The sequence below is a fragment of the Litchfieldella xinjiangensis genome (assembly GCF_000759345.1).
In the GTDB taxonomy this organism is placed as follows: Bacteria; Pseudomonadota; Gammaproteobacteria; order Pseudomonadales; family Halomonadaceae; genus Litchfieldella_A; species Litchfieldella_A xinjiangensis.
The window spans coordinates 1-57,671 of record NZ_JPZL01000001.1 but is presented as its reverse complement, the minus strand read 5'-3'; the positions used below and the strand labels follow the sequence as shown (position 1 = coordinate 57,671).

General features: G+C 56.7%; 48 protein-coding genes and 1 tRNA gene (1 of these 49 running past the window's edge). 18 read left to right on the top strand and 31 right to left on the bottom strand.

The genetic code is table 11. The features are described 5' to 3' along the window. The 3 genes from JH15_RS00210 to JH15_RS00200 form a co-directional block, all read right to left on the bottom strand. On the bottom strand, positions 1 to 1,353 hold the 5' portion of the coding sequence (locus JH15_RS00210) for a DUF2252 domain-containing protein (protein ID WP_052383818.1). 6 nt of this gene lie to the left of the window's left edge; the window shows 1,353 of its 1,359 coding nt (coding positions 1–1,353); the start codon lies at positions 1,351 to 1,353; its stop codon lies beyond the left edge, outside the window. Positions 1,354 to 1,531: 178 nt separating this feature from the next. Continuing rightward, positions 1,532 to 2,260, bottom strand: a complete 729-nt coding sequence (locus JH15_RS00205) for an LrgB family protein (RefSeq protein WP_043525848.1) — start codon at positions 2,258 to 2,260, stop codon at positions 1,532 to 1,534. Further along, entirely contained in the window at positions 2,257 to 2,622 is a 366-nt protein-coding gene (locus JH15_RS00200) for a CidA/LrgA family protein (protein ID WP_043525846.1), read from the bottom strand. Before JH15_RS00200 ends, JH15_RS00205 begins: the two co-directional genes overlap by 4 nt. Positions 2,623 to 2,817: 195 nt before the next feature. Between JH15_RS00200 and JH15_RS00195 the strand changes: the two genes are divergently transcribed. Beyond that, positions 2,818 to 2,894: transfer RNA gene (locus tag JH15_RS00195), tRNA-Pro, on the top strand. Positions 2,895 to 3,180: 286 nt separating this feature from the next. On the opposite strand, the gene JH15_RS00190 is transcribed toward JH15_RS00195, so the two are convergent. Then, a complete protein-coding gene (locus tag JH15_RS00190; protein WP_043525844.1) occupies positions 3,181 to 3,534 on the bottom strand; it encodes a hypothetical protein in 354 nt (117 codons plus the stop codon). A 94-nt stretch (positions 3,535 to 3,628) separates the two neighbouring features. On the opposite strand from JH15_RS00190, the gene JH15_RS17985 reads away from it, so the two are divergent. From JH15_RS17985 to JH15_RS17980, 3 genes are all read left to right on the top strand, one after another. After that, positions 3,629 to 4,756, top strand: coding sequence for a site-specific integrase (locus JH15_RS17985; protein ID WP_156105226.1), 1,128 nt, complete (start codon positions 3,629 to 3,631; stop codon positions 4,754 to 4,756). A 914-nt stretch (positions 4,757 to 5,670) separates the two neighbouring features. After that, on the top strand, positions 5,671 to 5,886 hold the full coding sequence (locus tag JH15_RS17680) for a helix-turn-helix domain-containing protein (RefSeq protein ID WP_081948794.1): 216 nt from the start codon (positions 5,671 to 5,673) through the stop codon (positions 5,884 to 5,886). A gap of 4 nt (positions 5,887 to 5,890) precedes the next feature. Continuing rightward, positions 5,891 to 7,282: a hypothetical protein gene (locus JH15_RS17980; RefSeq protein WP_156105225.1), complete on the top strand. Its 1,392-nt coding sequence runs from the start codon at positions 5,891 to 5,893 to the stop codon at positions 7,280 to 7,282. 53 nt (positions 7,283 to 7,335) lie between these two features. Here JH15_RS17980 and JH15_RS00185 read toward each other — a convergent pair whose 3' ends face one another. From JH15_RS00185 to JH15_RS17665, 5 genes are all read right to left on the bottom strand, one after another. Then, complete coding sequence (locus JH15_RS00185) at positions 7,336 to 9,756, bottom strand: DNA methyltransferase (RefSeq protein ID WP_156105224.1); 2,421 nt, start codon at positions 9,754 to 9,756, stop codon at positions 7,336 to 7,338. Between the two features lie 559 nt (positions 9,757 to 10,315). Then, entirely contained in the window at positions 10,316 to 11,821 is a 1,506-nt protein-coding gene (locus JH15_RS17675; protein WP_081948790.1) for a YfjI family protein, read from the bottom strand. 628 nt (positions 11,822 to 12,449) lie between these two features. Then, the gene (locus JH15_RS17975) at positions 12,450 to 13,049 is read right to left on the bottom strand and encodes a hypothetical protein (protein ID WP_156105223.1); all 600 of its coding nucleotides are present in this window, start codon (positions 13,047 to 13,049) and stop codon (positions 12,450 to 12,452) included. Between the two features lie 66 nt (positions 13,050 to 13,115). Continuing rightward, the gene (locus tag JH15_RS00180) at positions 13,116 to 13,904 is read right to left on the bottom strand and encodes a hypothetical protein (protein ID WP_043525843.1); all 789 of its coding nucleotides are present in this window, start codon (positions 13,902 to 13,904) and stop codon (positions 13,116 to 13,118) included. Between the two features lie 39 nt (positions 13,905 to 13,943). Then, the gene (locus JH15_RS17665; RefSeq protein ID WP_081948786.1) at positions 13,944 to 15,263 is read right to left on the bottom strand and encodes a site-specific integrase; all 1,320 of its coding nucleotides are present in this window, start codon (positions 15,261 to 15,263) and stop codon (positions 13,944 to 13,946) included. 369 nt (positions 15,264 to 15,632) lie between these two features. Here JH15_RS17665 and JH15_RS00175 point away from each other — a divergent pair, with 369 nt between their 5' ends. Then, positions 15,633 to 15,836 carry a hypothetical protein gene (locus tag JH15_RS00175; RefSeq protein WP_043525841.1) on the top strand — a complete coding sequence of 68 codons (204 nt, stop codon included), beginning with the start codon at positions 15,633 to 15,635 and terminating at the stop codon, positions 15,834 to 15,836. Between the two features lie 326 nt (positions 15,837 to 16,162). Here JH15_RS00175 and JH15_RS00170 read toward each other — a convergent pair whose 3' ends face one another. Then, positions 16,163 to 16,378 (bottom strand): hypervirulence associated TUDOR domain-containing protein, encoded by a 216-nt coding sequence (locus JH15_RS00170; protein WP_043525839.1) that lies wholly within the window; start codon positions 16,376 to 16,378, stop codon positions 16,163 to 16,165. Between the two features lie 149 nt (positions 16,379 to 16,527). Further along, complete coding sequence (locus JH15_RS00165; protein ID WP_052383817.1) at positions 16,528 to 16,827, bottom strand: hypothetical protein; 300 nt, start codon at positions 16,825 to 16,827, stop codon at positions 16,528 to 16,530. A 301-nt stretch (positions 16,828 to 17,128) separates the two neighbouring features. On the opposite strand from JH15_RS00165, the gene JH15_RS00160 reads away from it, so the two are divergent. Further along, on the top strand, positions 17,129 to 18,742 hold the full coding sequence (locus tag JH15_RS00160; protein ID WP_043525837.1) for an OpgD/OpgG family glucan biosynthesis protein: 1,614 nt from the start codon (positions 17,129 to 17,131) through the stop codon (positions 18,740 to 18,742). A 32-nt stretch (positions 18,743 to 18,774) separates the two neighbouring features. Here JH15_RS00160 and hrpB read toward each other — a convergent pair whose 3' ends face one another. Continuing rightward, positions 18,775 to 21,255, bottom strand: a complete 2,481-nt coding sequence (gene hrpB / locus JH15_RS00155; protein WP_043525834.1) for an ATP-dependent helicase HrpB — start codon at positions 21,253 to 21,255, stop codon at positions 18,775 to 18,777. Between the two features lie 70 nt (positions 21,256 to 21,325). Between hrpB and JH15_RS00150 the strand changes: the two genes are divergently transcribed. Further along, a complete protein-coding gene (locus tag JH15_RS00150; RefSeq protein WP_043525832.1) occupies positions 21,326 to 21,676 on the top strand; it encodes a metalloregulator ArsR/SmtB family transcription factor in 351 nt (116 codons plus the stop codon). A gap of 21 nt (positions 21,677 to 21,697) precedes the next feature. Here the strand turns inward: JH15_RS00150 and JH15_RS00145 are convergent, their stop codons facing one another. After that, positions 21,698 to 22,330 (bottom strand): TetR/AcrR family transcriptional regulator, encoded by a 633-nt coding sequence (locus JH15_RS00145; RefSeq protein WP_043525829.1) that lies wholly within the window; start codon positions 22,328 to 22,330, stop codon positions 21,698 to 21,700. 201 nt (positions 22,331 to 22,531) lie between these two features. On the opposite strand from JH15_RS00145, the gene xdhA reads away from it, so the two are divergent. The 5 genes from xdhA to JH15_RS00120 all read left to right on the top strand — a co-directional run bounded on the left by xdhA (position 22,532) and on the right by JH15_RS00120 (position 29,496). Then, positions 22,532 to 24,001 (top strand): xanthine dehydrogenase small subunit, encoded by a 1,470-nt coding sequence (xdhA, locus tag JH15_RS00140; RefSeq protein WP_043525827.1) that lies wholly within the window; start codon positions 22,532 to 22,534, stop codon positions 23,999 to 24,001. Continuing rightward, positions 23,985 to 26,474, top strand: coding sequence for a xanthine dehydrogenase molybdopterin binding subunit (gene xdhB, locus JH15_RS00135; RefSeq protein WP_043525824.1), 2,490 nt, complete (start codon positions 23,985 to 23,987; stop codon positions 26,472 to 26,474). The genes xdhA and xdhB overlap by 17 nt, the downstream gene beginning before the upstream one ends. Further along, on the top strand, positions 26,446 to 27,333 hold the full coding sequence (xdhC, locus tag JH15_RS00130) for a xanthine dehydrogenase accessory protein XdhC (RefSeq protein WP_231566348.1): 888 nt from the start codon (positions 26,446 to 26,448) through the stop codon (positions 27,331 to 27,333). The genes xdhB and xdhC overlap by 29 nt, the downstream gene beginning before the upstream one ends. A 36-nt stretch (positions 27,334 to 27,369) precedes the next feature. Further along, positions 27,370 to 28,701, top strand: a complete 1,332-nt coding sequence (gene guaD / locus JH15_RS00125) for a guanine deaminase (RefSeq protein WP_043525819.1) — start codon at positions 27,370 to 27,372, stop codon at positions 28,699 to 28,701. A gap of 126 nt (positions 28,702 to 28,827) precedes the next feature. Next, a complete protein-coding gene (locus JH15_RS00120) occupies positions 28,828 to 29,496 on the top strand; it encodes a hypothetical protein (protein WP_043525816.1) in 669 nt (222 codons plus the stop codon). 54 nt (positions 29,497 to 29,550) lie between these two features. Here the strand turns inward: JH15_RS00120 and JH15_RS00115 are convergent, their stop codons facing one another. The 7 genes from JH15_RS00115 to JH15_RS00085 all read right to left on the bottom strand — a co-directional run bounded on the left by JH15_RS00115 (position 29,551) and on the right by JH15_RS00085 (position 38,891). Further along, on the bottom strand, positions 29,551 to 30,552 hold the full coding sequence (locus JH15_RS00115) for a cytochrome-c peroxidase (RefSeq protein ID WP_043525814.1): 1,002 nt from the start codon (positions 30,550 to 30,552) through the stop codon (positions 29,551 to 29,553). A gap of 146 nt (positions 30,553 to 30,698) precedes the next feature. Then, the gene (locus JH15_RS00110; RefSeq protein WP_043528492.1) at positions 30,699 to 31,703 is read right to left on the bottom strand and encodes an adenosine deaminase; all 1,005 of its coding nucleotides are present in this window, start codon (positions 31,701 to 31,703) and stop codon (positions 30,699 to 30,701) included. Between the two features lie 61 nt (positions 31,704 to 31,764). Then, entirely contained in the window at positions 31,765 to 33,495 is a 1,731-nt protein-coding gene (gene cydC, locus JH15_RS00105; RefSeq protein ID WP_156105222.1) for a thiol reductant ABC exporter subunit CydC, read from the bottom strand. Then, positions 33,492 to 35,162 (bottom strand): thiol reductant ABC exporter subunit CydD, encoded by a 1,671-nt coding sequence (gene cydD, locus JH15_RS00100; RefSeq protein WP_043525812.1) that lies wholly within the window; start codon positions 35,160 to 35,162, stop codon positions 33,492 to 33,494. Before cydD ends, cydC begins: the two co-directional genes overlap by 4 nt. A gap of 6 nt (positions 35,163 to 35,168) precedes the next feature. Then, positions 35,169 to 36,170: a cytochrome d ubiquinol oxidase subunit II gene (gene cydB / locus JH15_RS00095; RefSeq protein ID WP_043525810.1), complete on the bottom strand. Its 1,002-nt coding sequence runs from the start codon at positions 36,168 to 36,170 to the stop codon at positions 35,169 to 35,171. Between the two features lie 3 nt (positions 36,171 to 36,173). Further along, positions 36,174 to 37,583 carry a cytochrome ubiquinol oxidase subunit I gene (locus JH15_RS00090; RefSeq protein WP_043525807.1) on the bottom strand — a complete coding sequence of 470 codons (1,410 nt, stop codon included), beginning with the start codon at positions 37,581 to 37,583 and terminating at the stop codon, positions 36,174 to 36,176. Positions 37,584 to 37,907: 324 nt separating this feature from the next. Next, on the bottom strand, positions 37,908 to 38,891 hold the full coding sequence (locus tag JH15_RS00085) for a calcium/sodium antiporter (protein WP_043525805.1): 984 nt from the start codon (positions 38,889 to 38,891) through the stop codon (positions 37,908 to 37,910). A gap of 154 nt (positions 38,892 to 39,045) precedes the next feature. Between JH15_RS00085 and JH15_RS00080 the strand changes: the two genes are divergently transcribed. The 5 genes from JH15_RS00080 (at position 39,046) to JH15_RS00060 (ending at position 45,544) form a co-directional block, all read left to right on the top strand. Next, positions 39,046 to 40,371 (top strand): paraquat-inducible protein A, encoded by a 1,326-nt coding sequence (locus JH15_RS00080; protein WP_231566347.1) that lies wholly within the window; start codon positions 39,046 to 39,048, stop codon positions 40,369 to 40,371. Next, the gene (gene pqiB, locus JH15_RS00075; protein ID WP_043525799.1) at positions 40,368 to 42,032 is read left to right on the top strand and encodes an intermembrane transport protein PqiB; all 1,665 of its coding nucleotides are present in this window, start codon (positions 40,368 to 40,370) and stop codon (positions 42,030 to 42,032) included. Before JH15_RS00080 ends, pqiB begins: the two co-directional genes overlap by 4 nt. 22 nt (positions 42,033 to 42,054) lie before the next feature. Beyond that, positions 42,055 to 42,684, top strand: coding sequence for a PqiC family protein (locus JH15_RS00070; protein ID WP_081948784.1), 630 nt, complete (start codon positions 42,055 to 42,057; stop codon positions 42,682 to 42,684). Between the two features lie 168 nt (positions 42,685 to 42,852). Then, positions 42,853 to 44,169: a DEAD/DEAH box helicase gene (locus tag JH15_RS00065; RefSeq protein WP_043525796.1), complete on the top strand. Its 1,317-nt coding sequence runs from the start codon at positions 42,853 to 42,855 to the stop codon at positions 44,167 to 44,169. 145 nt (positions 44,170 to 44,314) lie between these two features. After that, on the top strand, positions 44,315 to 45,544 hold the full coding sequence (locus JH15_RS00060; RefSeq protein WP_052383816.1) for an EAL and HDOD domain-containing protein: 1,230 nt from the start codon (positions 44,315 to 44,317) through the stop codon (positions 45,542 to 45,544). A gap of 25 nt (positions 45,545 to 45,569) precedes the next feature. Here JH15_RS00060 and JH15_RS00055 read toward each other — a convergent pair whose 3' ends face one another. Next, positions 45,570 to 46,271 (bottom strand): RNA polymerase sigma factor FliA, encoded by a 702-nt coding sequence (locus tag JH15_RS00055; protein WP_043525793.1) that lies wholly within the window; start codon positions 46,269 to 46,271, stop codon positions 45,570 to 45,572. A gap of 170 nt (positions 46,272 to 46,441) precedes the next feature. Here JH15_RS00055 and JH15_RS00050 point away from each other — a divergent pair, with 170 nt between their 5' ends. Further along, positions 46,442 to 47,020: a histidine phosphatase family protein gene (locus JH15_RS00050; protein ID WP_043525791.1), complete on the top strand. Its 579-nt coding sequence runs from the start codon at positions 46,442 to 46,444 to the stop codon at positions 47,018 to 47,020. Here JH15_RS00050 and JH15_RS17660 read toward each other — a convergent pair. The 10 genes from JH15_RS17660 to JH15_RS00005 all read right to left on the bottom strand — a co-directional run. Next, on the bottom strand, positions 47,004 to 47,414 hold the full coding sequence (locus JH15_RS17660) for a flagellar protein FlhE (protein ID WP_081948782.1): 411 nt from the start codon (positions 47,412 to 47,414) through the stop codon (positions 47,004 to 47,006). The two genes, JH15_RS00050 and JH15_RS17660, sit on opposite strands and share 17 nt — an antisense overlap. Continuing rightward, entirely contained in the window at positions 47,407 to 47,898 is a 492-nt protein-coding gene (locus JH15_RS00045; protein WP_197053261.1) for a hypothetical protein, read from the bottom strand. Before JH15_RS00045 ends, JH15_RS17660 begins: the two co-directional genes overlap by 8 nt. Before the next feature lie 28 nt (positions 47,899 to 47,926). Further along, entirely contained in the window at positions 47,927 to 50,173 is a 2,247-nt protein-coding gene (gene flhF, locus JH15_RS00040) for a flagellar biosynthesis GTPase FlhF (protein ID WP_043525788.1), read from the bottom strand. Further along, the gene (flhA, locus tag JH15_RS00035) at positions 50,170 to 52,254 is read right to left on the bottom strand and encodes a flagellar biosynthesis protein FlhA (protein WP_043525785.1); all 2,085 of its coding nucleotides are present in this window, start codon (positions 52,252 to 52,254) and stop codon (positions 50,170 to 50,172) included. The genes flhF and flhA overlap by 4 nt, the downstream gene beginning before the upstream one ends. After that, positions 52,251 to 53,435 carry a flagellar biosynthesis protein FlhB gene (flhB, locus tag JH15_RS00030; protein WP_043525782.1) on the bottom strand — a complete coding sequence of 395 codons (1,185 nt, stop codon included), beginning with the start codon at positions 53,433 to 53,435 and terminating at the stop codon, positions 52,251 to 52,253. Before flhB ends, flhA begins: the two co-directional genes overlap by 4 nt. Positions 53,436 to 53,587: 152 nt before the next feature. After that, the gene (cheZ, locus tag JH15_RS00025; protein ID WP_043525779.1) at positions 53,588 to 54,271 is read right to left on the bottom strand and encodes a protein phosphatase CheZ; all 684 of its coding nucleotides are present in this window, start codon (positions 54,269 to 54,271) and stop codon (positions 53,588 to 53,590) included. 33 nt (positions 54,272 to 54,304) lie between these two features. Continuing rightward, complete coding sequence (gene cheY / locus JH15_RS00020) at positions 54,305 to 54,694, bottom strand: chemotaxis response regulator CheY (protein WP_043525777.1); 390 nt, start codon at positions 54,692 to 54,694, stop codon at positions 54,305 to 54,307. Between the two features lie 200 nt (positions 54,695 to 54,894). Next, complete coding sequence (locus JH15_RS00015) at positions 54,895 to 55,956, bottom strand: protein-glutamate methylesterase/protein-glutamine glutaminase (protein ID WP_043525774.1); 1,062 nt, start codon at positions 55,954 to 55,956, stop codon at positions 54,895 to 54,897. An 85-nt stretch (positions 55,957 to 56,041) separates the two neighbouring features. After that, complete coding sequence (locus JH15_RS00010; RefSeq protein WP_043525771.1) at positions 56,042 to 56,908, bottom strand: CheR family methyltransferase; 867 nt, start codon at positions 56,906 to 56,908, stop codon at positions 56,042 to 56,044. A 5-nt stretch (positions 56,909 to 56,913) separates the two neighbouring features. After that, on the bottom strand, positions 56,914 to 57,671 hold a 758-nt coding region (locus tag JH15_RS00005; protein WP_043525769.1), incomplete at its 5' end, for a methyl-accepting chemotaxis protein.

Below are 57,671 nucleotides of genomic sequence, written 5' to 3'. Positions count from 1 at the left end.
TCGCTGAGCCCTGCCATTGGATTCTGCTCCAAGGGTGCTGCCGCTACTGTCTGGCTTGGCCTCGACGAAGGTACGGTAGTCCTGTGTCACACAGTCGGCGTAGCTCACGGCAAACATCGAGATCATCTCGACAAAATGGTCCAGACGCCCGTCCAGCCGTGTGCAGACGCTACGTGCAAAGCGAGCCGGGTCGTCCTGGTGAAGCGCGCGGGCGCCGCGCAGGTGTTCGCGAGCCAGGATCCGGCCCCAGTTCCTGACCAGTTTGCGGTAGGGCTTGGCGCCATCGATTTTATGGGTGGGAAAGTCTTCCTTGAACGGTGACCGCTCGCGTACTGAAAATACCTTGTCGCCTAGATGCAGCCAGCCCAAGTAGATATCGGGATGCTCGGCAATGGCGCAGAATGCCGCTGCATGCCGGACGCCCTCGTGAGGAAAGGCATTTCGCCAGGCCTGTTTCTCGTCACGTGTCATTTGCCTCCACCCCTCGGGCGGCGCCTGTTCCTTGACATCGAGGATCACATCGTCGTGCTCATGATCGCGCCCACCTTCGATCAATACATAGAAACGCTCTCTTCCCAGCGACCCCGTCCCTGCATTGATTCGCCGCGCCATGTCCTTGACCCGAAAGTGGCCACGTTCTGCCTCGGAGCGCCCACTTTGCAGCGTCTGGCGGTACTCCTCCTCGATGGCTTTACGCAGTTGACTGGCAATATGCGCCGGCAAACCGACAAGCTTATCCGGCCTCTCCGCGAAACGACGCCCCTCGGCACCTTGCTGCGTCCATTTGTCGAGCATGCGTTCTCGACTGTGCTTATCCGCCACCTCCTGCATGAAAGGCTTCAAAAAGCCTTTAGCGGTATCCAAGGTCACTGCCGCGGGCGTTTCGCCGCGCGTATGGCCCACTAATTCATCATGATAGCTTTCAAGTAACGCGCGTAGCGCCCGACGGGTGCCCTTTCGAGACAACTCAACGTTCTCGCGTACATCCAGCACCAGGCTGGTGGCCAGTCGCCACAGGTCATACTGATAGTCGCCGATGAGGGCGTCATCGAAGTCGTCCATGCCGTAGCGAACGTCATCGTCGTGGTGTCCGTAGGCACCGAAGTTATAGGCATGTGCATCGCCCTGCAGCCAGGTTTGCGTCTCGGGCAGCCCACCGAACAAGGCGAAACGCCAGTCGTGCCAGACATCGCTCCAGTAAAGATGATTGGTGCCACGAAAAAAGCGATACGGTGAGGTCGCCAGCTTGTCGAACTTGGCCGTGCGGTCGGCTTCCGACAGGTCGGCATTGGCGGCAGCGATGGCATCGAGCACTTGCCGGGGGCGGTTGTGACGGGTCAACGGCTGCGACATACGGCAGTCTCCTTGGAAGCGTCGCATCACTATACGCAGCGAATCCCTGCAGTGACACGACAGCTCCATGACACCAGCAAGGGAATGCCTACCCAGTGGAAGCGGCGCCTACCCATCATGGCCGGATCGCTTACGAAGCGTCTTCCGCTCTCATGAGAGCAAGTACGGTACCCCTCGATTAGAGCCCGAGCAGATGCGTAATGAGGGGCAGCAAGAAGGCCGTCAGCAAGCCCGTCAAACCCATCGATAACCCCGCAAAGGCCCCCGCTGCCGCCCCGAGGGAGGAAAAACTGTACGCCGTGCCGAATCCATGTGCCGCCAACCCCATGGTAAACCCCTTCACGGTAGGGTCCTGAACCTTCAGGATTCGAAAGATAAAAGGACCGAGCGCACAGCCGACCGAGCCCGTCAGGAGCACCAAACCAGCCGCCAGTGCGGGAATGCCGCCCAGTTGCTCAGCAATCCCCATGGCAATCGGTGACGTCACCGACCGGGGCGCGACGCTCATGAGAACTTCGTGCTCGACACCCAACACCCACCCCAGGGCCAGGGTCGTTCCGACCGCTGTAAAGATCCCCGTCAAACAGGCAGCAAGTATCGGCAAGATCATGCGGGCCACGCGTTGGCGGTGGTCGTAAAGGGGAATAGCCAGTGCGACGGTTGCCGGTCCCAGCAGGAAATGTATGAACTGAGCCCCTTCGAAGTAAGTGGCGTAATCAATCCCCGTCATCAATAGGAAGGCAATCAATAAGGCAATTGACAGGATGACCGGGTGCAGCAGTGGCGTGCCGCCGAGCCCACGGTTGATCCGCACCGCGACGAGGAAGGCGATCAGTGTCGCCAGCAGCGAGAGCAAGGGATTGCCAGACAGGTAGACCCATAGCTGATCGAGCCTGACGACGTTCATGGGCGCTCCCGTGTGTCTACGTTACCCCGGTTCATCCATGCCATGACCTTGGCGGTTACCCCCAAGGTCATACCGGTCGAGACGAACAGAATCACGACCAGGCTCCAAAGATCACCACGAATCAGCCCCACATGGACCATGATGCCTACGCCGGCAGGAACGAACAGCAGCGTCAAATAACGCAACAGGCCCTCCCCCGATTGGCGCAAACTGTCAGGGACTCGCCCATTGACGAGCAACCCTAGCAAGAGGATGACCATGCCTATTACCGGTCCCGGCACCGGTAGTGCGAGGCCCCGCGCCAATAACTCGCCCACGAACTGGCATCCCAACAGGACGCTCATTCCAAATATCAGTGGCATCGCCCGCCTCCGCCTAGAATCCGGCGACATTCTACGCCTTTTGTCTACCCTTGGCGTTATTTGAAGCGCGAGCCAACGCCTGACAAGCGATTGAATGAAAAGCGCAATCCCCCCTTTTCATTTCTCTGCACTCGGGGTAGTATACGCCTCGTTCTCGGGGCAGATGGCAAAGCAGCTGACTGCCGCGAACGGTAACGGAGCGTGGCGCAGCTTGGTAGCGCGCTGCAATGGGGTTGCAGAGGTCGCAGGTTCGAATCCTGTCGCTCCGACCACGAACATCAAGAAAAACCGCCACTTACGGATCATGCCGGGTGGCGTTTTTTTGTTCTACTTTCTTTAGGTGACACATAGGTGACATCACAACACATAAGCAAGCATGGTTGCCTCATGGTAAGACGTGATGAGATCACGCAAAACACTCCTGCTGCTGGGTTTTGAGTAGCTTAGTCTGTAGAGCTAGGCGGCAGTGGCTTTCTCGAAATGACTAAGAACCTGACACCATACTAAGACGGTCGGCCTGAGCTAAGCCCCTACTCAAGCGCTCTCGCGTCCAGCTCCTCAACTTTCAAATTCCTTCAGAGCAAAAGGCTTGAGAGCTTCAAAAATACTTTTTTTCATATACTTGTTTCTTTTACGTTTGAAGTAAATATCACTCATTAGCTGTGCCTGCTTAGGGTGATTCTCTATACTCCTGCGCACCTGTAGAGCAGCGTTTTTTATCGCTAGCGCCAGTGCTTTGGAAGAAAGAGTGTCTCCCTTGGCACCTGCCCGCTTTAAACCCAAACAAACGTCTAAATCAACCTCATAGTGTACACCTTCTTGCGTAAGCTCCTTGCATGCCTCCTCAAGCTGGCGCAGCTTCATAGTATTTAATAAAAAAACATCGCTTTTAGTAATTTCGGACTCACCCATAAATCAACCTTTTATTTTATTATAATTTAATTATATAACTATTGCCACTGCTATGTAGCGCGTACTATAATAATAAAAAAGGGTTTGTTTTAAAATGCCTAAACTAACAACCATAGAAAAGCTTTTTAAAAGCTACGGAAGATACAGGAAAGACCATAGAAGTGATATGTTTGAAGATCTCACATATTACAAATATTTAGAGGAGTCTCTTTCTTTCCTGGATAAAATTCTTATTGAGGAGATGTCTACCATAACAACAAAAAAAGAAATGAAAGAATTATTGACACAAGATTTTAAGCTAATAAAAATAGCATTAGCTTCTTTAGCTAATAGTAAAACTTCAGATAGCTGGCGTAAATCTAGACGCGCTCTAGAAGTTCTTTACAAAGCTTCTGGCCTGAGCAGCCATGCTCAGCAAATAAGGTCCTTAGAGAATCCTATCTCTGTTCCAAACAGATCGCACAATACCAAAAAATCAAGAAGGCTCAATAACGTATCTGATCAACTCATCCAAGAAATGCTTCTTAATCGAAAAAAAAAGAACGATATTGACTCTATTGTCCTTATAATGCTGGGCCGATTTTTTGGAATAAGGCCCTCAGAAGCACCACGCATAGAGATTATATATTACGATTTAGAAATAATTAAAGTAAAAATACACGGTAGCAAAAAAACTTTATTGGGGAAAAAACACCCTCGCTTATCAAGGGGCATAGACCGCATCCTATCCATACCATACAGGCCATCCCTTATAAATTCTATAAACAAAGCCAGGGAATTAGACGAGAAGCGTATCAAGGCAGCCCAGATGCGCATACATAGAGCGTCACGTAAGATACTGAAAAATGAAAAGAAACAGTTTTGCCTGTACTCTCTGCGCTACACTTTTGGTTCCAATTTAAAGAGGCAATTATACGATACCAAAAACGGTAGAATAATTGCCGCAGCAATAATGGGACATAAAAACACATCTAGCATAAGCAGTTACGGTCACTACCGGTCAGGGAAGCGAGGCGTCACCGTTCCTAAAGTTGATGTCGAAACTACAAAGCTAGTAAATGATGACGTGGCTAGAAAGTACTTTAAAAAAGAAGGAGAGGTTTTCGATGTAGGCCAAGCAATTAAGCAGCGTGCCTATCAACAAAAACAAAAAACATTAGATGCAGAGAGCGAACAAGAATACAGTATTGAATATAGCACCAGCCTGAATCCAGATAATTAAATAACTTTTTTAAAAAGATTTGGACCGATTCTTCTATTGCTGCTGCATTGCATCGACCTCGTCCTATTACTCAAAAACTTCTAATTGATGGTGGTTCAAGACAGTTGTAGCGTTTGAATCAGATCATCCCACGAGCCGAACCGATGCGTATCAGTATGTCCGTCAGGCGGCCATTGGGATGCTCCGCCATAACGCTTGTCTGCGGCCGGTAAGGCAAAATCAGTCGATGTTAATGCCATGCTGGTTGTGAGCCCGCTCACCAGCGTTTGCAGAAAGACAGCGCCGTCCTGTGCGGTCTACCTCTAGATAGGCCCAGCCTGTAGCGCGATAGACCAGCATAAAGATGTTTGCGCTTGTGGTCTACATGGTGCATCAGACGCAAATTTTAAGTCGAACTACTCATAAGCTTAGAAGGGCTTATGGAGCGGCTGATGATCAGATTCCTCCTTCCAAAGCCAACAGGCTGGGAAGACCTCGTCGTCTCATGAGGCGTTGCAATACTAAGCGTGAATGGCCTGGTCTGGATAGAGGACTCCTTTCCATAATTACCAGCAGGTCTTTGGCCCTCAAACGCAGGCAATCGCGACAAGCTATTTCTCTATGACTGACCGAGGCGCATGCCTGCTGGATCTCCTTACAGAGGCACGGTGTGGGTGATAGCTGCCTTGTGCAGTTTGATATTAATCTCGTTGTTTGGGTCAATTGTTCAATGAGTTAACAAGCTGCAAGGAGACGTTAGCTCTTGCGGCTTAATCTGCATCCAGACTCTTACAGATAAATATTCTTATTTGAGATTACTCCGCCCTCCCCTCCCTTTTGCATAAATGAGGTGTCACGCACCTATGTGACTCATAGTCCGTAGACTTTAAGTCATCATCATGTGATAACGCTGAGACCAATATCAGGAATTATCTATGGAGAACATACTAGTTAAATTTGGCGAAGAAATAAGAAAGTTAAGAACAGAAAGAGGGCTTACTCAAGAGCAGTTAGCCGAGCTTTCGAACTTGGACCGCACATATATAAGTAGCGTAGAAAGAGGTAAAAGAAATATTTCATTAAAAGCAATAAAAAGTATATCTGATGCGCTTAATGTTCCAATTATGAATATTTTTAATAGTATAAGGTAGCCTTATGGATGCTTTAAATCTAGGCAAGTTACCAGGTAAAACGCAGTATGCAGGAAGGAGAAGATCTACCACTAGAAGGAGTGGCTTTAATAGCCACCCCGACTCAACAGGAGGCGAGTTTAAAGTAGATCAGGTTCCAGCACTTAGGTTAAAAAAAGGAGAGGTTTTTGAAATTACATTATATATGCCAGGCCATATGCCGGGAGACTTTTTAGGCTTTGGAGGCTGGTTCCAAGCCGACCAGAGTACAGAAGTGGTAATTTCAGCTCCTGGATTTAAAAAGGGTACCTTAACCGCCCCTGAGAATGGAAATTGGTCAAAATTTGGTTCGTTTAAAGTGGCAGATGGAGCGCCGGTACCACCTATCCATATAAAGTTTATTGCTAATGAGGACTCTTACATAGCTATTTATGAGGTAGGCTGCGGAATTGTTTCACATAAGCATCTTGAATGGGCAAGCACTGAAAGTCCTGTTCTATTAAAAAATATGCATGATTTTTGTCCCGAAACAAACTTCTTCGCTGTTGATGGCGAAGTCGTTATCGATTACGAAGTTGATAACGAAACGCAGCTAGATATTTTTTTGAAGTCCTGTAATAGATGTGCACGCTTCCTACCTATAAATATTAGCAACGAAAGGCACATCTTGAGCTTTACTAATCACTGTGTTGCTGATCATAGACGGCCCTGCTCACATGGTGGTTTTGGGAAATTAAAAAACTTAGATACGGGTGAAGTCATTCAACTGGACTATGGCTATCAACTCGAATGTAGGTTTTGCAAGAAATTTGAAGTAAATGCTCCGCATAATTGCCAAAGAACACCTGACCAAATGAAAGAGGACGGGACGAGAAGACGTAATTTAGAGCTTCTACTTACTGAACTCTATGAGGAGAGCCCACAGCTGCGTTATAGGCATAAATACCCCGGTAGAGAACTAGCCACAGATATATGGTTAAAGTTTGACCGAAAATGCTTCAACTGTAAAGTTCCTATACCCGATCAAAGAGATATGCATTTAGACCATACTCGTCCGCTTGCTCTTTTATGGCCGCTTGATGAGACTGCAACATGTTTATGTGGTTCTTGTAACTCTCGCAAAAGGGATAGAAGCCCGGTTGAGTTTTATACGGAAAAACAGCTACATGAGCTGCATGTGATAACTAATATCCCCTTAGATGTGCTAAAAAATCCAGGGCCAAATCAGGAAGCAATTTATAAATTGCTAAATAGCATGGATTGGTTTTTCGGTGTCTTCTGCCAGAAGCCAGAGCTTCAAAAAGTAAGAGATGGTAAGAGAACAGCAGACTTACTTATAAAATCTCTCCAGAAAACTTTGAACAAAAGCTTGCCTGAAAGCAGAGTGAACCTATTGGGGTACGTAAACAGAAGATAGAGAATGTATTGTAAACATGGCGGTTTATGGCAACCGCCATGTTTCTATTAGCCTTATTTCTCTAGAATTATATATTGATGTCCTTTTACACCGCCTTTATCCTTTATGCCATGCTTCTCATGATGTTCAACTGACTCATTGAATATGTCGGTAACTTTAAAATATCTTTTCGCATACGGCTTTAGTGATTCTGCCATATTACACTTGCTACTCTGTCCTAAGTGAAAAACAGCGACACCGTTTTCAGCCAAGCGTTCGCTAGCTTGCTTGAATATAAAGTCGTAAATATCAAAGTCCTTCTTTTGTTTTACTTCCACAAAGGATTTTACCCTATCTGTAAAGTCTGGCTTCCCCCACCCGCAGAACCAATATCTCATCCAGTTTGTCATATAGAATTTAGTGCTTTCGAAAAAAGGTGGAGATGTGATAATAGAGTTGATGTTCTGAATTTCTGAAGGCCAATCTTCTAAAATATCCGCCATGAGACATTTGGAATCTGTTAGCTTAAGGTTGGCTTGAGCTAATAGAGATCTATTGACCTTGGTGGACAAGCGTTCAACCAAATTACGGTATTCGTATTCTCCGGTAGGAGCATAGGGAGTAATAGGATGGCTATTTCTACTTAGAGCATAAGGCCTATTGCCATGCAAAATATGAAGCATGCACGAAAAAACTAGCGCCCAGTCCCCATCTTCAGGTTCCTGGTACAATGAGAAAAAGTCCCTAGCACAAAGAACTTCCCTTAAAGTCTGTTCATGAAAGTATTCTGGTATTGTTTTATTGAACTTAACTTCACTTGCGTCTGTTAAAGACCGCTGACTAGGGGAGTTGTTATTTATATATGCTTCAAGCTTCTCAATTATGTCAAAAGCTCTCTGTTCGTCATGCTCAATCAGCTTGGCATTGGAGACAGAAGTCGCTAATAAACCTATATCCATGCCAAATGCAATACGGCCATTCTGTGCAGCCTCGAAGGGAATAGTACCCGACCCACTGAAAGGATCTAAAATGATATCCCCAGGCTTGGAGAAAGTATCCATGAGGTGAAAAGCTAATGAGGGCTTCATTTTGCCCTGATAAGAGCACACAGAATGTAGCTCACTGCCCCAGTTTCTTTTCGAATATGGATGTTTTAAATGAGGCAAAGTTTCCTTGAAGACTTCCCATTTTTTTAAAGCTCTCTTTTTTTCGCTGGCGACAGAATCAACAGTACTCACCTTAAGTGTATTTCTAAATACTAATAGGACTTGTTTTAGAGGATGTCCATTTTTTGATGTCCTTTTTCTCAGTACGACCTCATCCTCTAATTCGAGGCCAAGTTCCTTTCCTATACCTGCCAGAATACGGTGGGTCGGCACATATATGCCAGCATAAAGGCTGTCGCCTATATCAATGCAGATTAAGCCATTTTGTTTAACTTGATGCCGCAGCCCTTCAAGTACAACTCCCATCTCTTCAAAGTATCCAGACACCATGCTGGCTATTCTTTTATCATAGGCTTTCTCCATTAGCTCGCCGTGCAGCTCGCTAATAAGAGGATGTATTTTTTTTCCTTTATTTACAGTTACATCATTTATTCCAGAGGTGACCACCTCGTCCCTAAATTTTCGTAAACCTTTATCGTCTATTAACTCCCTAATGAACCATAGCTCAAGCTTAGTATTTCTAAAGTAGTTAGTTCCATTTAAGTAAGGCGGACTAGTTACCACTACATCAGCATCAACCGAGTCAAGCTCAAGCATGTGCTTAGAGTTACCTGTGAGCAGCCGCGCTGAAGCGCTAGCTTCATTACATTCCACGCAATCTTTAGCCATAAGGCGAAGTTGCTTAGATACAGCGCCAATAAAATCAGGTATTCCTTTAGCAAGCTCTTTTTCTGTCTTAAATCTGACATCCCCTGCACGCTTTAAAAGGGAACATGGAAGTAACTTAGCTAAGACGGCTATTTCAAGAGCCAGAGATAGAGCTGGGTTCTTCTTATATATATGATCAGCTAATGTGCGCACTTTAAGAACTTCAAGAAAAGTTTTCTCATGAAAAAAAACGCTTTTTCCAAAAACTTTCTGATAATTTTCTTTTAGAGGAAGATCCATGCTAGTAGAACTGATATATTCTTCCAAATCACCTGCCAGCTGCACTAGCTCATATGCAAGTGTTTTTTTCTGCTTAGCTCTGAGACTTGCAACAAAATACTTTGCATTTATGACCTTTCGCATCGCTGGATTTACTTCACAGTAATAGCTTTCAATGCCTAATAGCGAACAGGTTATAGGAGTTGTTCCAACACCTGCGAAAGGATCTAATACTTTTTTAGCGTCAGGCGCATAGCTTGATAAAATATTCTTGACAAATTCAGATGAATAACCTTCTAAATATGCATACCAATCATGCAATTGCTCACCTTTACCACCTGAGTGAGTCGTATATTGAGGCTCTATATAAAACTCTACTTTTTTAAAGAGTTCTTGCTGCATCCAATTCACCGAGTAAAGTAATAGACCCCAAAGACGGAAATTCTGAGAAGACCGTATCTAAAACCTTTTTTTTTACCACTATAAGAAATAAAAGTCAAGCTTAGTCCTGTAATAGTCTCCCAGGAAAAAAAATTAGCGTGGAAGTAGACATCCCCACCATACACCCATGTTAATCGAAGTGAGAAAAAACGAACAGGGTAGCATGGGTGTATGGGGGCGGGTTTAGCCTTAGCGGTTTAACTTGACAGGGCTGTTTGAGCGAAGCGAAAACAGAGCCAGTCAAGTTAAAAAGCGACAGGCTACGAGATTTTATCGAGCCTAAGCGAGATACAATCTCAGCCGCCCCAGGCAATGGTTGAGAGAATTAACTATGAGATGCGGAATGGCGGAATGGCGGAATGGCGGAATGGCGGAATGGCGGAATGGCGGAATGGCGGAATGGCGGACAAAGTATCTTTCAGCATACGCTTTAATATTGAGTCATAACGTATACTTAAAATAAATTTCATCCGCCGATCCGCCTTATCCGCCATGCATGCCAATCAAAGCGAAACAATAATTAGTGTTGGTTCATGCCCTTCCAGGACGTTGGTGCTCCTTTCTTATTAAATGAATCAATCGAGATACAGCCTTGAGAGACAAGCATATCAAGAAGCTGTCTCGTTATCTGCGCATTTCTATACTTTCTAGGCAAAAGCTTGAAGCTATCACAATGTAAGTAGCCCCCATTACCTTTTATCCACTGATATAGGTCATTGAGCAATTCTTCTTCCTTGTTTTTTTCTGATGTCGCACTGTTTTTCAACAATCCTCTTAAATAATAGTCCATTATTATACCAGACCTTTTTATATGCTCTATTGTAGGATGTTCATAGCCTTCTACCATAGAAAGTATAGACGCGATTCTTGCCATATTTTCTGCCGCCTTACTCGCAAAAGGTTTAATACCTACGTAGTTTCCATTATCACCGAGCTGTTGTTCTATTCGATCATGTAATATGCACCATTGCAAAAAGGCCTCATCCTTGATCAAAGATTTCTTGGGCGATTGCACGCCAGTTTCAGTATCATTTCCTGTAGGGTACCTAAGTAGTCCAGCAAGAGCCTCCCAATAATTATTAATAAAAGGATCATTAGAAGGGCCAAGACTTAGATTTCTTCCTTGAAGAAATCTGGTACCGGCCAACGTATCGTCTTGACTTATTAAAAAGCGAGCCATAAAGCCCTGGCCCATCAACAGCGAATCAGAAAATATTTTGTCTGAGACAATTGGCTGAAGCATTAAGTGAGAAGACAGGCGTCGACCAACTAATAAACCCGACTCTCCTGGGGCTGCTCGGGTTCTTGAAATAGCTGAACCATCCCATAGCTTGCTTAGCATAGCGATAGTTCGACCACGGCTTTCATCAGTCATGCCATGGCCACCGAAAAAGCTTATTGCTTCATCGGAAAATAAGCCAGCACTCAGCTCTCCTTCCAAGAAATGCCTGTATATACCCTCCGAAGTAGGCTCTTCAAAAGTAATATTAGGCCTACGTGGTTCTACAGGTTTATCTGAGTCGACATCGCATAGCGATGCTTGCAGGTCATCTCGGCAAGTTAGATTAAACTCTCCCCCTATTTTTTTATTATAAGACTTAAGAATAGCATTTCGTGTTGTGTTCCAGGTCTCTAGTTGAGCTTTGTATTTTACGTACAAACTGTGCATCTCGGCCTGCCTGGCTTGTTCGTAGTCTCTAATAGGTTGTAACGCTAGCTTATCAATCGTAGACTTTCGATCACCTGACTCAGCAATGCTTAAACAAAACAACGAAGTTGGGCCTTGCCCAATCTGCCCTCGAACAACATCAATTTTTCCTTGGACAGATAAAGCAGCAGCTGCTAGGACAGATTGTGCTGCGAGCCCTAAAGGCGCTTGCACATAGTATTGCAACCGCACCGCTGCTTCTCCAAGCACTGTACCTAGAGCTTCTACAGGGTAAGGGTGACGTCCTAAATACTCATTATTCGATGAAAGCACGTTTTCCAAACCAGGCAGCTCAAGTTGAGAGTTTTTATTCTGCATTAGTAATTACCCCATGATTACTTAGAGCAGCATCCGCTGTGGATTTATAAGTTGACCCTGCGTTAATCCAGTTGAAAATGTCTGAAAGGCGATAGCGTATGCTTCGACCGTGCCGGACAAACCTAGGTGCTTTTCGGCCTAGCAACGTACCTGTTACGCGGCTTTTTCTCGCGGTTGAAGGGGAACAGCGGATAAGTCCAGGAAAGACGCTTTTTTCTGGTAATTCTATTAGGTCAGGGTTTATACCCAACTTCCAAGCTGTAATGGCTTGGTCAAGAATAATGGCAGGCGTATCATTCATCTTAGGCATAGCTGTATCCTCTTTGGTTGCTATGCCTCAACGTTGCCACAGTGGCTTTTTCAAATGGTCCAAATGGAATTTCCACTTTCCAATTTTCTAGCCCAGCTTTCGTCGCTTATTCTTTTCTTCAGTGAGTACTAAGCTTGGCCGTAGTTTTTTGGGCCCACTCCTTAACGTATGGCAGCACCTTCTGAAAGATCAGTCAAAAAGAGCACTACTCAGCGGGCCTTGGCACGCCAAATAAAAAAGGCGCCTTGTCTAGGCGCCACTATCTGGTTTCTGACGAACCATTCTGCTTAAAACTACCGACATTAAACGACTTTCGTTTTAAAAAAGCTCCTCATTTAATGTGGCGTCCACAAGATTAAGGTTATGAAGTTCCCAAAGGTGTTGCATAGCCCTAGTTATTTTCTGTGATTTTTCTAAATCAGACTTAAGAGACAAAACGGTGATACTAGCAGTAATATGGCCTTCATCGTTTACTCTACTATCATAGTATGATTCGTCTTTATATTGAATATCGATACAATCCTCAGAAGCCTCGCACTTTAAGATGAGCCACGTTTTACAGCCTTGTGCATCTTCCCCTATTTCGTTTACTGCGCCCTCCAGTTCAACACTAGAAAGGTTCTCAATTTCGATTACGCTACTTTCAAAATGCCTCTTATGAAGAGTATTGCCATCGTAGATTACGTAATCATCTTCATACTGACTGCGTATGGTCACCTTGCCATCTTCTAGATCGAAACCGGTTAGGAAACGCTCACTCTTTCTCCCGCTGCTTTGATCTAAATATCTACAAGAACCATATTTGTATAGCATCTGGTCAATATAATGAATAGTTTGATCTTCACCGGGCAAACCTTCAGCAATAGCTAGAGATCCCCATAAACCAGAAAATAGTAAACAGCAATAAAGTATCTTCATTTTGCTGGGGCTCCAAATTATTCGCACTTTAATATAGTTTTATATTTCCAGTTTGACTTTATTTCTTCAGCCTTTTATTGCTGCCCAAGTTTTCCATGCCGCACTCAATAAATTATTAACTTTACTTTTACCTAATCTACCCGAACTGCCTTGTGCTTTGACTAAAATATCCTCAGTGATTGTTGAAATATTAGGCATGTTGTTAGACTTTTTGTATCTAGGTGGTTTATTTTCATAATATGCTTCTATGAGAGCGCCCATAACTTCATTAATTCTTCGAATTTCTTTTTGATTGGTACTTTCATAGTCAGATACTTGCTCCTCCTCGCTTGCAAAAGAGTTATATATAAATTGCTCAATATCTTCCTTAATAATAACTACATCTTCTAGCTTAGGTCCATTGTAATTAGGGATAAATTCAAAGTCAGCATCTATATCCGCAGCTACATAAACATTCTCGCTATTGTGTATGTCAGAAACCAACCAGAAACCTCCTTTTGCGTTACTAGCCGGCTTTCCGAGTATGGTGTTTTTCAACAACGTGCTAATGCATTGAAATTTCGTATCTAGGTGGAAGATTCCACTAAGAAATAACTTTTCAGTTCCTACGGAGAGGACAGGGTCAGAGATAGACGCAGGGAGTTGTAGTTCATCAATTTGTACCAGAACTGTTCCGGTCTCTATGGCTCTAATTTCATCTACTTTAAGAGCGGGAAAATCGCCAAGATGAATGCTTAAATTAATTTCACCTTCCAAAGCCAACTGCAATATATCAAGCGTGCTCACATCTTCAGTGAACTCTAAGCTGAGTCTCTTTGATGCGTCAGCAAGCGTATACCACTTTTTAAGCTTCATGAGCCGTCGGTTTAAGGCCACTTTTTTTCCTTATACAATTTACCCAGTCGATACAAGCCTACCGACTTTATTAGCCAGTAGCTCAACCGCATCCCTTGCATGATCTGGACATAGGTGCGCATAGTATCTAACTGTGGTTTGAATATCTCTATGAGCCATTAGTTTACTTACTGTAAGTAGATCTACCCCTCCCATGACAAGTTGGCTTGCAAAATTATGCCGCAAACTATACATCAGTAAGTCATCCGGCAGACCCGCAATGGCTCGTATTTTTTCCCAGGGTTTCTGCATCGCAGTTCGGTCCATACGCTTTCCGGTGCGGTGCGATGGAAAGACATAGCCAATACTAGGCTCATGCGTTTGCTTGTGCCATCGTGCTAGGATGTCTATAGCAGGATGTGAAAGAGGAAATGTCATAGGTGCCGGGTTATGGTGTGCGGTTTTCTCTATAATTTTTCGTACTATTCCACGTTCAAAGTCAATATGCTCCCACCTCAGGCCAGCTATATCTCCTGGACGAAATCCAGTGTAATACATAACCAAGAGCCACGGCTTCACGTGATCAGTGAAATCTACATCGTCTAAAGAGGGGAGATACCCTTTGCCATGACTTCTGCTTCGCTTCCGTTCCGCGCGCTTTAACTCTTGGTACTGTTCAATACCTGAAAAAAGGTTTCTTACCTCTTCGTCGCTCAGGAATCTTCGTTGACTTGATTGTTCTGCCAATTCATCGTAGTTCAATGCTGGACGCTGCAATTTAATATTTTTCAGCGGGTTTGAATCAATAACTTTCCTTTCTGCCGCATGAACTAGCATCGCATGCAAAGCATCGTAAGATCGCTTCATCGTTTCAAATGATCTCGGTTCTTCTCTAGCTTCTTGCGCTGTCTGCCACTTTTCAACGTCCGCTCTATTTAAACTCCCCATAGACCTATCAAGCCAAGTAGAGAAATCTTTTTGAATTCTTCTTAATGTTCCATTGCCATCTTTTTTTCGCTTTTGGTAAGCAGAATACGGGCCCTCTAAGTATGCCCTTAGGGTTTGCGCCTGCTGTCTCTTTGCTTCTACACGGGCTTCTACAAGCAAGCCTACAGGATCACCGCCCTGAGCGATGACCGCCAACGCCTCCTTGGCAAGATCACGGCCTTCCGCGCATGTTAATTGGCCATATTGGCCAATAGTTAGGACCCTTCGCTTGCCAGTTTTCGTTCTATAATGTAAGCGGAACGAAACTCCAGTCCTGCCAGGACGTACATGGAAACCACTTAGCTCTGTATCCCATACGTCACCGGTACTATTCTCTTTTAGCAGATTCTTCAGCACTTTCTCGGTTAGCTTCAGCTTCGTTAGTCCCACCATCCCGCCCTCCGCCAGGTGACACATAGGTGACAAGATGAATTTATAACAAGCTATCACCAGGAACAACCAGGAACCCTTTTATTTTCTCATTCCGTTTAAAATCATACGCTTATTCCGACCTCCTGGTTTCTGCTTGTCTCTCATTGTTGTTATAATTCTGGAATGGGGTTGCAGAGGTCGCAGGTTCGAATCCTGTCGCTCCGACCACGAACACCACAAAAACCGCCACTTACGGGTCATGCCGGGTGGCGGTTTTTTTATGCCCCTCGTTTGGCTAAACGGATATACGTATTCGCAGCACGCCTCGCTTGACCCAATGCCCGCTGGCAGCCATACCTAGACTTCACCTCCAATCGAAAAGGGGCCCGAATGCTACGTCTACTCCTTCTGGCGGCCGGCGCGTTCTGGCTACGCAAGCCTGAAAACCGCGAGCTAGCCGAGCGAAAGGTCAAGGAAGCGTGGAACCGCGTCATGAACGTGGAGGATGAACGCCCACACGACCTCGACCCATACCACGCCAACGGATCACAGCACACGGAAGAACCACCGCACGAAAACACACGTAAGCCGTAGGCGCTCTCGCGTTCGGTACGTCATTGGTCTCAGCAAAGGTGGGCTGTATGAAAAAATGGATAGGAATGGCGATTGCCAAATGGCTCAAAAAGCCCGAGAACCGTAACAAGGTGAAGGAAAAATGGAAAAGCTATAAGTCAAATCAACCATCCGGGAGCCGAACCAACGGCCAGGCTCCGAGCCGAACCCCGGGCGATACAACCGGTCAGGCTCCGAACCGCACCCCGGGCGATCGCACGGATAATACTCCCTAGTACAGAGCGATATGCGGAAACGCCCCACCAAACCTACGGGGCATTATCATCGAGCCTGGCTATCGGGCTCGCTCAGTCATCGACCTTCGTCAACGCCGAATCCTTGTGCATGGCTATGTGATCGGTTTTGTCGCTCTTGATTTCGTACTGCGGCTCGTCCTCACTCGCCCGACGTTTATGCCCTTTATATTCAGCATCCTCGGTATGCACGCGGGTTATATGCCCGCTGACCATGCCCGCCTCAGAGTTCCACTGCACATGGTCACCCACCTTGAAACGCTTGGCCATGAATCCTCCTTGCGTTGACGAAAAAACATAGAAGATAAACCTGTTCGGTACGGCCCAGATAAAAAGAGTAGTCGCTTTAAAGCCCCAATACAGATCCGCCCGGCATGGGAAAATGCCGGGCGGAGAGAAATATGAAGGAAGTCTGCGCTTCAGGCGTCCGCCTGAGTTTCTTGTCCGGGGCGAGACAAGACATGCGGTAAATACGGCTGAGTCGGCCGCGCCAGCACCCGTTTGAGAATCGCCAGCTCACGTGCGGGACTGGGGCGGCGATAGCTATCCATCAACCGCTTCACCTCACGACGTACGGCTTCGCGAATATAATCGTCATAGCTTGTGATGTAAGCCGAGCAGGCCGTGCAGTGAAGCGCGTCATCCGGCGCCGGCTCACCCGTCCATGCATTGATGGCATCACACTGAGGACATGATAATTCTCTGGAGCGATTCAACATGGCGGGCCTCCTGCCTCGGGTTGAGTTTTGACTATAGCAAGACAGAATGACAATTCGCTTAATCCAGATCAGGATTTTTTATCAGCAAACAAAAAATAACATGACAGTCTCCTTTAGCCGTCACTAGCTCGCCGGACCGGTACCCAAGCAATCTTATGCCTGATAAGTAGTCCTTCCCGTATCGGATTCGTAGCACGGTGTGGCGTTTCGTGCCTGTTTCCCTTAGCGTTGTCATGGCCAAGGAGGCCATTGCAACCAGATTCACCCTCGATACATGAATCGATTCGTCAGGAATGACACCATGAACCGACGTGACTTTCTCAGAGGTACGAGCGCACTCGGCTTGTTCCTCCCTTTCTCTTCGCTGGTAGCAGCCGTCGAAAGCCAGACGGGAACCATCGGAGGTAGTCGTCAGTCCTTCGACTATGCCTGGTTGAAGGGGTTGGCCAGAAACCTGTCGGCGCAACCGCACCAGTCCCATGAAAACGAGTTGCCTGACGAGGTTGCGGAACTCACTTGGGATGAATACCAGTCGATCACCTATCAACGCGACCACGCCTTATGGAAGGAGCAGCCTGACTCACCCTTCCAGGCCCAGCTTTTCCACTTGGGGCTGTATTTCAAGACCCCGGTCAAGATCCATGAGGTGATCGACGGCGAGGCACGTGAAATCGCCTACGACCCCGACCTGTTCGACTATGGCAAGTCGGGGCTCGATGGTGAAACGCTACCCGAGGATCTGGGGTTTGCGGGGTTTCGTCTGCATCCAAAGGAGGACCCGAAGCGTGATGTCGCCGCCTTCCTGGGCGCGAGCTACTTCCGCGCGGTCGGCAAAACGCTTCAGTACGGCGCATCGGCACGGGGCCTGGCCATCGATACGGCCATGGATCGCCCCGAGGAGTTTCCCGATTTCACCCAGTTCTGGCTCGAGCGCCCCGCTGACAGCGGAGAGGTAGTCACGGTTTACGCCCTGCTCGAATCGCCCAGCACCACCGGTGCCTATCGATTCGATATCAGTCAGCCGGACGGCGTACTGATGGATATCGACGTGGCGCTCTATCCGCGCAAGCCCATCGAACGCCTGGGCATTGCGCCTCTTACCAGCATGTACATGATTGGCGAGAACGACCGGGAAGCGAACTACGATTGGCGACCGGAGATACACGATTCTGATGGGCTGTCGATGCATACCGGTCACGGCGAGTGGCTCTGGCGGCCCCTGACCAATCCTCGGTCGATTCGCTTCAATGCCTACCACGATCAGAATCCGCGTGGCTTTGGGTTGTTGCAACGCGACCATGAGTTCGATCACTACCAGGATGACGGCGCCTATTACGACCAGCGACCCAGCATCTGGATCGAGCCCAAAGGCGACTGGGGGAGCGGTGCCGTACAGTTAGTCGAGATCCCGACCCTGGACGAGACCTTCGACAATATCGTGGCGTTCTGGAATCCCCAGACACCGGTCGAGCCGGGTGAGGAGTTGTTATACGGCTACCGCATCCATTGGCGTGAATTGCCGCCATTCTCACCAGAAACCGACAATCTGGCCCACTGCGTGGATACACGTACGGGACTAGGCGGCGTCGTCGGTCAGCGGCGCGAGTATTATAGCTGCCGCTTCGTCGTCGATTTCCAGGGAGGCCCCTTCCCGCTCGAGGATGATGAAACGGACGTCGAGGCTGTCATCGAAACTTCCGCCGGCCGTATCGAAATCACCTCAGCGCGGCCACTGGAAGAGATCGATGGGTATCGGGCCCGGTTCGATATCGTGCCACCCGACGACGGAACGGATCCCATCAATATCCGTCTTTACCTACGAGCAGGCGATCGGCCCCTGACCGAAACCTGGATCTATCAATGGACGCCGCCGCCTGTGGAAGAGCGCGAGTTACGCAACCCCGGCCATCTTTGAGCATCCAGACGTCACGGGTTCGCAAGGGATGATCAGCGGGGGCTGGCGCGTTTGGTTCGGCTCGTCGGCTGGGCAGTGAAAGGGTCGTCGGGCCAGGGGTGCTTGGGATAGCGCCCCCGCATCTCCTTGCGGACCTCGGGGTAACCGTTGCTCCAGAAGCTCGCCAGGTCGCGTGTTACCTGCAGAGGGCGCCGTGCCGGTGACAGCAGGTGCAACGTGACGGCAACACGCCCCTCGAGCAGGCACGGCGTGGCTTGCCAGCCGAACACTTCCTGCAACTTCACAGCGAGGACCACGTCCTCTTCGCCACAGTAGTCGAGCCCGATACGCGAACCACTCGGAACCTCGAGATGCGTGGGCGCCAGCGCGTCCAACCTCTGTCGCTGGGGCCAATCCAGGCTATCGAGCAGATAGCTTGCCAAGGGCATGCGGCCGATGGCATCGAGCTGTGTCACCCCCGAAAGATACGGCGCCAGCCATGTCTCGAGCGTTGCCAGTAGCGCCGGAGTCGACCAGTCCGGCCATTCATCCCCAAGCTCACGACGCAGCAGCATCACACGCTGTTGAAGTTGTGTGGCCTGGTCATCCAGCGGCAGGCGACCGGTCCTCCTCACGGCCTGAAGCAAGGCATCCAGGATCGCCTCCTGGGGGAGCTGCGCCAACGGTCGTCGTTCCAGCACCAGCTCTCCCAGTGCGCGGACTTCCTCTCCGATCAATCGTCCCGCCTCTTCGGACCAGTTGAGTCGCGCTTGCCAGCGACGCGTTTCAGGAAACAGCGACGCCACTGCCGATTGTGAAACTGACACGGCCTGATAGATGCGCGCCTGGCGGGCATCGCCATCGAGATCCACGGCAACGATCAGGGGCGCATGTGCCAGCCTCTGTCGATCGTCGAGGCTCGCCAACCCGCCCCCGGCCATCTTGAAACGGCCGGGCTCGAGTCGCTTCGCGACACGCTCGGGGTAAGTCACGGCCAGCAGCTCGCCCAGTTTCTCCAGGCCGGGGCGACCCAGGCGACATCCCGCAATCGACGCGAGCCGCTGAGCCTCCCGATGCCATTGTCCCGCCTCCCCCCGAGCCCCTGAGTCAGGCAAGCATGACAAGGCCTCTGCGATATCGACCCCATCAGTCTTTACACGCCGTTCCAGATAGGCGGCCAACCAACAGCCCAACGCCTCAACATTCCAGCGCACCGCATGTTCCAGCAAGGAAGCCAGTCGAGGATGCGTCGGCCAGCGGGTGCAGGCACGCCCCAACGGCGTCAGGGTGTGCTGAGCGTCGAGAATACCAAGACGGCGGAGCAACTCGCGGCTGGCATGAAGCCCGGCGGCAGGAGGCGGTGTGACCCACGCGAGCGCTTCGGGGCGAGTGACGCCCCAGCGTGCCAGCTCGAACGCCAGTCCGGACAGATCGGCTTGCAGTATTTCGGGATCGCCATGGGCAGGTAACACCTGCTCTTCCGACCACAAACGATAACAGACCCCCGGTGCCTGCCGACCGGCCCGGCCGCGACGCTGATCGGCGCTGGCCCGGCTCACCCGCTGTGTGACGAGCCGAGTCATCCCGGTACGTGGCTGGAAACGGGACAGACGCTCATAGCCGGCATCGATAACCACGCGGATACCGTCGACGGTGATACTCGACTCGGCGATTGCCGTCGACAGCACGAGTCGTCGCCGTCCCTGTGGGTCGGGGTCGAGTGCATGCTGCTGGGCCTCCAGGCTCATCCGCCCATGCAGTTCATGAATCACCAGACCCTCTGTCGAGGATTGCTGGGATAGGCCGGCCAACACGCGCGCCAGCCGACGTATCTCCCCTACGCCGGGAAGAAACATCAACACATCGCCTTGAGTCTCGCCGATGGCTTGCCTGACGGCAGCGCTCAGGTCTGCCTGCCCATCGCGATTACGGGCTACAGGCAAATGACGCGTTTCGACAGGGTAGGTTCGCCCCGGCACGTCGATCAGCGGTGCGTTACTACCAAGAACCCCGCGCAACGCTGCAACATCCAGCGTGGCCGACATGACCAGCAGCCGGAGATCCTCACGCAAGCCGGATTGCATATCCAGGGTCAAGGCCAGCCCCAGGTCGGCATCCAGGCTGCGCTCGTGGAACTCATCGAAGATGATCCCCGACACCCCCTCGAGCATCGGATCGTCCTGCAACGTGCGCGTCAAGATGCCCTGGGTCACTACCTCGAGACGCGTTTGCGGGCTGACGCACGACTCGCCACGCACCCGATACCCCACTCGCTGCCCCACGGATTCGCCAAGCTGTTCGGCCATGTAGCGAGCCGCCAGACGTGCCGCCACCCGGCGTGGCTCCAGCAACAGCAGTCGCCCCGCCTGGCACCAGGAGGCTGTAAGTAACGAGGCTGGCACCCGCGTGGTCTTGCCCGCACCAGGCTCGGCCACCAGCAGCACCCGGTTGTGTTGCGCCATGGCTTCGTGAATCTCGACCAGGCGGGACTCGATGGGAAGTTCGGGGGAGGGAGTGATGGAAGAAGACGACATCGCGCTAGTCCCGTCTCGGATGGGCGTTGTAACCTATACGACGGCTTGAACACGGCTCAGGAGGAGCTCGATGGGAGACGACATCATACAGGTATTCAAATGTCTGGCCGATGATACACGGCTGGCGATCCTGTTGTTGATCCAGGCAGAAGATGAGCTTTGCGTCTGTGAGTTCACCGAGGTACTCGACGCATCGCAGCCCAAGATCTCACGTCACCTGGCCCAGCTCAGGCGCTGTGGCCTGGTTCTGGATCAACGCCACGGCCAATGGGTACATTATCGGCTCCACCCTGACCTACCGGCTTGGGTGCACGGTGTCCTTTCCAGCACAGCGCAAGGCGCCTGGGTACGCGTCGGGGCGTGGCAGACCAGACTGGCGGCGATGGGCAACCGCCCGGAGCGACTGCAGCGATGCTGCTGAACATGGCCCGGGTGAGTCGCCCTATACGCGCAGACCACAGCCCTTGAGAATCACCTGGCACAGGAAATCGGTGATGCGCTGATAGTCGGTGTCGTTGAGTTGCTGGCGGTCGGTGATACCCAATACCTGGGCTTCGAAGTCCGCATAATGTTGAGTCGCCGACCAGATCAAAAAGATTAGCCATACCGGATCCACCGGATCCATCAAGCCACGTTCGGCCCACTGTTCGAATACACGGGCGCGCTGCTCGACCCACTCGCGTAGCTCACCGCGAAGATACTCCTGCAGGAAGGGGGCGCCACCCAGTATTTCGGCCGCGAACAGCCGTGAGCCTTGAGGGTGTTCACGTGTGAGCTGCATCTTGCTGCGGATGAACGCTTCCAGGACACGGGCGGGATCGTCTTCGACATTGATATCGTCAAGCATCGCATTCCAGCGTGACATCATCCGCTCGAGCAACTTGACATACAGCGTCTTCTTGCTGCCTACGTAATAAAGGACGTTGGACTTAGGCAACGCCGCTGCCTCGGCAATGGCTTGAATGCTCGCTCCGCGGTAACCATGCCGGGCAAATACCTGCTCGGCAGCCTCGAGAATGGCCTTCTCGTTACGTCGTCGGGTGCGCGTGGCGTCCGGCGCGCTCATGGTTGTCATCGCTAAACCCTTGGCGGGAAAGCCACAAGCTTGCCGTAGGCGGAAACCGCCTGCAACGGGCCTTTGGTCTCCTCTGCCGGGGCCCCCACTTGCACATCAGGGCACTTTGCGCCACGCTTGAGTTATTTGACCAATCGGTCAGACAGGAGATGTAGCGGCTTGTCCGTGGCGTCTTCCAACAATAACGTAGCGGACCCTGCGATGATCGACTTCTACCTCAACGGCAAACGCCGTCAGTGTGCCGATATCCCGCCGGATTGCAGCATGCTGGAACTCCTGCGTGGCCCCCTCGGCCATACCGGCACCAAGGAAGGCTGTGCTTCGGGCGATTGCGGAGCCTGTACCGTAGCCATTGGCGAACCCACGGCTGACGGCAGCCTGAACTATCACACCGTCAATGCCTGTATCACTCCAGCCCATCAAGCCCAGGGAGCTCACCTGGTCACGGTCGAAGGATTGTCACGTGGTGACGCACTGCATCCCGCTCAGGCCGCCATGGTGGAATGCCATGCCAGCCAGTGCGGGTTCTGTACGCCCGGCATCGTGATGTCATTGTTCGTACTGCATGAAACGCAGCGCACCCGGCCGGCACCGTTCACCCAGCAACGCCTGGAATCGGCCTTGGGCGGTAATCTATGCCGCTGCACCGGGTATCGACCGATTCGTGACGCCGCCCTGCAGATGGCTGACCAGCCCGACACTCATCCCACCTGGGCCGACGATCCTTCCTTGCCTGGAGCAGTTGCCTCGCTTTGCCGTGATGTGATGGGGCGCACCGAGGGCGCATCGCCGGGGCACTATACGATCCCGCGCTCCCTGGAGGCGTTACGTGAGCTCAAGCGGGAGCGACCCGAAGCCCGCCTGGTGGCCGGTGCTACCGACCTGTGGTTGGAAACCACACAGCAGCTCAAGCCCCTGGATGATTTGATCGATGTCAGCCGGGTCGAGGAACTGAACCGGGTCGAGGCGCACCCCGAGGGCTGGTGGGTTGGCGCTGCCGTAACCTATAGCCGGCTTGCCCCGTTGCTCGATGCGGAATTCCCGGCCTTTGGCCGGCTTCTGCATCGCTTTGCCTCGATGCAGATTCGCAACCGCGGCACCCTCGGCGGGAACGTCGCCAATGCTTCGCCCATCGGAGATTGCCCGCCAGTTCTCCTCGCACTGGATGCGCGGTTATTGCTCGATGGGCCCGATGGCGAACGTGACATGCCGATCGACGCCTTCTTCCTCGACTACAAGCAGACGGCCCTCAAGGCCAACGAATTCATCCGGGGGATTTTCCTGCCGCGAAGTGAAGCGCGTCAGCTCAAGGTGTGGAAGCTTTCAAAGCGGCGTGAAGACGATATCTCGGCTGTTCTGGCAGCATTCGCCTGGCGGCTCGAGGATGGCGTGATGCGTGACGTGCGTCTCGCCTTTGGAGGCATGGCGGCGATTCCGCTGCGAGTGCCTGCCGCCGAGGCGGCACTCGAGGGACAGAAACCCGACGAGGCGGCATTCGCCGAGGCGAAACGGGCGCTGCGCCGTGAGTTGAGCCCCATGTCCGACGTGCGAGGCTCCGCCGAGTATCGCCTGGTCGCCGCCAGTAACTTGCTGGAACGACTCAGGTTGTCTCTCGACATGATTCCTACAGACAACGGCATGGAGGTGATGCTCGATGCGTACGCTCACTAAGTTGCCGGGCTCACCCAACGCCGAAGCAGATGTCGCGTCGGAGTCGGCCCATGCACGAAAGGCGCAGGTCGGACGTAACAAGGGCGATGGCCCGCTGGCCCGGGATGTCACCCACGACCAGGGGCAGGGCAACGCCAGCCATTCACGCCAGCATGAAAGCGCCATCAAGCACGTGACGGGGCGGGCCGCCTATATCGATGACATGCCGGCACCCGCCGACGCCTTGCATGTCGCGTTGGGATGGTCCCCCGTCGCCCATGGTCGCCTGACCCGCCTGGAACTCGAGAGGGTCAAGGCCTCGCCCGGTGTGGTCGACGTGATTACTTTCGTGGATATCCCCGGCCACACCGATGTCGGACCGATATTTCCGGGAGACCCGCTCTTTGTCGACGACGCGATCAGCTATCTCGGGCAGTGCCTGTTCGCCGTGGCCGCCGATAGCCACAAGGCCGCCCGCTTCGCCGTGACGCAGGCCGGCATCGAGATCGATGAACGGCCCGCCAGTCTCGATCCCGTAGCAGCCGCCGAGCGTGAGGAGTTCGTGCGCCCCACCCATGTGCAAGAGAGTGGCGACTGGCAGCAGGTTCTCGAGGGCGCCCCCCATGTGTTGGCTGGCGAGCAGTTCGTCGGCGGTCAGGAGCACTTTTACCTGGAAGGCCAGGCCTGCCTGGTTGCCCCGACCGAAGATGAAGGTGTCATCGTCTACACCTCGAACCAGCACCCCAGCGAGACCCAGAAGCTGGTCGCCGAGGTGCTCGATATCCCCTTCCATGCGGTTACGGTGGAAACCCGTCGCATGGGGGGCGGTTTCGGTGGCAAGGAAACCCAGGCCTCACCCTGGGCCTGCATCGCTGCCATCATCGCTCGGCGCACCGGGCGCACCACACGAATCCGGCTGCCCCGCGCCGAGGACATGCGCGCCACCGGCAAACGTCACCCGTTTCATAACCGCTATCGACTCGGCTTCGACGACCAAGGCGTCCTGCTGGGCGGCGACATCACGGTGATCGGCGACTGCGGTTACTCGCCGGATCTCTCGGAGGCCATCGTCGATCGCGCCATGTTCCATGCCGACAATGCCTATTCACTGGGACAGGTCCGTGTCACTGGGCAGCGTGCGCGGACGCATACCGCCTCGAATACGGCCTTCCGTGGCTTTGGCGGTCCCCAGGGGATGATGGTCATCGAGGCAGCCATGGATGATATCGCCCGCCAGGTGGGTGAAGATCCCCTGACGGTGCGCAAGCGCAACCTGTACCGCGCCGGACGCGACATTACTCATTACGGCCAGCGCGTCGAACAACTCACGTTGTTGCACGATATCGTCAGCCAGCTCGAGGAAAGCAGCGACTATTGGGCGAGACGCCAAGCGATTCGCCAATACAATGCAAAGAGCCCCATCATCAAGAAGGGGCTGGCTTTGACGCCGGTGAAGTTCGGTATCTCCTTCACGGCCAAGCACCTCAATCAGGCGGGCGCCCTGCTTCATGTGTATACCGACGGTAGTGTGATGATCAATCACGGCGGCACCGAAATGGGCCAGGGGTTGCATACCAAGGTCTGTCAGGTGGTCGCACGTGAGCTGGGCCTGGATATGGATCAGGTGCGTATCTCGGCCACGCGGACCGACAAGGTGCCCAATACGTCGCCCACGGCGGCCTCCAGCGGTGCCGACCTCAACGGCATGGCCGCCAAGGATGCGGCCAGCCAGTTGCGGGAACGACTGCTGGATTTCGCCGCGACGCATTTCAATGCCGAACAAGGCGGGCTAGACCGCGAGGGGCTGCGTCTGGAGAACGGCACCCTGATAGCCGGAGACGGCCCGGATGCCAAGCGAATCCCCTGGGGGGAGCTGGTCCAGGCCGCCTATCTCGGTCGTATTTCCCTATCGGCCAAGGGGTTCTACTCCACGCCACTGATCCACTACGATCGCGAGACCGCCAAGGGCCGTCCCTTCTACTATTACGCGCATGGCGCTTCCGTCAGCGAAGTCAGTGTCGACACGTTGAGCGGCGAGTATCAGGTGACGCGGGTCGACATCCTGCATGACGTCGGTGACTCGCTCAATCCGGCGATCGACATCGGCCAGGTCGAAGGTGGGTTCATCCAGGGCATGGGGTGGCTCACTACCGAAGAACTGAAATGGAACGAGGCCGGCCGTCTGGTCAGCGATGGCCCCGCCACGTACAAGATTCCCGCGTTTGGCGATCTACCCGAGGTATTCAACGTGGCCCTGATGCAAGGCCATCCCAACTCACAGGCCAGCATCTATCGTTCCAAGGCTGTCGGCGAACCGCCCTTCATGCTGGCGATCTCGGTGTGGTCGGCCCTGCGCGATGCGTTGTCGAGCCTGACCGACTATCACAAGAGCCCTGCGCTGGATACGCCGGCCACGCCGGAGCGGGTGCTGCTGGCTGCCGAGTCCTTGCGCCAGGCAGCCGTTCATGGAACAGACGCCGATGACAGCGAGTGAGACGACAACGTGGCATGCGGCATTGCACCGCCTGCAGCGCGAGGCGCAGCCACACGCACTGGCCAGTGTGGTCGGGGTTGCGGGCTCGACGCCCCGCGAGCCCGGCGCCAAGATGATCATTACCACCCAGGCTGTCCATGACACCTTGGGGGGCGGGCATTTCGAGCTGCAGGTGATCGAAGCCGCCCGCGCCTTGTTGGCGGCAGGCGAGACCACGACACGCCTGGAAGCCTTCCCGCTCGGCGGACGAAGCGGCCAATGCTGTGGCGGCTTCGTGCATGTCATGATCGAATCCTATTCCGGGGCCGAGATGACGGTGGCCGTATTCGGTGCGGGGCATGTCGGCCAGGCCCTGATCGGCCTGATGGCACCCTTGCCCTGGCAGGTACTGTGGCTCGATAGCCGCCCCGATGCGTTTGCGCCCCTCGATACCAGCCAGCCACGGCTGACGTGTATCTCGTCACCGATGGAGCGGATCGACGCCAGCGTGGCTGCCCTGCCTCCGGGGGCTCATGTCCTTGTCATGACCCACGATCACGACGAGGACCGCCGCCTTGTCGATGCCCTGCTTGCGCGCGGCGAGCATGCCTCGCTGGGCCTGATCGGTTCCACGAGCAAGTGGGCGAGCTTTCGCCGGCGCCTGCAAGAGGCTGGTCATTCCGATCAGCTACTCGCGACGGTGCGCTGCCCGATCGGTATCGCGCAGGCCAAGGGCAAGCGGCCCTACGAAATCGCCCTGTCGGTCATGGCAGAGTTACTGTCCTTGAAACCCGATCCTGTCCGACGTGATCATCGCGGCGTCGAGGCACCCCGCCTGCGCCAGGTCTTTGTCGGTGACAGCGATTCGCACACGCCCTAGCCTAGATTTGATACCCAAGACGATTCGGAGACCTTCATGCTCGATGCCCGAGACCAGCGCGTGCTGCGCGGCCCCCTGCTGAGCTTCAACAGCGATCCCGGCGAAGGCGACAGGCCTGCACCGGGAAGTGTGCTGCAGCTCGACGATGGTGCCGTCTGGCTCGAGGCCGGCCAGATTCGTGCCGTAGGCGACTACCGAGAGATCGCTCCCCAATTGCCACCCGGGATCGAGGTGATCGACTACACCGACAAGTTGATGATGCCGGGCTTCATCGACAGCCACGTGCATTTCGTCCAGTTGGATATAATGGCGTCCTACGGCCGCCAGCTCCTCGATTGGCTGAACGAGTACACCTTCCCCGAGGAGTGTCGCTTTGCCGAGCGCGCCCATGCCGAGGACGTGGCGGACGCCTTTCTCGATGAGCAATTACGCGTTGGCACCACGACGGCCCAAGTGTTCTGCACCTCGCATCCGAACTCGGTAGAGGCGTTCTTTACGGCCGCCCATCAGCGCGGGCTGCGCATGTTGGCCGGCAAGGTCCATATGGACCGCAATGCCCCCGCGGCCCTAGTCGACGACACCTACGGGGGGATCCGGGATGCCGAGCGTCTGATCGGCGATTGGCACGGCAAGGGCCGATTGGGGTACGCCTTGACACCTCGCTTCGCGCCGACGTCAACGGGAGAACAATTGGACGCCGTGGGCGGCATGCTTCGCAACGCACCCGATCTTCACGTACAGACTCACCTTTCCGAGAACCAGGGCGAGATTGCCTGGGTTGCCGAGCTGTTCCCCGAATCGCGCGACTACCTGGACGTCTACGAACGCTACGGCCTTGTCGGCCCGCGTAGCACCTTCGCCCATGGCATTCATCTCACTCAGGACATGCGCCAGCGTCTGGCCGACGCGGGTGCCAATATCGCATTCTGCCCAACCTCCAACCTGTACCTGGGTAGCGGCCTGTTCGATCGCCTGGCCTGCCGGGAGGCCAATCTCAACGTGACCCTGGCCAGCGATATCGGCGCGGGAACCGACCTATCGGGTTTTGCCACGCTGAAAGCGGCCTATCAGGTTGGCCAGCTGCTGGATCAACCGCTCACGGCCTGGCAGGGCTTCTATCGCTTGACCCTCGGCAACGCCCGCGCCTTGCATCTCGACAAGCACATCGGCAGCCTGCGCGCCGGCAACGAGGCAGACCTCGTCGTACTCGACCCCAGGGCGACGCCGCTGCTTGCCCGGCGTCAGGCACGCACACAGACACTGGCGGAGCAGCTTTTCGCCTTGATGATCCTCGGCGACGATCGGAGTGTCTATGCCACCTGGGCCGGGGGCCGGTGTGTTCACCAGCGTGACGTATCCCTTTCTTAACGGGACAGAAAAAACCGGCTTAACGGGACAAAAAAAAACCGGGAGTCAACTGGATTTATTGCAATACGCCGCCAGTTTGCCTAGCGTCTATCCTTTGACGCTACCGACCGGGACAGGGACGTGCCAATGGGATGGATCAGTAACAACAGCGACAGTATCAGTGCCATAGCGAGCGTCTTGACCCTGTTCGTGTGGGTCTTCTACGCCCAACTGCTATATGCCAATTACAGCCGGCAACGCCGGGCGCGTATCATCATCAACCGGGGCAGCGGCAAACACATCCATTCCCTGTGCCTGATCAGCAACATGAGTGCCGAATCAATCTACGTTCAGCATATCGTTGCCGTGCTGGAAACCGAAGACGAAACAATGCCCTTGGATATCAGCGATTTTCAGCAATCCGAGCACGACAGCCAGGCGCCCGAGAGCGAAACGGTGAGCTACAGCACCCACCAAGGCCCGTTGGGTTCAGGGGATTACCTGCATGTGGGCACGTTCAGCGACCTGGTCCTGCGCGTGGCGCAGTCGCGCGGCATCGAAATGGATGGCTATCATCCCAAAGGTGACAATACCTTCGTGGCCTTGGAGATCCGCCTCATTGGTGTGTACGGCCCGGAAGATGCCCCCATCGGGGCGCGCCGTCGCTTCCTGCTCAATTCCTCAGGCAGGGATGACTACGCAATCATGCCCGACAGCCTGGACACCGAGCGCATGGATAGCATGCGCCAGCGGCGGCTCGTTAAGAAGTGGATGCGCGAACTATCTACCCAGGAGTACGACTCGGACTGGAACTGAAGCCGTTTATCGACACGACAGCAAACCCCGCCCATGGCTGGGCGGGGTTGAGGGTCACTCGGTTTCGAAAGGAATCGGACGCGGCGTGTCCTTCGTGGACGGCGGCAACTGGGGAAGTTGGAAATCGGGCTGTTCCCCGGTCAGGCTGTGCAGGAAGGCAACGATGTTATTGATGCCGGTTTCGTCGAGTTCACGGCCCAACTGCAGTGTCGCCATGACATCGACCGCCTCCTCCAGGTTCCAGTAAGCCCCGTCATGGAAGTACGGATAGGTCAGCTCGACGTTACGCAGCGTCGGTACCTTGAACGACATCCGATCGCGGTCTTGGCCGGTAACTTCGAAGCGACCTTGCGACGGGTTGTTGGTCATGTACTCTTCGACAATGCCCATGCGCTGGTAGGAAGTACCGCCCGCGGCGGGACCATGATGGCAACCGGCACAGCCAATCTCCTTGAACAAGTTATAGCCTGCCAGCTCCGCTTCGGTCAGCGCCTCATCGTCGCCCGCCAACCACTGGTCGAAGCGTGAATTGGGCGTCACCAGCGTTTCTTCAAACTCGGCGATGGCATCGGTGACCTCATCGATGGTGATCTGCTCGGTACCATAGACTTGTTCGAAATGCTGGCGATACTCGGGAATCGATTGCAGTACGTCGACAGCCAGATTATGCGTGAAGGCCATTTCGCCAGGGTTGGCGATGGGGCCAGCCGCTTGCTCCTGGAGAGATTCGGCACGACCGTCCCAGAACTGGGCCATGCTGAGGCTGGAGTTCAACACCGTCGGCGAGTTGATCGGGCCTTCCTGCCAATTGTGCCCAATCGACGTCGGCAGGTTATCGCTGCCACCGGTGCTCAGGTTGTGACATGAGTTGCAAGAGATGAACCCCGAGCGAGACAGCCGGGGATCGAAGAACAGTTTCTTGCCCAGCTCGACCTTGAGCGAATTCTCCACTGTGGCGGGCTCGATGGGCTTGATGGGTTCGTTGGCGATGCGATCGGCGAAGGCCGGGCCAGCCAAGCCCAACGCAGCGACCATACCCCAGGCGACAGGTTTCATGTGGTTTCTCCCTTGCGGTAACGAGACGGGCAACGTTTGAACGGGGCACCCGCCCTTTTGTACTGCCTTATCTCGTTCCATTATGAGGGCTGTCGCCACACGGAAACTTGACGCCGGTCAAGCCCGGGTCCGATCACCCAAGCACGTCAGTCCTCTAAGGGAATTGACTCCAGGTCCTTCAGCAAGGCCCGGCGACGGTCCTCCTCCATGAAAGCGACGTTAAGTGCGTTGCGGGCCATCTGTATGAACGTCTGTCGCGACCAATCGAAGGCGCGCGCGCAAGCCAGGTAATTGTCTAATACCCCGCCGCCGAAATAGGCCGGATCGTCGGAATTGATGGTCAGAAGTAACCCGGCCTCGAGCAGTTTCGGCAAGGGATGATCGTCGATATGCTCTACGACCTTCAAGCGGACGTTCGACAACGGACAAACCGTCAAGGGGATCCGCTCCTGACGAAGCCGTTCGACCAGAACGGGATCTTCCAGGCAGCGGACCCCATGATCGATACGGCAAACCTCGAGCAGGTCCAACGCTTCGCTGATATACGCTGCCGGCCCTTCCTCCCCCGCATGTGCGACGCGTGGAATCCCCAGCGCCTTGGCTCGGGCAAAGACCTCACGGAACTTGGAAGGAGGATGACCATACTCCGCACTATCGAGACCCACGGCATCCAGGGTTTCCCAGTAAGGAGCGGCTTGTTCGAGCACGTGTAGCGCCTCCTCGGCCGGGCGGTCACGCAAGAAACTCATGATCAGGGCGCTGGATACCCCCAGCTCGCGCTCGGCGCGGCGCCGTGCACGTCCCAATCCTTCCATTTGAACGTTCAGTTCGATGCCACGCGCCAGGTGGGCCTGGGGGTCGAAGGATATCTCGACATGAACCACGCCTTCGGCGTGAGCACGCCGGAAGTAGTCCATGGCCAGATCGTGAAAATCCTCTGCCGTACGCAAGACGGCCATGCCCTGGTAATACAGGTCGAGAAAGGACTGGAGGTCATCGAACTCATAGGCCGCTTTGACCTCCTCCACCGAGGTATAGGGCAGCGTGATCGCGTTGCGCTCGGCCAACTGGAACATCAGTTCCGGCTCCAGGGAGCCCTCGATATGCAGGTGCAGTTCAGCCTTGGGCAAGCGCCGGAGAAAATCGTACATCATGACCTCGGTCAGTAGTTTTGCTTATCCTGTCCTATCCTGACCGTTTGCGCAAAATTACCTAGTCAGACGAGGCCTCATCGACGAGCCGGCCCTCGCGCAGCGCGTAGGTACGTTTCACGCGGGGTAGCCACGTGCGGGTTTCACTGCGCTCATGGGCTAAAAACAGGACCGTCCTCCCCTCAAGCCAACGATCGAGTCGCTGAGCGATACGAGCCGCGAGCGGCGCGTCGAGCCCTGAGAAGGGCTCATCCAGAATCACTAGAGGTGCGTCACGCAGCAGGACGCGGGCCAGACCCAACCGACGAACCTGACCACCCGAGACCTGACGGCCGTTTTCCCCCATTGGCGTTTCCAATTGACGAGGCAATGCCGCCACCCAGGCATCCAGCTCGACGATTTCCAGAACGTTCCATAACGCCGCCTCACTGGCCTCGGGAGCGGCCAGGCGCAGGTTATTCGCCAGGCTGTCATCGAACAGTTCGGTGGCTTGGGTCAGGTAACCCACGTGGGAGCGCACTGCATCCAAAGAGAGTTCTCGTAGGTCGATGTCTCCAAGCAATACTGCGCCCTCCTGGGGATCCAGCAATCGAGCAGCAAGCAGGGCTATGCTCGTTTTACCCGCGCCCGATGCGCCTAGCAGGGCGACCCGTTCCCCCGCTTCGGCCTGAAGCGAGATCGAATCCAGTGCCGAGATCGGCGAACCGGGATAACGCAGTGTGACCTCATCGAAACGAAGCGAGAGCGCCCCGCCGGGTAGCGCCCGGGGCCGCTCGGGCTCGACAAGCCGGCTACGGGAACGCCGCAGGGCATTGAGACGCTGTACAGCAGCCTGGGTTGCGCCCAGATGAGTGAAAGCCGACGGCAATCCCACCAGTGCTTCGCCCAGCGCCAGCACGACCAACGCCACCAAGACCATGAGCGGGCCACTCAGCACCCCACCGCGGTAGGCTTGTATTCCCAACCACAGCGCTGCCAGCAGGGCCAAGCCCACGCCCAGGCCAACCAGGGCATTGCCAAATGCCGATCGATACGCCAGCCGACGCTGATCGCAATATAACGACTGGGCATCGTTACTCAGGTCACGACGATGCCACCCCAACGTACCGAAGGCGCGAAGCTCGCCCACCCCCTGAACGTGCTCGATCGTCCGGCTGCGCAAGCGATCGAGGGTTGCAACGCGACGCTGGCTGGCCGGATAGCCCAGATACGCCTGACCTGCTACCGACCAGCCCCAGAGCGCAAGCAACACGAGTCCGACCGACCATCCGCCCGGCATGAGCCACCCGAGCAAGACGCTGACTGCCATGATGGCCAGCAGGGCGACCCCAGGTGGTGCCAGCAGGCGAAGGTAGAGGCTGTCCAAGGTATCGATATCGGCCGTCAGCCGATTGAGCCACTCGCTGGCACGCCGCTGACGAAGTGAGTGTGCATCCAGCCCCGCCAGAATCGAGAAGAGGCGGCCACGCAGATCGGCGAGCAACCGCAATACGCTATCGTGGTTATAGAGACGCTCGAAGTAGCGTGTCGCCGTACGCGAAAGTGCGAAGAAGCGGATACCCCCACCCGGTACGAAGACATCCAGCCCCACTACGGCGCCCGACGCCAACAGCGCGCCCGTTATTGCAGTCGCTGTAATGAACCACCCTGACAGGCCCAGCAGGCCGATGCCCGAGGCTACCGTCCCGAGCATGAGCAGCGCGCCCAGCAACAGGCGCGACCGACGACGGCCCAGCACATGCAGCCAGGGACGCAGTTCGGATACCGCTCCTTTCAATCCCTTGTCGCTCACGGAACCCTCTCCCCAACCTGCCTGCCTTTCTCAAGCGACAGCACACACGAGGCAAGCGACATGACCTCAGGATGGTGCGTGGCGATCATGACGGCGCGTCCTTCCTCGATCAGTCGCTGTAGCCCCTCGATGATGCCCGCTTCGCTAACGGCATCGAGTCTGGCGGTGGGTTCGTCAAGCAGGACCAGGCGGGCCGGGGAAAGGAATACTCGCGCCAAGGCAAGCCGCTGGGCCTGCCCCCCCGACAAGCCGCCCCCGCCCTCGCTCAGCGGCGTATACAGCCCTTGGGGCAGGCTTTCGACGACATCAGCCATGCCGGCAAGAGCCAAAGCATGGCGCATGGAGGATTCGCTAGCCTCGGGTACGGCCAGCCGGAGGTTGTCCGCCAGGCTGCCCTGGATTAGAAAAGGTTGTTGATCCATCCAGGCGAAGGACTGCGTACGATCGACCTGGGTCTCACCTTCCGAAGGTGCGACGAAACCCGCCACCACGTTCAGGAGCGTCGTTTTGCCCGAGCCCGATGGCCCCGTCAGCACCACACACTCTCCCGCTTTCAGGGTCAGCGATAATGGGCCCAGCACACGGCCCCGCTCCGGGTAGTCCACACTGACCTCGCGTAGCCTGCATAGTTCGCCCCGGCCTTCCTGGAAATGGCTCGCATCCGGCGGCGGTATGGCAAGTAATTCCATCAAGCCCTCGGCGGCCCCCAACGCTGCAGCTCGGTCATGGTAATGCTGAGCCAGCGTACGCAAGGGTTGAAAGAAGTCCGGGGCCAACAACAACACGAACAAGCCACTGAACAGGGTCAACTGGGCCGACGGGCCGAAGTCGAAATATCCCAGCAAACCAAAGCCGATATAGATCGCTACCGCTGCGATAGCGACCGAAGCGAAGAATTCGAGCACCGCCGAAGAGAGAAAGGCCAGCCGCAGCGTGCGCATGTTGCGTTGCCGATACTCATCCGCCGCGAGATACACCTCATCGATGCTCCGCTTGGCATGATTGAAAAGCTGAAGGGTGGTGAGGCCGCGTACCCGGTCGAGAAAATGGCCTGCCAAACGCGTGACGGCGGCGAATTGTTCCTGTTGGAGGCGTTCCGCTCCCATGCCAATCAACGCCATGAATAGCGGAATCAAGGGGGCGGATACCAATAGGAAAAGCGCGGCAACCCAGTCGAGCCAGGCGACGACCCCCAGGATGAGGACAGGCAACGCGACACTGAGACGAAGCTGGATCAGGAAGCGGGAAAAATATCCCTCCAATGCCTCCACCTGTTCCATGAGTCGCCCTGCGACCCCCCCGCTATGGTAAGCACGCAAGGTCACCGGCCCCAATCTAGCCAGGTGATCGAGCAACCCGTTGCGGACCCTGTCCCTGACGCGAACGCCTGCCTCGAAACCGGCGATCTCCTGGCCCCACTGCGCCAGGGCACGCACAACCAAGACCACGACAAGACCGAGAAAGGCCCAACCCACCTGCGACTGCCCTGCCCCCTCCACGATGACCTGACTGACGATCCAGGCAAGCAAGCCCATCTGCACGATGGTCAACAGGCCTGCTGCGATCCCGAGCAGTGAGGCCAGCCATAGCCAACCCCGGACACCCTTTGCCAGCTCATTCAGCCAACGCCGCGGTGTGGTGTCTCGCGTATCCTCTCGCTTAGCCACGGGAGATCAATGATACCCCTCGCCAGGACGCACCTTGCCGCGAAACACCCAATACGCCCAACTGGTGTAACCCAGAATGATGGGCAGAACGAACAAGGTGCCTATCAACAGGAACAGCTGCGATTCGGGTGCGGCAGCGGCATCCCACAAGGTGTAATTGGGTGGCACCACATAAGGCCAGCGGCTCACCAGAAGGCCGAGATAGGTAAAGAAGAACATGCCCAGGGTGGCCAGAAAAGGAATCAGCTCGCGACGCGCCCGGAGCGCCCAGAGCAACAACGCCGCACAGAACAATGCCATTGCCGGCAAGATCCAGATGACACGAATATGGCTGAACCAACGCTCCCACACTTCCGGGTCGACATAAGGTGTCCAGAGGCTGACTATCGCAAACACGACCAACACACCGACCAGCAACCTGGGTGCGACACGATAGGCCCACTCCTGAACGGGACCTTCGGTTTTCATGATCACCCAGGTGACGCCCAGTAGCGCCAATCCGGCCATCATGCCCAGCCCGGTCATCACGGTGAACGGGGTGAGCCAATCGAAAGGGCCACCCGAAAATGTGGAACTCTCCGTTTCGAAACCCAGGATATAAGCACCTACCACGGCGCCTTGGGCGAATGCCGCCACCATCGAGCCCCCGGCAAACGCCACGTTCCACAACGGACGCGAGCGGTGAGCCTTGAAGCGTAGCTCAAACGCCACGCCCCTGAAGATCAAACCGGCCACCATCAGGAAGACACCAATGTAGAGCGCAGGCAAGATAACGGTATAAACAAGAGGGAACGCACCCAACAGGGCGGTCCCCGCCAGTACCAGCCACGTCTCGTTGCCGTCCCAGATCGGCGCCCCCGTGTTCATCATTACATCACGGGCCTCCTCATCGGGCGCGAACGGGAAAAGAATCCCCATGCCCAGCACGAAACCATCCAGCACCACGTACATGATGATGCTGAATGCGATGATGATGGCCCAGATGGTCGAGAGTACATACGGATCCATGTGTTACGTCCTCCCTGGAGCTGTGTCGTCGTCGTCGAACGAGACCCGCGAAGCCGACATGGGACGCATGGGACGATGCGACTCGTCGGTTTCTGACGTATCGGCCTCCATGCCCTTTCGAACTACACGCGTCAGGTAGTAGATCCCCGCCCAGAACACCATGGCATAGACGGTCATGTAGCCAATCAGGGTGAACAGGGCCATGCCGCCCGTCAGCGACGGCGTCAGCCCCTCGGACTGGGTCATCATCCCTTGCACCACCCAGGGCGCCCGCCCCGTTTCCGTGGTTATCCATCCGGCCAACAGGGCAATGAAGGGCGTGACACTCATCAGGCGCAGACCCTGCAGGAACGCTCGATTGGTGTAGAGCCGCCCCCCCGGCCTAAGCGCCAACCCCGCCGCCGCAAACAGGATCATCAGGATGCCAAGGCCGACCATGATCCGGAACCCATAGAAGGTGAACCACACGGGGGGCTGCTCGACGCGAGGTATCTCGTCGAGCCCGGGCAATTCGCCATCGGGGTCGTGGGTCAGGATCAGACTCGCCAGCTTGGGAATTCCGATCTCGAATCGGTTGGTCTGGTTTTCCTGATCGGGAATCGCGAATACCAGCAAGGGAACGGAGGATTCGGTTTCCCAGATACCCTCGATTGCTGCGATCTTGCCGGGCTGGTGCTCGAGTGTATTGAGCCCATGGAAATCGCCGATCACGGCCTGAGCCGGGGCCGCAATCAACAATAACCATAGGGTCATCGAAAGGGCCTTGCGGTTGGCCTGCACGTCATGACCGCGAATCAGATACCACGCACTCACCCCAGCCACCACGAAGCCACCGGCCAGGAAGGAGGCCAGCACCATGTGCGCCAGACGATAAGGAAACGATGGATTGAAAATGGCGTCCAGCCAGGAGGTGACATGGTAGACCCCGTCGCGCACCTCGACCCCCGCTGGCGTATGCATCCAGCTGTTGCCGGCCAGGATCCAGAATGACGATATCAATGTCCCTGAGGCGACCATGAGCGCTGCAAACAGATGCACCCCCGGCGACACACGATCACGGCCAAACAGCAGGACCCCCAGAAACCCCGCTTCGAGGAAGAAAGCCGTCAACACCTCGTAACTGAGCATGGGGCCGAAGAAGTTCGCGGTCGCCTGTGAGAAATTGCTCCAATTGGTGCCGAACTGAAAGGCCATGACGATCCCCGAGACGACCCCCATCCCGAACACGACCGCAAATACCTTGGTCCAGAACATGGAGAGCCTTTCCCAAGCCGGATTGCCTGTCGCCACGAACAGGCCCTGCAGCAACGCAACGAAGACAGAAATGCCGATGGAGAAGGCAGGAAAGATCGCGTGAAACGCGACGACGAATGCAAACTGGATTCGCGACAGGATTAGGGGATCAAGCTCCATGACACACTCCCTGATGGGGCCCTGAATTCAATCTTCCTCGAGGTGATGCCATACATAACGAGGCATAACGGGATCCGCCTCCTGCGCGATCCCTACCATTCGGCCCAGCCGAACGTTGACTGCCGGACTGGGCCGAAAGTTATCGATGCCTACGCTTATCGTGATGGCAGGATTCAGCGTAGTCACTCCTGGGCTATCTGTCTCGCCCCGAATCGACAGACCGCTTGATTGACAATAGCTTACGAAGCTCAAGCCGGCATTTTGCCGGCACTGAACCAGGAAATGACAGAGTGTCGTACCCGGCCCTCGGCAGGGCCGGATGACTCAGCTCGCGCGGACGACGGTGGAAACCAGATAGGCGGTATACGCGATGAACATGGCCAGCAGGATGCCACCCTCCCACCGATTGATACGCCCCTGGCGCCCTCGCCATCCGATCGCGAAGAAGGCCAACAGGAGTGTCATCACGGCCATGACCAACCAATCACGCCCCAGGACTTCCCCGCCAACGTCGATAGGACGAATACTGCCGGCCAACCCCACCACGGCCAAGGTGTTGAAGAGGTTGGAGCCCACCACATTGCCGAGCACCAGATCATGCTCACGCCGGCGCAACGCACTTATGGACGAGGCCAACTCAGGCAAGGAGGTGCCTATGGCAACCACCGTGAGGCCGATGATGAGGTCACTGACCCCGAATTGCTGGGCAATCCCCACCGCACCCCAGACGAGTATGCGCGAACTGGCGATCAGCACCGCCAGGCCGATCACGGTCCACAGGATGCCGCGCCCAAGTGACATGGGTTTGACATCGAGGCTTTCGGTGGTCTCGCCTGCGAGGGAGTCGTCTGCCGCGCCTTCCTGCCGGGCACGCCAGATACTGAAGCCGATGAACAGTGCAAGAGCGACCAGTAACACGACGGCTTCACCACGATCGATAGCGCCGTCCCGCAACTGCCAGGCGGCGAGCAAGGTGACGGCACCCAGTACCGGTATTTCCTGGCGCAGCACCTGAGAATGTACGGCCAGCGGCGAGATCAAGGCCACCAGGCCAAGGATCAGGCCGATATTGGTAATATTCGATCCATAGGCATTGCCCAGGGCCAGCCCCGGGTTGCCTTGGGTCGCCGCCAGTGCCGAGACCATCAGCTCGGGAGCCGAGGTGCCGAAGCCGATCACCAACATGCCGATGAGCAAGGGAGACAACCCCAGATATCGCGACGTCGCCGCCGCCCCGCCGACGAAACGCTCGGCGCTCCATACCAGCAGTACCAATCCCACCAAGATGGCGACAACGAACAACAGCATCGACAGGTTTCCTCACTGAGATGATTGGGTCACGTACAGGCCCGGCTTAACGGGCCGCACCGAACGACATTCAAGTCTGCATGTTTGTCTGCAGGCCGACTCGCGGCATAATGACATGCACACGCGGTCCATGCGCAACTATCGGAAGGCTCTTTTGCCAGAACACGAGACACGCCAGTTACACGCAGCTCCGGCCTCCCCCGAGGCACGCACGACACGTCGTCGATTGCGTGCCTGTCACGAGTGCGACTGGGTCTCAGCCTTACCCCCGCTGAGTCCCGGTGAACGTGCCGATTGCCCCCGCTGCGGTCATGCCCTGGCGATTCGCCATCATCGACCTGCCGAGCGCAGCCTGGCACTCGCCATCAGTGCCTTGATCGCACTCTCGCTGGCGGTTTCCTTTCCCTTCGTGAGCTTCGAGTTCGGCGGCGTCGGCAACCGGATCGAGCTGACCCAGACGGCAACGACCATGATCGGGTTTCATGAGCCCATCGTTGCCGTACTCATCGTGCTCACGATTCTAGTACTTCCCGCCGTGTACCTGCTCGGGGTCATATGGCTGCAGTGCGGCTTGCTCAGCCGGGAGCCCCTGCCTTACAGCCGCGGTATTGCCCGCTCGCTCTCGCATATGCACCCCTGGATGATGGCAGATGTCTTCATCGTCGGCGCGTTGGTCAGCCTGATCAAGGTCGCGGACATGGCCAGCATCGGGCTGGGTGCCTCATTCTGGGCATTCTGTGCCTTTGCCTTCCTGCTCTTGTTGACGACGCAATCGCTGGACTCCGACTGGATGTGGTTTTCGTTGAGCGGGGAGCCGCTGGCACCCGAGGGCACACGCACCGGAACGACCGCCGCCCCTCAAGGGCTGGCCGGTTGCCCCACATGCGGCCTGATCAATCGGCTTACCCCCGAGGGCAAGCGTCACTGCCGACGTTGCGGAGAGCATCTGCATGAGCGATTGCCACACAGCCTCCAGCGCACCTGGGCACTGTTGGCAGCCGCCACGGTCATGTATGTGCCTGCCAATATCTACCCCATCATGACCACCACGTCCCTCGGCCAATCGCAGGCCTCGACCATCATAGGCGGCGTCGTCGAGTTGTGGCATATGGGATCCTGGCCCGTGGCCACGGTCATTTTCACGGCGAGCGTCCTGGTGCCGGTCGGCAAGCTCTTCGCCCTGGCCTGGCTATGCCTGATCGTGCCCCGCAGCGACCTCAACGGTAATACCCGCACGCGTCTCTACCGCATGACCGAATTCATCGGTCGCTGGTCAATGGTGGACGTTTTCGTGGTAGCCATATTGGTGGCGCTTATCCGTGCCGATAGTCTGATGTCCATCACACCTGGCCCTGCCGCCGTTGCCTTCGGTAGTGTAGTGGTATTGACCATGCTGGCCGCCATGACCTTCGACCCCCGCCTGATCTGGGACACGCCTCGGGCTCGCCGCGCCAGCCACCTTGGGAACACAGTTTCATGACAGAAGAAAAGGACGCAACGCCGAGCCGCGCCATACGCAAGCCCCAGACCCGGCTTTCACCGATCTGGATCGTTCCTCTGGTGGCCTTGCTGATCGGGTTGTGGCTGGTCTACGACAACCTCACCGGCCGCGGGCCGGAGATCACACTCATCATGGAAAATGCCGAAGGCATCGAGGCCGGCAGTACGTTGATCAAATCGCGCAACGTCCAGGTCGGCCGTGTCGAGGAAGTCCGCCTGTCCGATGACCTCACTCATGCGCGCATCATCGCCCGGATGAGCCCCGATGCCGAGCGCATGCTGGTCGAGGATTCCCGCTTCTGGGTGGTCAAGCCCCGCATCGGGCGCGAAGGGATCAGCGGCTTGAATACCGTGCTCTCAGGGGCATTCATCCAGCTGCAACCCGGCGAGAGCGACGAAGAGCAGCGAGAATTCGAAGTACTGGAACAACCTCCCGTCGCTCCGGCAGGCGCTCAGGGCATGCGCCTCAATCTAGTCAGCGAACTGGGTAATTCCCTGAATGTCGGCGATCCGGTGACCTACCAGGGGTATACGGTGGGGCGTGTCGAAGAGGCCCGCTTCGATGCCGAATCCAAGAACATGCATCATCGCCTGTACATAGAGAGCCCCTACGACTCCCTGATTACCGACAACACACGCTTCTGGTCATCGAGCGGTGTCGATCTGCGCCTGGACTCGGAGGGGTTCCGGGTCAATGTCGAATCCCTTGAATCCCTTATTGGCGGCGGGGTGACCTTCGGTTACCTGGAAGATATTCCTCGAGGTGCGTCAGTAAGCCCTGATACCACGTTCACGCTCTATTCCGATGAAGACAGCGCTCGTCAAGGCACCTTCAACCGCTACCTCGAGTACGTCCTGCTGGTCGATGACACCGTACGGGGACTCTCCCGCGGGGCGCCGGTGGAATTCCGTGGCGTCCGTGTCGGCACGGTCGCTAACGTACCCTGGCGGTTTACCGCGCCCCAGCCCGACTCACGCCAGCGGTTCGCCATCCCGGTTCTGATCCGTATCGAGCCCCAACGGATCGGTTCCGACACGGATCAGGCACCGCTCGATCTTGATGAGTGGGAGGCTCGTTTCAGCCGGATGTTCGATCTCGGGCTACGTGCATCCTTGAAGACCGGCAACCTGCTCACCAGCGCCATGTTTGTCGACCTGAATTTCAACCGCGACCTGGCCAATACCCATACCCCCGAAACCTTCGAGGACGTATCAGTTTTCCCCACCACCTCGGGCGGATTTGCGCAGATCGAGGCTCAGGTGACGTCCCTGCTAACCAAGCTCAACGAGCTGGAGATCGAGCCTCTGCTCAGCAGCCTGGATAGCAATCTGGCCGCGTCGGAAGCCATGCTCGAAGACGTTCGGCAGTTGACCCAGACGTTCGAATCGCTGCTCAACGAACCGGCAACCCGCGATCTGCCGGCCAACCTCAACCAGACACTCAGTGAACTGCGGCGCACATTGGAGGGATTCTCACCCGAATCCGAGGCATACCGAGAATTGACCGCGACCATGGAACGACTGGAAGGTCTGTTGCGCGAGCTGCAACCCGTCGCCCGCACCTTGAGTGAGAAACCAAACGCCCTGATCTTCGATAGTCAGCGTGGGGATGATCCTCAGCCTCAGGCGCCCCGGAACTGACAGGCAGTGACCAAGGATACCTATGACCGTTTATCGTAAAACGTCGAGTTGGAACGATGCCCGCCGGGGGCCTCGCGCCTGGCGCTGGATAGCAGCGATCATGCTGGCCGCGCTATGGCTGGGGGGGTGTGCCTCCAGCGGTTCCAGCACACAGCGCTACACCCTCCCTACCGTCGACGCGACGTCACGCATCATGCCAAACGAGGTCGAACACACCTTGGTGGTCAGGCCCATACGCCTGGCCAATTACCTGGATAGCGAAGGGATCGTCCTGCAACTCGACGACATCACCTTGAATCGGGCGGGTGGCCACCTCTGGGCCGAGTCGCTTGGACGCCAGCTCACGCGAGGCCTGCGCCAGCGCCTGACGACACGTCTCGGCGATACCCGGGTGCTGAGCGATGATGCCAGCCGCGACGCCATGACACTGACGCTCGAGGTAGAACAATTCCAGGGGCATTATGAAGGCACGGCACGTGCTGCAGGGACCTGGCAGCTGCGGGATGCCCAAGGGAGTCTGTTGACCCAGGAGCCATTCCATGCAGAGACGACGCTGGCGGCCGATGGCTACCCTGCCTTGGTGAGGGCACTTGGCGAGAGCTGGAACAAGGTCGCGGACCGGCTGGCCGAGCGCATCGTCGAGCTGCGCTGAGGCCGCATCTTTTGCTGCAGTGCAGGCGGATTTCTGCGATGATGCCCGCTCGTGGCACATCTGGGTCCCCTCTGCCACGCCTGTCATCGCTACTTTTCTTATGTACTCCCCAGGGACTGACATCTCGTTAAACGAGGTGGGTGGGGATGCGTTTGCTCTGGAGTTTGAATGAGCTTTTCCGAACTTGGCCTGCGCGCCGAACTGCTACGTGCGGTCGACGAGCAGGGTTATACCACCCCTACCCCCATTCAGCGCCAGGCCATTCCCGTCGTCCTCGAAGGCGGCGATCTGTTGGCCAGCGCCCAGACCGGTACCGGCAAGACGGCAGGCTTCACCCTGCCGCTGCTGCAGCGCCTTGCCGATGGGCCCCGCCCCAAGGCACGCCAGGTGCGTGCGCTGGTGCTTGCGCCCACCCGTGAGCTGGCAGCGCAAATCGGCGAGAACGTAAGTGCTTACAGCCGCCACCTGCCGCTGACTTCGCGCGTCATCTTTGGTGGCGTAGGCCAGCAGCCCCAGGTCGATGCCATTCGCCCTGGGCTGGATATCCTGATCGCTACACCCGGCCGCCTGCTCGACCTGCAGCAGCAACGCCACGTCGACTTGTCGAAGGTGGAAATCCTGGTACTCGACGAAGCCGATCGAATGCTCGACATGGGCTTCATTCATGACATTCGCAAGGTGCTTCGGTTATTGCCCGAGAAACGCCAGAACCTGTTGTTCTCGGCCACCTTCTCCGATGAGATTCAGGCACTTGCCGACAAGTTGCTCGACAAGCCTGCCATGATCGAAGTCGCGCGCCGCAATACCACCGTCGAGATCATCGACCAGGCAATCTACCGGGTCGACCGCGAGCGCAAGCGCGAATTGCTCGCTCATTTGATCCAGCGGCACGGCTGGCATCAGGTCCTGGTCTTCACCCGTACCAAGCACGGGGCCAACCGGCTGGCGGAGCAGCTGTCGAAGCAGGATATACCGGCCATGGCGATCCATGGCAACAAGAGCCAGTCCGCCAGGACCCGAGCACTGGGCGCCTTCAAGGACGGCTCGCTACAGGTCCTGGTGGCAACAGATATCGCTGCCCGCGGTCTGGATATCAGCGAATTGCCGCATGTAGTCAATTTCGAACTTCCCAATGTCGCCGAAGACTACGTGCACCGCATCGGACGGACCGGCCGTGCCGGGAGCACCGGAGAGGCCGTTTCGCTGGTATGCGTCGACGAGCATGGCCTGCTTGGCGGCATCGAGCGCCTGATCGGCAAAACGCTGGAGAAGCGTATCGAGCCGGGTTACGAACCCGACCCCAACGCCAAGCCTGAGCCTATCGAGAACGGTCGACGTGGTCAGGGGCAGCGTCGCGGGACATCCCAGGGCCGCAATAGCGGTCAGCGCAGCGACAGCGGTGCACGCAGCCAGGCGAACGGTAATCGCAACGAGGGTGAGCAGCGTCGTCGCAGCCGCTCTGGCCGTCGCTCGCAGCGCGCCTGAGTCCAATTGTCACCGACGCTCCCCTGCGAGTAACATACCCCAACAGCAAGAGCCGCCGCCGGCCAAAGAAGCCCTGCCTTGACACAAAGGCACTCAATAAAAAGGCGGCTCGAAACGTAGGGAATTCCCAGGAGCGAGCCGTTACGTGAATATCTCTCAGCCATCCGCCCCCCCCTCCCAGGGGGACGGTTACTGTATTGCCTTGCAGCCAATCTGCGATGAAGAGTACCGGCATATTGCCGATGAACTTCTTTATCGCAATTCTATCGATGCTGAAGATGCCACTTTCGACGATCCGTTAAAGGCAACGGCACGGGCCAGCAGTGTGGCCATCTATGAGATTGGCCTCGATAAACTGATTGGAGAGCGCTCGCTTTTTATCAATGTTTCCCGGGAATGGCTCGAACGTCCTGAACTCCTACCCCTTCCACCCGAACGCGTCGTGATCGAAGTCCTTGAAAGTGTGACGGGAGACGAACGGACACTCGACGCATTGAACGTGATCAAGTCACGGGGCTATCGTATCGCCTTGGATGATTATGCCTTGGATGCGGATAACGCCTCGCTGCTGCAGGTTGCGGACATCATAAAGATCGACCTGTCGGCACCAGTCGATGAGAAATCTCTGGGCGAATATCGTCGCCACGGCTGTACGCTGCTTGCCGAAAAGGTCGAAACACTGGAGGACTTCGAATACGCCAAGCAACTCGGCTTCGAGCTTTACCAGGGGTTCTTCTTTGCCCGGCCGCAGAACTTCGCAACGCCATTGACCCAGCGCCGCAGTAACAACAGCATCCAGATCAAGCTGGTCCGCGAACTCTATCGAGAAGCGGTAAGTCTGGAACGGGTCGCAGACATGATCTCGCAGGATCCGCACCTTTATGTGACGGTCATCAAGCGGGCTAACTCCAGCTATTATCAGGCGGGAGAATCCAATAATCTCAAACGCAGCCTGCAATTACTGGGTCTTAACGAGTTACGCACCCTAGTTGCCACGGTCATGCTTGCCCAGAACGGCCCGGTGTGTCGCTTGACGATGCAGCACGCCCTGACTCGAGCGTTCATGTGCAAGCACCTGGTCGCACCGTTTCGCAATATCGATCCCGAGGACGCCTTTACGACCGGGTTGTTTTCGCTGATGGATGCCATGCTTGGCATCGAGATGGATGATCTTCTCAGAGAGGTCCCACTGAGCGATCAGATATTGCAGGCCTTGAAGTACAACACGGGAACGCTGGGCGCCATCCTGACGCTGGCACGCGACTATCAGGAACTACAATCCGACCCCACCCGGATGAGCCCGGCCAGTGACGAACTGCGCGCCTGTTATCTCAAAGGCGTGGAAGAAACCCAGGCAATGATGAAGCTTATCTAGACGACCCGGGTCGTCGCCCCGCCACTCAATGCTCGACGAGTTTCGCACGTAGCCGGGATACCGCCTGGCTGTGTAGCTGACAGACGCGAGACTCACTGACGCCGAGTACGGCACCGATTTCCTTGAGGTTCAGCTCTTCCTGGTAATAGAGACCCAGCAGCAGTTTCTCCCGCTCGGGCAACTGCTCGATAGCGCCGACCAACCGGTCACGCTGTTCCCCGTCGACTAGGGCAGCGAAAGGATTCAGGGGCGCGTTGTCGTCTGCCATGGGCTCACCGCCCTCGGCAACGATCTCCTCGAACGGCAACAGCTGCCCGCCGTTGGCATCACCGAGAATCTGGAAGTACTCCTCGATGGAGACACCGAGCTCCTCGGCGATCTCCCGCTCTTCGGCAGTGCGCCCAAGCCGCTGTTCGAGTCGGCGCATGGCCTCGTCCAGCGCGCGCGCATTGCGACGCACACTTCGAGGCACCCAATCGCGACTGCGCAGCTCATCGATCATTGCGCCACGAATACGCTGGCTGGCATAGGTCGTGAATGTCGCGCCATGCTTTGTATCGTAGCGTGACAGGCAGTCGAGCAACCCTACCATGCCCGCCTGAATCAGATCGTCGAGTTCCACACTCGCCGGCAACTTGACCTGTAGCGCCAAAGCCTGCCGTCTTACGATCGGTAGATACTGTTCGAGCAATGCGCCCTGGTCGATTCTGCCTTGTGCCGTGTACATCCGTCTTCGCCTCGGAACCCGACTGCGGGTCGAATTGCCGACCCCTTCATGGTCCCCATTATTCCCCATATACGCCAACACCAAGCGATGAATACCCGTTACCCAGTCGGGCTTTTCCAAGCTTAAGCGGCTTTCATGCTAGAGTGATCAATCACTTGGGAGCCAGTACGATGAAATACCGAAACCAGTACCTGCTGATGCGCCACGGTCATAGCCTCGCCAACCAGGAAGGTATCATTGCCAGTGACCCGCGTTCCGCCCTCACCGCTTTTGGCCTGTCTTCCCTTGGTAAAGAGCAGATAAGCGATCAGCTGGATGGCTGGTCATGGCCTACGCCGACCCAGATCTATCATTCCGATTTTCTACGTACCGCCGAAACCGCCGAGCGTGTCGGAGCACACTTCGCGCTGGCGCCCGTGATCGACCCCCAGCTCAGGGAGCGGTACTTTGGCGAATTCGATGGCCTACCCGACGCGCTTTATCACGATGTCTGGCGACTCGATGCCCAGGATCCTTCGCATCAGCGCTTCGAGGTTGAAAGTGTACGCAGCGTCTCACAGCGGATGCATCAGGCGCTGTATCGTCTGGACCAATGCCATGCGGGTGAGACGATACTACTGGTAAGCCATGGGGATCCGTTGCAAATCCTGCTCACGACGCTGGAAGGAAAGGCCCTGTCAGCACACCGTGAACGACCGAGCCTGGCCCCAGCAAGCATCACCGCACTTGGGCTCAGCGATAATCGGTGATGACCTGCAATCCATTGATCTGGACGGCGCGCCCACCTCGCGGCAGGCGGAAAACGAAATGGAGCGGTACGCTTGCCGGCAAGCCCGCCAGTGCTGCGCTTTCACCAAACGATTGAGATAACGGTATACATCGGGACGGATGGCACAACCATACCCCAACCGGCTGCATGGAAGGCGCATCGAAGCGCCAACGCACGCGCTCGATCCTTGCATCAGACGCTAGTGACACACCGGCCGCCAACGGAGAGGAGCGCGTCTCTCGCTCGGGAACCGCAACGCGAACCCCGGGAGCCGAAGCAACCCAACTGCCCTGGGCGGCGTAACCCGGTAATGGCGCCAGTACGGTCAGTACCAAGCTCGCCGCAGCAAAGCGCAGGCACCGAAAATTAATCATGGGAAGGACTCTGGCGCATCAGGGTTCCCTCGAGAATCAGCAATTCGATGCCGAAGCCGCTGGCGGCCTGCTGCAGGTTGTTCAGCAGTCCCATGCGCGATCGGAAGCCGGGATGGAGCACCAGCAGACGCTTGGGCCCCTGACGCCGTTCAAGTTGCTTGAGGGTCTGGTATCCACGCCTGAAACCCGATTCATCGCCATCAACCCATAGCGCCCAGCGCGGCTGCTGGGATGCCAGCACATCCAGATGGGGACTATCGGCTTCGATGAGCACGACACGCCATGCCTCGGGCGAGCCGATCCAGCGCTGCCCCGATGCGTGCCATTTGGCCAGCAACTGTTGGATACGCTCGCGCTGCCCTGCTACGGCGGGACTGCCGACCACCATCATGGTCTGCACTGGCTGAGCGCCCGGTACCGCAGCATCAGCGTTATGTTGCTGCGACCACCGACGCAGACCGGCAGCCTGATCGTTGGATTGCATGTTTCGACCTGCCTCTGCCACGTTCATATCAGCGATCGGCGCTCCCGAACTCGGTGCGTCCGACTTGACGGAACACATCCCGTGCGGAGAACAAGCTCAGCATCGCATCGAGCAACGCCTTGGGCTTGCGCTGAGCCTTGCCCCCTTGCAGGGCATGCAGCTGCGCGCGCACATCCATGGCCCAAGGCTGTTCATCGCGATCCAGACGCTGAGCCACCGCCGAGAGTCCCGATGCCAGCCCAAGGCGCAGCACCGGCTCCTCGACGGGGTGACCGCTTTCTGACAGGTACCGCCAGGCATGACGCGTCAGTCCGGGCAACTCACTATGACCCAGTTCCATGGATAGCATCGCTTGCGCCATCGGCATATCGAGCTCCGACGATAGCCAGAAACGTATCCCCATTGCCTGGCCGGTATCCGCGTCGCTTATCTGGCCAACCCAAGCCTGGCCGGTTGCCGTGTGGCTGGGGCCACGAGGGATGACATCGATATAGTGACAGACCAGGCGGACCACGACCGAACGTCCGCGCCAACGACACTTGAGCGTGGCTGCCGTCTCGCCCGAGGCCGGCAACCGGTTCAAGGCGAGCCGTTCCCCGGCGTAATGAACGCGTTTACCGCCACTGGCAGGCGCCAACCATGGGATCTGCCATGCCCCCAGCCAATCCAGGGCAAGCGCGTCAGGGGCCTGCGCCAGCACGTGCCGGTCGGCCCCCAGTTGATCGCCCGCCCATCCAAGACGCTGGTCCTGTCCCGCGGGGAGCCGATGATGTTGCCAATGGATCCCAAGGGCGAGGCCATTCGAGTCCAGCGCCTGGACGGGGCTGCCCCACTCACAGCCACTGACTTTCTGGGGTCCCCATAACAGGCCCAACCCGCCGTGACGGTCTGAGTGGCGACGTGCCAGCACGTCCGCGCGGTCCTGCCAGGAAGCGATAGAGAGGGCGCGCGACTCCGGCGGCTCGTGAGCCAGGTCCCAGCCCTGCTCGAGCCAGGTGAACCCAGGGATGCCTTCACGCAAGGCCGATAACGCACTGGTCAACGCCCGCCCCTGAGCGAGCAGCCCCAGCGATAGCGTAGCGGGCTGCCTGCCTCTGGAGGGTACGGAGGCCACATCCTCGGCCAAGGGGGCGAAGGGTGACCCACCGGCAATAGCCAGCGCTTGGTCGACGAGGCTTGCAGGATCGGCTCGCCGCAGATCTTCAGGTACCTGTTGTCCGTTCGAGACATAATGCAGACAGAGACCATGACGAATCACGGTATCCAATAACGGCCCCAAACGTGCCGCTTCATCGCTTTTGGTCAGCAGGCAGTCATCGAGACGATTGCCTGCCGATCGCGCCGCGTTGGCATAGGTCGTGACCACGTCTTCCAGGGTATCGCCATGGCTTGCCGCATTGAGAACCAGCATCAGCCGAACGGGGCGCGATTCATCGCCCAGTTGCGCCACCTGGCCGACCAGACGCTGGTCACGCTGACTCATGCCGACGGTATCGATGATCACCAGGCGATGGCCAGCCAGGCGTTCGAGCAGACCGGATAGCGACGCCTCGGCATCCAGCGCATGCACCTCGACTCCCAGCAGCCTGGCATAGATACGCAGTTGTTCGTGTGCCCCGACGCGATAGCTGTCGGTGGTAACCAGCGCCACGCCCTGGCTACCATGCCGCATGACATAGCGTGCCGCCAGCTTGGCCGTGGTCGTGGTCTTGCCCACGCCGGTCGGGCCTACCAATGCGATAACACCGCCGGCATCCAACAGCTCCGATTCCTCCGGTGCCACCCTCAATCGAGCGACCAACTGGCGCACCAGCCAGGCGTCGAGACGTGCTTCGTCGGTATCGGGCGTATCGAGTTCCGTGGGCAGGGTAGCCAAGAGCTCGGCTGCCAGGCGAGAACCGATACCCACCGACCACAGGCGTTGCCGCAATTTGGCCAGTGCGTCGGCGGCTACCGGCTCGGCAGAAGGCGCCTGCCGGTTCAGCAGGGCACGCATGTCGTGCATCTCTCCCAACAAGCGTTCGCTCAAAGCGGCGAAATCCATCGGCCCTGCGGTGCCTGAGACGGGCACCGGTTCAGGCGCACGCGACGGCGACGAGACGGCCGCGGGCGCTGCCTGCGTCAACCGGCCATGCTCCTCATCGGCCATGGCCAGGATCTCGACGCCCTCCTCGGTATGACGATTGGAGAGAATCAGGGCTTCGTCGCCCAACGCAGCACGCACCTGGCGCATTGCATCGCGACTGTTACTGCCTAGGAAACGTTGGACACTCATTGATTGGCACCGACCAGACTGGTGATCCTGAGGGTACGATCATCGGGAATTTCAGCCTGGGACATGACGACCATGTGCCGCAGGCGCCTGCGCAGGAATCGTGACAACAGGGCGCGCAGACTATGCTGCACCACCAGAACCGATGGCTCGCCGCTGGCCTCCTGACGCTGCAATGCCGCATCGGCTTGCTGCATCAGGGTGTCGGCCAACCCCGGTTCAAGCGCCCCGCCGCCATTCATGGCCTGCATCAATACCTGTTCGAGGTTGGCGTCCAAACCGATGACATGCAACTCCTGCTGCGCACCGAACCATTGCTGGGTGATCGCGCGGCCCAGCGAGATGCGGACCACCGCCGTCAGCTCACCGGCATCGCTCTGCTGGCCGGCATGCTCTGCCAGGGTGTCCAGGATCGTGCGCATGTCACGAATGGACACCTCTTCTTCGAGTAGATTCTGCAGGATACGTTGCAGCACGGTGAGCGATACGACCTTGGGCACCGTATCCTCGACCAGCGACTTGTGATCCTCGCCCAGCTTGTCGAGCAACTGCTGGACTTCGGTGCGACCCAGCATCTCTCCAGCATGACGATGCAGGAGGTGATTGAGGTGGGTCGCCACAACCGTACCGGCATCGACCACGGTATAGCCGTAGACCTGGGCGTGCTCTCGCTGGCCGGTATCGATCCATACCGCCGGTAGGCCGAAGGCCGGATCCTGGGTGGGCACGCCATCCAGGCTGCCGGAGACCTGGCCGGGATCGATCGCCAGCCACTTCCCGGGGAAGGCATCCGCACGACCTATCTCGACGCCCTTCAAGGTCAGCACATAGGTGTTGGGACCGAGCTCGAGGTTGTCGCGAATATGCACGACAGGCGGCAGGAAGCCGACATCCTGAGCGAACTTCTTGCGCACGCTCTTGATGCGACCCAACAGCTCCCCCTGTTGGCGTTGATCGACCAGCGGAATCAGGCGATGACCGACCTCCAACCCCAAGGTATCGACCAGCTGGACATCGTCCCAGCTGGCCTCGGGGGCCTCCTGCGTCGGGGGCGGCTCGGCGTTGATTTCCTTCTCCGCCAGCTGGTTTTCTTTCTGGCGCATCAAGTACCAGGCCAGCCCACCGAGAACGGCAGTGAACAGAAGGAATACGAAATTGGGCATGCCGGGCACCATGCCCAGCAGCCCCATGACGCAGGCGGAGAGAATCAAGACCCGGGGATTGACGAACAATTGGCCGATCATCTGCTGACCAACGTCCTGGTCAGTGGTGACGCGGGATACCGTAACGCCGGCCGCGGTCGAGATCACCAGGGCGGGGATCTGAGCCACCAGGCCGTCACCGATGGCGAGCAAGACATACGTGTGCGCCGCCGAGCCGAAGCTCATGCCATGCTGCAGCATGCCGATCATCAGGCCACCGATGATATTGACCACCATGATCACCATGCCGGCCATGGCATCGCCGCGGACGAACTTGCTCGCACCGTCCATGGACCCATAGAAATCGGCTTCCTGGGAGACTTCCTGGCGACGTTGGCGAGCATCGTCTTCACCGATGAGTCCGGCATTGAGATCGGCGTCGATGGCCATCTGCTTGCCGGGCATGGCGTCGAGCATGAAGCGTGCGCCCACCTCGGCGATGCGCCCCGCGCCCTTGGTGATGACCATGAAGTTGATGATGACGAGGATCAGGAAGACCACCAGGCCCACGGCGAAGTTACCGCCTATCAGGAACTGGCCAAAGGCCTCGATGACCTTACCCGCGGCATCGGTACCCTCGTGTCCTTCCATCAACACGACCCGGGTCGAAGCCACGTTCAAGGACAGGCGCAGCAAGGTGGTAAACAGGAGGATGGCCGGAAACGCGGCGAAATCGAGCGGTTTCTGGGTAAACATGCTGACCAGCAGCACCATGATGGCCAATGCGATGTTGAACGTGAAGAACATATCCAGCGCGAACGGCGGCAGCGGCAGGATCATCATCGAGAGGATCATGATGATCAGGATCGGACCCGCCAGTAACTTCATGCGGACATCGGCCATCCAGTCGCGACGGCCCAGGTAATCAGTCAGCGCTCTCATCGAGGCTCCTCTTGTGACTCATCTCCCGACACCGAAGGATCGGCAGGACGGTGATCGTCCAGTTCCTCGGGAACCGGCAATTCTGTGGGCTCGATAGGCATGTCACCGCCTTCTTCTCTCACCCGCTTGAGACGGAACGCCCAGGCCAGTACCTCGGCAACCGCGGTATAGAGTTCCACCGGGATCTCGCGGTCGAGATCGACATGGTGGTAGAGCGCACGCGCCAGGGGAGGCGCTTCCAGGCGCGGAATACGATGCTCATCGCCCAATTCACGAATGCGTGCCGCCACGGCATCGGCCCCCTTGGCCACGACGCGCGGGGCGGACATCTTGCCGTCGTCGTAGGACAGAGCCACGGCATAGTGGGTCGGGTTGGTCACGATGACGTCGGCTTCCGGCACCTTGCTCATCATTCGGTTACGCGCCATGGCCTGTTGCTGAGAGCGGATGCGTCCCTTCACGTGCGGGTCGCCCTCCGACTCCTTGTGCTCGCGCTTGACTTCGTCCTTGCTCATGCGAAGTTTCTTGGTATGGCTCCAGAGCTGATAAGGCACATCGATCAGGATCACGACCAGCAAGGTAAGCACCATCAGTCCGCTGGCCATCGCAGCCAGGCGCATGGCGCTGGCCAGCGCTTGTTGAATCGGTTGATCCATCAGGCCCAGGAAATTGTCGCGATTGGCCATCATGAAGGCCACCGCAACGCTGCCGATAAGCAGAGATTTGGCAATGGCCTTGGCCAGCTCGACCAGTGCCTGGGTGCCGAACATCCGCTTCAACCCCTTGGCAGGGTTGAGCTTGCCGAATTGAGGGGCCAGGGACTTGGCGGAAATCAGCCAGCCGCCGAGCAACGCGGGCGCAACCAGGGCCACCACGGCCAGCAACAGAAACAGAGGGATCATTGCAAATAGGGTACGCTCACCCAGTGTCCAGGCGTGGGTCATCATGGTCATGGGTTCGAAGGCCTGCCGCCGTTCGAAGAGAAACGACTGTTCCATCACCAGGCCCAACTGACCGTAGAGCATGGCTCCCATGGACCACAATCCCACCACGCCTGCCAGCAACAGCATGAACGTGGTCAATTCCCGGGAACGGGCAACCTGGCCATCATCGCGCGCCTTTTGCAGGCGTCGCGGTGTGGGCTCTTCGGTCTTTTCCTGGTCGCTACTCTGATCGGCCATGGCCTGGGGGCATCATCCGGGTCGGGGGGAAACGGGATGCTGGCCATTGTGGTGAAAGGGGCCCAGAGGCGATACGCGAAAAAGCGCGCTAATCGTGCCTTAATTCACGACTACCGCGCATAAGAAATCGGGGAAGGGATACAATCGAGGGATCAGAAACCCAGTTCGTCGAGCAGATCGTCGACCTGGTCCTGAGAGCTGACGACATCCGCACCCTCTGGATTGATTTGAGGACCATTGAGCAGTGACTCTTCGCGCTTCTTGGCGTCAGCCTGCCACTGCCCTTCCGCACGCCGCTGCATGGCATCGCGCTCCTGACCGTCGGCGACACTATCCAGCAGGACCTGCACCAGTTGGTGCTCGATCTCGCGGATCACTTCCATCATCTTCTTGATCACCTGACCGGTCAGATCCTGGAAGTCCTGGGCCATCATGATCTCGAGCAGCTCGGCATTGGTCGCCTGGGTGCTCTTGGGCACCTGGACCAGATAGCTTCGCGTGTCGTCTACCAGGTCCTTGGCTTGGGAAAGCTCGATGGGATCCTCGAACCACTGCTGCCAGCGCTTGTCGAGTGCTTCGGCCTGGCTGCCCAGCTCATCCTGGATGGGCTGAGCGCGATCGATCGCATTGAGCGCTCGGTCGGCAGCCTGTTCGGTCATCGAGGCGACATAGTTGAGACGATCCCGGGCGTCGGGAATCGCCTCGGCCGCCTTCTCGATTTCCTTGTCCAGGCCCAATTCACGCATGTTTTCACGAAGCATGCGTGTCAATTGGCCGATTCGCTGTACCAGATCGTCAGCGCCCTGGGCTGACAACGGTTGCGCTTCACCGATCATGATCGATTCTCCTTGGCTATGCTCACCCAGGGCTTACTTCCCGAGTTTCTCGAAAATCTTGTTGAGTTTTTCTTCCAGGGTGGCAGCCGTGAAGGGTTTGACGACATAACCGTTGGCTCCGGCCTGCGCCGCGGCAATGATGTTCTCTTTCTTGGCCTCGGCAGTCACCATCAGCACAGGTAGATGCTTGAGCGCATCATCGGCGCGAATCTGCTTGAGCATCTCGAGCCCATCCAGATTCGGCATGTTCCAGTCGGAAACCACGAACTCGAAGTTGCCGCTCTTGAGTTTGGAGAGCCCGTCCTGGCCATCCTCGGCCTCTTCCACGTTGGTGAAGCCCAGTTCCTTAAGGAGGCTACGCACGATGCGTCGCATGGTGGGAAAGTCGTCAACCACCAGGATACTCATGTTCTTGTCAGCCATTGCTCTTCCTCGGTACTTCTCGTGTCTGATACGTAGGAGGCCGGTACCAGTCCGGCCGATAAAATGCCTGCATTCACAGGAACGTCACTATGCCTTGCGAGCTTCCTGCCTCCGCCTGAGCCGTGAAAGACGGTGATGGGGACTGCAGGAAACCGTCGGCTTCGAGGTTACTATCGGCAGGTGACGGCAACCCTGAAGGCTTAAACTCGCTGGGCTCGGCCCGAGGCAGCCACCAGGGCCATCAGGCGGGGTGCCACGTCCTCCAGCGAGACCACTTCGCACGCCCCCCCCAAGGCGATGGCCTCTCGGGGCATACCAAAGACCACGCAACTCGCTTCGTCCTGCGCCAGGGTCGTCGCACCGGCTTTGCGCATGCGCAGCAATCCCTGCGCCCCATCACGCCCCATTCCGGTCAGGATGACGCCAATGGCATTACGCCCTGCCTGCTCCGCCGCCGAGTCGAACAGCACGTCGACCGAAGGACGGTGGCGGTTGACCGGAGGTCCGCTATCGAGACGTGCCACATAGTTGGCACCGCTTCGTGCCAGCTTGAGATGGGCATCGCCAGGTGCGATATAGGCATGGCCGGGCAATACACGTTCCCCGTCCTCGGCTTCCTTGACGGTGATGCGGCACAGCTTGTTGAGCCGCTCGGCAAAGGAACGTGTAAAACCACCCGGCATGTGCTGGGCAATCATGATGGCCGGTGCGTTCGCGGGTAACGGCTCGAGTACGGTGCGTATCGCCTCAGTACCCCCCGTCGAGGCACCAATGATCAACAATTTTTCGCTCGATACCAGAGGCGCCTTGAGCGCGACAGGTGCCGGTGTATCGCTGCGCCGCGCCTGGCGCGGGCGCGAGCGTGCCGCGGCGCGGATCTTGTCGGCGATCAGCTCGCTGTAATCGAGCATGCCACTGCGAATGCCCAGTGAAGGCTTGGCCAGGAAATCCACCGCGCCCAGTTCCAGTGCACGCAAGGTGACTTCCGAACCGGCTTGCGTCAACGACGACACCATGAGGACCGGCATCGGACGAAGCCGCATCAGGCGCTCGAGAAAATCCAGGCCATCCATGCGGGGCATCTCGACATCGAGTGTCAGTACATCGGGATTGTGTCGCTTGATCAGATCGCGAGCGACGAGCGGGTCAGGTGCAACAGCCACGACCTCAAGATCGTCATGGGAATTGATGATCTCGGTCATCAAGTCGCGGATCAGGGCCGAGTCATCGACGCATAACACTTTTATCTTGGCTGCACTCAAGACAGACCTCCTTATATGTCAACGCAGCCAAGGGACGGCGTGACGTACATGCTTATAATTAATATCGGCAGCGATAAAGCAGGCTTTAATTGCGCGGCGCAAGAACATAAACCGTTTGCCCGCGGAGTTTGAAGGCCTGGCTGATATACGAAAAGTTTTCAGAATGCCCCGCAAATAGCAGGCCATCTGGCTTCAATAGCGGAGCAAAACGCGACAGGATTCGAGTCTGCGTTTCCTTGTCGAAATAAATCATGACATTGCGACAGAATATCGCATCGAAGGGTCCCTTGATCGACCAACTTGGCGCCAGCAGATTGAGCTGTTCATATTCGACAATGGCTGAAACTTCCGGACGAATCTTCGCAAGGCCTATACGCTCGCCACTGCCCTTGAGGAAGAATCGCCTGATGCGCGACTCGTCGAGTTTACGCACCTGTTCCATAGGGTAAATGCCGGCACGCGCCCGGGTCAGGGCGTCGGTATCGATATCCGTCGACACCACGCGAGCCTCACTGGCACGCGAACCCAGGGTTTCATGCAGGGTCATGGCGATGGAGTAAGGCTCTTCTCCGGTCGATGCAGCGGCACTCCATACCCTGATAGGCCCTGGCTTGTTCGCGATGTGTGAGGCCAACAATGGGAAATGGTGTGCCTCACGAAAAAATGCCGTCAGGTTGGTGGTCAAGGCATTGGTGAATGCTTCCCACTCCTTGGCGGATGCATTGCGCTCGAGGCGTGAAATATACTCGCTGAAGTGGGTCAGGTTGTGATGGCGAAGTCGCTTGGCCAGACGGCTGTAAACCATCTCGCGCTTATGCTCCGCCAACACGATGCCCGCTCGCTCGTATATCAACTGACGGATCCGCGTGAAGTCCACGTCAGTCAAGATCAAGTCACGCTCGAGCATGCTGGACGTCGACCAAGCCTGGCCGGCGTCACTGTCCGACGTCATCTGGCTCAAAATTCTTCCCATTCATCAACGGCCGGCGCCTTGGGTCTTTCAACGGGCCTGCCTGGTTGTGTGTGACGATCCCCCGAGTCAGGATGCGTCTGCTTTCGCTGAGCCACGCGTGGGGCTGTCTCGGTCACGGACGGTGAACCCTCCGCCCGCACCATGCGCTGGACCGTCTCCTGGCCGCTACCCTGCACGCGGAAGGCAGCGATGGCATTGGCCAACATGGAGACTTGCTTCTCGAGTTCCGTGGCCGCACGTGCCGAGGTTTGTACCCGCGCCGCGTTCTGCTGGGTGACTTCATCCATCTGGGCGATGGCCTGGTTGATCTGGGTAATACCCCCACTCTGCTCCTCCGAGGCCGACGTGATCTCCCCCATGATGTCGTTGACCTGGGTCGTCGCCCTGACCACTTCCTCGATGGACGCTTCGGCGCGCTTGACCAGATCCGCGCCCCCCTCGATCTGCTTGGCGGAACCGTCGATCAGCGAACGAATTTCCTTGGCGGCATCGGAACTGCGGCCCGCCAGGTTGCGTACCTCGCCGGCCACGACCGCAAATCCCCGGCCCTGCTCGCCGGCACGGGCAGCCTCGACCGAGGCGTTCAGCGCGAGGATGTTGGTCTGGAAGGCGATCGAATCGATGACGTTGATGATGTCGGTCATCTTGCGTGAGCTCTCAGTGATGCGGCCCATGGTCGATACCACATCGTTCATCAGCTCACCGGTCGCCTGCACCCGGCTGGCATTATCCACGGCCAGGC

Coding starts and splice junctions, on each gene's coding strand:
- JH15_RS00205 (WP_043525848.1), bottom strand. CDS start 2,260: ATGAACGTCGTCAGGCTCGATCAGCTATGGGTCTACCTGTCTGGCAAT.
- JH15_RS00200 (WP_043525846.1), bottom strand. CDS start 2,622: ATGCCACTGATATTTGGAATGAGCGTCCTGTTGGGATGCCAGTTCGTG.
- JH15_RS00190 (WP_043525844.1), bottom strand. CDS start 3,534: ATGGGTGAGTCCGAAATTACTAAAAGCGATGTTTTTTTATTAAATACT.
- JH15_RS17985 (WP_156105226.1), top strand. CDS start 3,629: ATGCCTAAACTAACAACCATAGAAAAGCTTTTTAAAAGCTACGGAAGA.
- JH15_RS17680 (WP_081948794.1), top strand. CDS start 5,671: ATGGAGAACATACTAGTTAAATTTGGCGAAGAAATAAGAAAGTTAAGA.
- JH15_RS17980 (WP_156105225.1), top strand. CDS start 5,891: ATGGATGCTTTAAATCTAGGCAAGTTACCAGGTAAAACGCAGTATGCA.
- JH15_RS00185 (WP_156105224.1), bottom strand. CDS start 9,756: ATGCAGCAAGAACTCTTTAAAAAAGTAGAGTTTTATATAGAGCCTCAA.
- JH15_RS17675 (WP_081948790.1), bottom strand. CDS start 11,821: ATGCAGAATAAAAACTCTCAACTTGAGCTGCCTGGTTTGGAAAACGTG.
- JH15_RS17975 (WP_156105223.1), bottom strand. CDS start 13,049: ATGAAGATACTTTATTGCTGTTTACTATTTTCTGGTTTATGGGGATCT.
- JH15_RS00180 (WP_043525843.1), bottom strand. CDS start 13,904: ATGAAGCTTAAAAAGTGGTATACGCTTGCTGACGCATCAAAGAGACTC.
- JH15_RS17665 (WP_081948786.1), bottom strand. CDS start 15,263: ATGGTGGGACTAACGAAGCTGAAGCTAACCGAGAAAGTGCTGAAGAAT.
- JH15_RS00175 (WP_043525841.1), top strand. CDS start 15,633: ATGCTACGTCTACTCCTTCTGGCGGCCGGCGCGTTCTGGCTACGCAAG.
- JH15_RS00170 (WP_043525839.1), bottom strand. CDS start 16,378: ATGGCCAAGCGTTTCAAGGTGGGTGACCATGTGCAGTGGAACTCTGAG.
- JH15_RS00165 (WP_052383817.1), bottom strand. CDS start 16,827: ATGTTGAATCGCTCCAGAGAATTATCATGTCCTCAGTGTGATGCCATC.
- JH15_RS00160 (WP_043525837.1), top strand. CDS start 17,129: ATGAACCGACGTGACTTTCTCAGAGGTACGAGCGCACTCGGCTTGTTC.
- hrpB (WP_043525834.1), bottom strand. CDS start 21,255: ATGTCGTCTTCTTCCATCACTCCCTCCCCCGAACTTCCCATCGAGTCC.
- JH15_RS00150 (WP_043525832.1), top strand. CDS start 21,326: ATGGGAGACGACATCATACAGGTATTCAAATGTCTGGCCGATGATACA.
- JH15_RS00145 (WP_043525829.1), bottom strand. CDS start 22,330: ATGACAACCATGAGCGCGCCGGACGCCACGCGCACCCGACGACGTAAC.
- xdhA (WP_043525827.1), top strand. CDS start 22,532: ATGATCGACTTCTACCTCAACGGCAAACGCCGTCAGTGTGCCGATATC.
- xdhB (WP_043525824.1), top strand. CDS start 23,985: ATGCGTACGCTCACTAAGTTGCCGGGCTCACCCAACGCCGAAGCAGAT.
- xdhC (WP_231566348.1), top strand. CDS start 26,446: ATGGAACAGACGCCGATGACAGCGAGTGAGACGACAACGTGGCATGCG.
- guaD (WP_043525819.1), top strand. CDS start 27,370: ATGCTCGATGCCCGAGACCAGCGCGTGCTGCGCGGCCCCCTGCTGAGC.
- JH15_RS00120 (WP_043525816.1), top strand. CDS start 28,828: ATGGGATGGATCAGTAACAACAGCGACAGTATCAGTGCCATAGCGAGC.
- JH15_RS00115 (WP_043525814.1), bottom strand. CDS start 30,552: ATGAAACCTGTCGCCTGGGGTATGGTCGCTGCGTTGGGCTTGGCTGGC.
- JH15_RS00110 (WP_043528492.1), bottom strand. CDS start 31,703: ATGTACGATTTTCTCCGGCGCTTGCCCAAGGCTGAACTGCACCTGCAT.
- cydB (WP_043525810.1), bottom strand. CDS start 36,170: ATGGATCCGTATGTACTCTCGACCATCTGGGCCATCATCATCGCATTC.
- JH15_RS00090 (WP_043525807.1), bottom strand. CDS start 37,583: ATGGAGCTTGATCCCCTAATCCTGTCGCGAATCCAGTTTGCATTCGTC.
- JH15_RS00085 (WP_043525805.1), bottom strand. CDS start 38,891: ATGCTGTTGTTCGTTGTCGCCATCTTGGTGGGATTGGTACTGCTGGTA.
- pqiB (WP_043525799.1), top strand. CDS start 40,368: ATGACAGAAGAAAAGGACGCAACGCCGAGCCGCGCCATACGCAAGCCC.
- JH15_RS00070 (WP_081948784.1), top strand. CDS start 42,055: ATGACCGTTTATCGTAAAACGTCGAGTTGGAACGATGCCCGCCGGGGG.
- JH15_RS00065 (WP_043525796.1), top strand. CDS start 42,853: ATGAGCTTTTCCGAACTTGGCCTGCGCGCCGAACTGCTACGTGCGGTC.
- JH15_RS00055 (WP_043525793.1), bottom strand. CDS start 46,271: ATGTACACGGCACAAGGCAGAATCGACCAGGGCGCATTGCTCGAACAG.
- JH15_RS00050 (WP_043525791.1), top strand. CDS start 46,442: ATGAAATACCGAAACCAGTACCTGCTGATGCGCCACGGTCATAGCCTC.
- JH15_RS17660 (WP_081948782.1), bottom strand. CDS start 47,414: ATGATTAATTTTCGGTGCCTGCGCTTTGCTGCGGCGAGCTTGGTACTG.
- JH15_RS00045 (WP_197053261.1), bottom strand. CDS start 47,898: ATGCAATCCAACGATCAGGCTGCCGGTCTGCGTCGGTGGTCGCAGCAA.
- flhF (WP_043525788.1), bottom strand. CDS start 50,173: ATGAGTGTCCAACGTTTCCTAGGCAGTAACAGTCGCGATGCAATGCGC.
- flhA (WP_043525785.1), bottom strand. CDS start 52,254: ATGAGAGCGCTGACTGATTACCTGGGCCGTCGCGACTGGATGGCCGAT.
- flhB (WP_043525782.1), bottom strand. CDS start 53,435: ATGGCCGATCAGAGTAGCGACCAGGAAAAGACCGAAGAGCCCACACCG.
- cheZ (WP_043525779.1), bottom strand. CDS start 54,271: ATGATCGGTGAAGCGCAACCGTTGTCAGCCCAGGGCGCTGACGATCTG.
- cheY (WP_043525777.1), bottom strand. CDS start 54,694: ATGGCTGACAAGAACATGAGTATCCTGGTGGTTGACGACTTTCCCACC.
- JH15_RS00010 (WP_043525771.1), bottom strand. CDS start 56,908: ATGACGTCGGACAGTGACGCCGGCCAGGCTTGGTCGACGTCCAGCATG.